Raw genomic sequence first — 57,671 nt, forward strand, 5'->3', positions numbered from 1 at the left:
AAATCTAATTAATTTGATTTACCATAAGGCGAAATAATGCGTACTCGTTAATCGATTGTTGAAACACACCGTATCCCATAACAATTGCTCCGTAACTCATTGAAAATCTTTGTAATCCATACTTACTGAACTTTTTTGCCATACGCTCCCAGACCTCTTTTGAGATCACACTTTTGCTGCGGTCAACGTGACAGCCAATCAGTGCCAGTTCTGGTGCTATTTTTGTTTTTTCTGCCATAAAAATTGCTTGTTCATCAGACATATAGCGCTTTCCTTTGCGAAAATCACTGATTCGTTGCTTTGGAATGTCCAAATCCGCTGCTATTTGCTGGTCTTGTTCATAGTTTTGAGCCTTTTTATAGGCTTCAATTAGTAAGTTTTGGTACATCACATATTCTCCATTTTTATCATTTCAGGCTAAAAATCAGCAAATTGAGCCTATTGCATTCACCATTTTTGGTTACTAATCTCTAGCGAAACACAGCAATTCGATTATAGGCTGGGATTCGATAAATGCTCAAGCTCACCACCAAGATTTACTATGACTTACTGCCCGATTATTCGGTTTCCGTACTTGTGTACGGCTCAACCGAATGGGACGTTTTTCGCAGTATGAATCATCTGTGTGCTTGGGCTGACGCCGAAATCCCGCATTACGAGTTGGTGGACATCACCAACACCACCGCACAACAACGCATGAACTTAGGGGTTTTCGATGGCTGTCAGTATTGATTACCTCTGTTTCACAATGAAAATAAAGGATTTGCGCCACTGTGCTCGCGCTACGTTCATGGACACACATCAGCATGACCCTGACGTGAAGAAAAAGTCACGCCGTAACACTTTGATGATAAATCCGCTTGCGCGTTTCTTTCCTCAAGAGCCGGTGTTTGATACTGACTTTAGAGCCAACAGCATTGAAGACATCGAAGCCTATCGCGAATTCTTCCGCATTCAGTTCACCGATTATTTAGATCGTTGTTTACGTATCTTCACCACGCACGTGCTCGGGTTAACCATGAACGCGCCTCGTGGATTTGGTTTTCAGTTCTACACCGAGTCGATGAAACTCACGACCGCAGACGGTGAAGATTTTTGCGGCTTCGTTGGGATTGGTGGCAACCAAGACACGGTGCACTTTCAAATTAATGGCACCGGCTGCAAACACGTGTTTTCTAAAATCTCATCTTGGGAGCTGCACGGCTGGTTATCCAATGTGTTAGGCGTTCAACAATTGGCGCGTCTGGATTTGGCTTACGACGACTATCACGGCTTGTTTGATTGTGACTATGCCTTAAAAGCCGCTTATGAGGATGCGTTTAGAACCGCTTCCCGTGGTATTTCTCCAACGGTCAACGAGAACCACAAATACCGCTTTGGTGAACATGGCGCGAAACATTACAGCCAAGAAATGGTCACGGTTGGCTCTCGAACCTCACGCATTTACTGGCGTATCTACAACAAGGCGCTTGAGCAGAATCTGGCGCAAAACGGCATGGTTTGGTATCGCACCGAGTGTGAGCTGAAAAAATGGGATGTCGATGCCCTATTAAATCCTGATGGCGCGTTTGCCGCGTTGAATGCCTTTAGTGCGTCTATAAGTAGCGCACCCGCCTTTAATACCAAGCCTCGCCCTGAAAAACGAGTGGCGTGTGATGTGTTAACGGCAGCCTATTGGATGCGCCGCCAGTACGGAAAAATCCTCAATTCGCTGATTGAAGAATTCAACGGCGATATTCCCAAGGTCATTGGATTATTGCAACGGGACGGGCGCAAGTTCAGCTTTCCCGATACCTATTCCGCATTCATCCAGTCCATTACAAACCGGTCAGTCGACCCATTGGAGTGTAAATCATGAGTAAAGGTGTATTTGTGTTAGGCGTGGACATCATTTGGAACAGTTTTCGTGGTGATGGTGCACAGCTCAATATCTCGCGTCCCCTACGTGAAATCAACGTGGAGAAGTTCAAACGCCGCACATTGGGTGAATCTGGCGATGTGAATCCGCAGTTTGACCACCCTATTCAGCTTGATTACCAGTACGCACTCAAGCTGGAGAAAACCGGCGCATTAGTGCCTCGCCGTGAGTACGAATTGAAAATGGAAATCAACCCGAACGACCCATTATCGGGCGCTATCGTGACTGAGTTGGTACCGATTGATGATGAAATCAAAGCGCATTTTAAAGCCTCGGGCATGACCAAGTAATGAGCCTTAATTCAGGCACTTATCTCATTACTTGTGACAATAAAGACTGTTCTACCGGCTACCAATTGGTGACGCTGGCTGAGGTAAAAACCGAGCTTACGCCGCCGTATATGACCCTCGACCAACTTAAACAAGTGATGCCTGAAACCGTGTTGTTTCTCGCCATTTGTTGGTGTTGGAAGAAGATTAACCACCACTAAAAAAAGGAAATAATCCTATGAAAACGATGAATGTAAAACGTGTTGTCTTGGCTTCGGCTTTTGTTATGGCTTCTGGCGCGGCATCTGCTGCGGCTCCTGACGTAACAAATGCTGTAGCCAGTATTGGCGAGTTTGGCGTGGTCATTGGCACGCTGGGCGGCGCTTATCTGTTGCTCACCATTGCGAAAAAAGCATGGGGCAAAATCGGCGGTTAAAGTTGCCTTTGCTTGCTAACTCAAGGGCTGTCTATTCAGCCCTTTTTTGATCGAACTTGAGGGTTAAAGGATGGCACGTTATGACGTTAGAAATGTATGTAATTACAGTGTTCTTATTGGGCTTATTTGTACTGCATTCCTGATGTGGACACCGTTTAGCTCAGCCCAAGACACCGCACCTCATTGGGAAAAAATACAATCAAACTCCCCTGAGAAATGTCGAATGAGAGCTTACTCTAACGACAGTATCAGTGAATTAGAAGACAGATGTATAAAAGACATTGAAAGCTTTCTACAGGCTTCTAACAGTAGCCGCCCAGCCCACTGGGTGTACCTTTCGGATTTATACGGGGGCACAAGATATGAACGTCTATATGTTGGGTATCGGAACATTGACCTCTATGTTTTGATAGATAGCTATAAGACTCAGCACTGTGAGGTTGGAGAAAAGCCCGTTTATCCAGCTATCGATTGTGAACAGAAAACCACCTGTGATTCACCCGACATTCAACAAGATTTTCAACAAGCGCAATACGCTTGTCAGATAGGCAATCCCAATACTCAGTTATGGGAAACCGATTATCGATGGTCATGCCAGGATGTGGAGGGACAAAAAACACCGAACCTCTCTTCAAGCTGTAACTATACCCCTAACGGTTGCATTGTGGGTTTAACGTGTGAGAAAGCACCCAAGGATGTCGCCTATTGTGACCCAAGCAAAGAAACCTGCGCCCTACCGCCACAAACCGAAAAGACCGATGAACCTATTCCTGAGTTACCGCCTCTTGATGGCTCCAAGAACGGTGCCGGTAGTGGCTCAACTGGCACCGGCGCACAAGTCCCCACAGAAAACCCGAACTTCTGCGATTTGAATCCGCAGCTGTGTGAAAAGCAGCAGCAGCCAGAGCCGACACCTGAGCCGAATCCTACACCGACTGAAAAGCCCGACAGCCCTGAACTCTCCGCTGGTGACAACGCGATTGTCGGGGAAGTCTCGCTCTCTAATCAGCATCTGGAGAACGTCAACAGCAACTTGAAAAGCCTCGGCGGTCAGCTGCTTGAGCAGCTCTCGCGTGGCAATGAGTTTTCCCAGCATCAACTTGGGCTAATGCGTGAAATGCTGGAGCATCTTATCCAAGGCGATAATAGTGCAGTCATACCGAACGAGACCGGCAAAGAAGAAAAGCCCAAAGAAGAACAAGAAAAAACCGACCCACCAATGGCCAACGCCGATTGTGATCAATCGATATTTGAGTGTCGTGGTGATGTCATTCAATGCGCCCTGCTCAAAGTTCAGTATGAAGACACCTGTACTGTTGCCGAATTCGCCCAGTTAGAAGAAGCATTTAAAGGTATCAAGTTACTCAACAACGAAGCGTTAATAGTGCAAAACGAAACCGTTGATTACTCACGCATGAATAAAAAGTACTTAAGCAACGGTGTGTCGTTTGGTAGCGGTGCCTGTCCTGCCCCTGAGCGTATTTCGTTTCGTGCCTTTGGTGACAGTAAAACCATTGAGTTTAAGTTTGATCCCGCTTGTCGCTATGCGGAGCTATTACGCCCCCTATTGATCGCCTTTGCGTGGTTAACGGGTCTGTTCATCATCGGTCGCACACAAGGAGCCGTTTAATATGCAGTATTTCATTGGATTTCTAGCCACGGTGCTGGTTCCGCTCATTCCCAGCATTGCAAAAGGTCTAGCAACGTATGTCGCGCTCTCGGTCGGGTTCTCTTTGGTCGCTTACACCGGCGTATCGGTGGCGATGGATTCGATTGCCGATTACATACAGTCGAACATGAACGGCGTCACTCCGAAACTTGCCGCGCTCATGGCAATGGCTGGCGTGGATACCTATATCAACGTGGTGCTCACTTGTGTGGTGTTCTCGTTCACGTTAAACGGGTTAATGTCTGCTACCGGCTATCGTCCTTCATGGCGTAAACCGGTCGACCCAGCATAAGGAGCCTGACCAATGTTGCACGGTTTCAGTGGTGGCATGGGGACAGGAAAAAGTCTTAACGCCATCAAGTTTATCATCGAGAACGACAACTTCGCCGACCGCCCTGTGTTCTATCACGGCATTCGGGTGATGCTGCTCGACTACAACGTGTGTAACAGCTTTCAGGGCTGGCTCTATGGCGTGTATTTTCCAGCAAACAGTCACAACAAAGAGTTAGAAGCGAAACTGTTACGCATCGAGACTGAGCAACGTCTGGCAACCCTAGAAGATTTGCCCTATCTGGGTTTTCACTACAAGAAGCACGAACCGTTTAAGCAGTGGCTTTACTGGTTCAAGAAACTGGCATCCCCTAAGCGCCTCGCCTCGTTTAAAGAAGCCTTAGCCGTGCTTGAACTCGATGAAGAGTCGATAACTTATCAAGACATTGAACACCTGAACCTATCTTGGACATCGTTTGATGATCCAACGGAAATCCACACGCTTCCTGCCGGTTCGGTGATTCTGGTCGATGAAGTTCAGAACATTTGGGGCAATCGCACTGCCGGTAAAACCGTATCGCCGGACGTGAAGTTCGTGACCACGCACCGGCACAAAGGCATTGATTTGGTCTACATCTCTCAAGACTTCAAAGACGTTGACCAAATCATCCGCAGACGTATGCAGTATTACGTCCATTACGAGTTCATCGGCGGTGACTGGCTGCATCGATACTTTCACATTGAAGGCTTTGACCCAGCCAATAAAACCGAGCTTGCCAAAGCCGAGAAAGAGAAAGTCAAACGCGATAACAAATACTATGGCGTGTATCTCAGCTCGATTAAGCACACACAAAAGGTCAGGCTCGACCCGCAGTTAAAGAAAGGCATCATCGGCTTAACCGTTGGCGTGTTGGGTATCAGTGCAGCGGCGTTCTACCTCTATTCGTGGTTTCAAAAACAGGTCACACCGCCCACGGTCGAGACTGTTCACAGTGAAGCCCCAGCCCCCGAAAGTGCCGAAAATACGGAAGACTTAAAAATACTGGATATAAACACAGTATATATAGAAAAGTTCCTTCCGCGCTTAGATTCTTTGCCGTTCTCCGCGCCGGTGTATGACGGGCTCACGCTCGATGCGAATCACTATCCTGAACTCACTTGTGTGATTGTTAGAAAGCAATGCAGCTGTTTCACCCAACAAGGCAGCGCTTATGCCATGCAAGATAGCGCCTGTTTTAACATTGCTCGCTATGGCTACTTTGACCCATTTGAGGCTTCAACCGAGAACAATCAACGCCGTAAAACAGCCCGAAATCGCACAAATAGTGACAATGTCACGCTTAATAAAGGTGGACTCTATTAATGAAACGTATTCTTGCCCTCGCCTTACTGTGCCTCGCTTCCCGAGCCTTTGCCTTTGAAGCAAACCTAGCCGGTAAGACGCTCAATGAGTTCTTTATTATTTCAAGCAAAGTGTTTGATAAGACCATCATCGTTGACCCGTCTGTAAACGGTGACTTGAAGCTCTATCAAGCCTCGGGTGCGGCGAACTTTCGTGATGTGTGGTTCAGCGTCATGCGCGCTCATAACCTTACTTACATTGAATCAGGTTCCATCATTCGCGTAGACAAACGCAACAAACTCACCGGCGGCAATGAAATCGTCACGCGCACGTATAAGCTGCTCTATCTCACCGCCGATGATTTACTGGAGCCGCTGAGAAAGTCTCTGGTTGTTCAATCGTCCGTGCTCGATGTACCTGATGTGACCAACGTTGACAGTATCATTGCTGGCTCTGCGTTGATGATTACCGCGCCCAAATCGATGCACAGTGACATTGCCGAGTTTATCGATACAGTCGACAAGCCACTTAAACAAGTGAAGATACGCGCTGTGATTGTGGAAACCGTTGACGGTGACTTACGAGACTTAACGGTGAATCTCGCCGCTGGTGCCGGTGCGATTAAGACGGCGTTTGATGGCTCGGCAATTGCGTTCTTGACCGGCTCTCCCAACTTCACCGCGACCAGTGATGATTTTAATGCGTTTGTGCGTTGGATTGAGTCCAACGATAAGACCGAGATATTGAGCCGCCCTGAAATCAGTATCCTGCACGGTCACAGTGGATTGATTAGTGTTGGTCAGGAGCTGCCTATCATCACCGGTTCGTACACCACTGAGACAGACGGAAGCAGCAAACCGTTTCAGACTATCGAGCGTAAAGACGTAGGCTTATCGCTTTGGGTGCAACCTATGATTGGTTTGAATGGCGATATTAAACTCAGGATAAAACAAGAACTTAGTCGTGTTGATAAATCCGTGGAAGCCAGTGACATTGTCACGAGTAAGCGACAAATCGATACCGTTCTCACGGTCAAATCCGGTCAAACTATTGCGCTTGGCGGCATGATGGCGAAAGATTCACAAACCGTCACCATGAAAGTGCCGGTGCTTGGTGATATTCCCTATCTAGGCGTTTTGTTCCGTTCTGAGTCGGAGAAAACCAGCAATAGGACACTTGATGTAGTGTTGTATGTGGAAGAAACATAGATATGCGTACTTTTTTAAGCTGTTATTAACTTATACAAGTACATATCGTCTTGAGGTGATATCTAAACAAATAAAACAATACGTTATACCAACTATTCAATATTAAATGAGTAATTATACTGAAGCACTCTTTTAGAATAATGTCGTATAACAGTAGTCATACGACATAACCCTCAAGCTCGACATGATTTATGATCATACTTTCAAAATGATTAATTAGACCATTAATTCGGTCAAATAAATCATTAAACTGAGTAGAGTCGATGTAAAGATCTGGGTTGTATTCGGTTCTTTCTCCGTGTGCAATAGCATTTCTATATTTTACAAGTTTATGGTCAATATCACCTTGATGGTTTTCAAAGTGTGTTGGGTCTAGTCCAACCATGCTTAGCAAATCAATTAATACATCTTTAGTTAGGTTACTTTTTGTATCGACTCTAATTTGAACATCAATTTTAAACTTTTCACCATGGAATGAATTTAAAATTGAGTCGACAGCCGAAAAATAAGCACTCACTTTTTTGGGTGGAAAATGCCCATTGTATTGCTCAATTAGACCTACAGCCAAAAAATTTGGCTTTAGGTCACTATACTTGTGCGCCTTAAAGTTAAGGTATGTAAAGAACGCCTCACAACCTTTTTTTACAAAACCTTCCCAATGTGAATAGAGCAGCAAAATGCCAGCTCTAACAAGCATATCCTGATGGGCGTCGCGAGATTGATGAATCAGTGACTTCATGTTGGAAAGTTCCTTTCTCCTCCATGCTCGCTCAGCTTGAATTACATCAAGAAATTGTTCTTTGCTTTTAATTTTCATTCATGAATAAGCTTTTGGCTAGGGGAACTATTTTAGGCCAGCGATAATTTGCTTTTGAGCCAGAACCGCTGTATTTCGTAAATACATAATTTGTCCCTAATTCATTACTAATTTTTCTAAGTAGATCTGGTAGTAATGCTTCATCATGACCAGTTTTTAAATAAAGGTATGTTCCAACGGCAATAACTTCAAAAATTGAAAGTTGAAACCCTCCTTTGAAATCTACGCCCACTTTTCGTTTAAAAGCATTGTCAGACAGAGTTGCATTAATAATACGAAAAGTTTTCGCTAAATGTTGTTTTTCATTATTCCAGTTCATCTCACCATCAGAAAAGAATTTTAGCTTATCTGTTAGAAAGTCTGAAACGTCAGGTATATTTTTTAATTCATCATCAGGAGTGTTTGCTAAAGCTAAAAGCCTCAGAATTAGCTCCATTTCATAGCGTTCTTCATAAAGTCGCTCTGTAATACTAATGGTTTCATTGAAGTTCTGATCCTTAGAAAGATCGACGAGGATTTTATAAAAGTCCTCGTTTAACATAATTAGTAAACAATTGCGGACTTCTTGGTCAGAGAGTTGAGATCCTCCAGTATTCAGTCTTTGAAATAACTCAAACTTCGTACTGGTGTCGCTTTCTTTTTTAATTATTTTTATCTCGATTTTTTCTCTTTTAAACAAACGCTTAAGAGAGGAATCAAAACGATTATCCTCATTGTGCCATGTAACTCCTTCAAGAAGCGGAAGGTATTCTGTAGCAGAAAGTTTTAAAGCTTCTTCTATTTGACCTTGTTCATTTTTAAGCTCATTCATGAAACTTAAGATAGTAGCAATTCTTTGGAGACCATCGACTAAGTCCCAAACTCCATCATCGCGCTGAGCAACAAAGATCGACGGCAATGGAATGCCTAGTAAAATTGATTCTATCAGCCTTACCTTTTGACTTTGAGACCACCGGAAAAAGCGCTGAAAGGCTGGATTTATCTCCAAGTCACCATCTTTATATAGATTGACTAGTTCACCAATTGACATCGGATAGGAGTCGGTAAAGATTTCTTTGCGTTTATCTTCTATCTGGGAAAGTAGAGTCATTGTGAGTTCCATAAATTTGTTTGATAACAGTTTAAATCTCACAGGTAATGAAAACAACCAATTACTTGCAGACCTAATTGGCCTTGGTAGTCTTGTTTTCAAGTTGTATGACCAAACCGTTTACGCTCGTCCCGCAGGGATAAGGGAGCGTCTCACGCGACCGATGCACCAAGCCCACGCAAATGCTGAGTGTCTCGTGTCGTCAAATGGCGCGGAGCTTCCCTAGTCTTCTGATGGCAACAAATTCCCCCTTACTGCCAAGCCAAACGACCTAATAACCTAAAACGCCAAAAGTTGCTCATAGCTTTGCAGCATACGAATAGCGGCTTTCCGTCTTACAGTTAAAGCGCAATTACGATTGAGTGTGTGCTCGGAACGAGCGCACGCACAAGCGTGATGCGCTTGAAGGAAAGGCAAAACCCCCGAATCTGTATTACGGGGGTAAATTCCACCGAACTATCGGCGTTCTCTGTTTTGGGGACGTTTAGCGTCTCTCTAAAACTAATATCTTCGCTACAGCTCTAGCGAGTCTTAATAGCTTTGAGCTAGTTTGAAAAGTTTCTTGGCTTTGCCCATACATGAGCGCTTGAGCTAAAAGAATTTGTTGAGGTGCAATGGTTTCACCGGTGGGTGTAACGATATGATCATGGGATATTTTGAAATCTTCCCAATTCTTTTTATGGCTAATAATCCTTCCTGCACTAAGCCTCATCAGACGGCGACAGCAATCAGGAATCGGGCGACCGTTATCCCATGCTTGTACCGTTTTTATGTTCTTACAACATAGTTGAGCTGTTTCTTCAATAGTCAGACCACATTCGAATTGGCGGAAACGTTGGTTTTGATTGGCTATTAACCTTTTCATTTATAACATACTTCATAAAAAAGGCTGCCTTATACCTGAGTTGTCTTTTAACCGCCTAATCAACTAGGCTCTTGTTCGAGCTACATCAAAAAAATAATACATCGCCTTACGTAATGGTACATCGTGCTCTTAATCACAGATTTAGATGTAAGCATAGAAATCATATTAAAAACAGTTACTAAAAGAGGATGAAACATATTGAAACTACTACTTTGTTACTAGGATTGATATATGGAGTAGCGCGATGCCAACATTAAGCATGTCTGACTTTTCACTGGTAGTAGTTAAATCTGGATCTCCCAAAAAAACTAAGATCAAGCGACTATCCCATCGCGAAGATTATGCCCACTACCGTGATTACTATGGTCCACTTAGAAATGCTATTAAACACCTTTTTACTGGCAAACGTCACATATCCCATCTCTATGCCATTTGTAATAAACAAAGCGGCTCAAAAAAATTAAAGTATGAGCTAATTGCCAATACGTTCAGAGATTGGCAATCGGGTAAGAATATACAGGCCTTCACCTCAGAAAGAGACTATTACCATTACTCCCAGACGGATATAACTTGTAACCCAGAACTGCATTTAGTCATTGCTGGGGTTCACCGGCTCGTTAAGCTACATTTCAGTAGCAGCGATAAGATGACGCAAGAGAGAGCAAACATTATGTGTGCATTAATGGAAGATACTGTGGGGCAAGATGGGTTTGAATACGTTGTTTTAGACCTCACGAACGGAAAAGAATACTCGTTCAACGGGAATTACGACAAAGTATTTGAAAGGATCAACAATGAAATAAAAAATATTGAAAACCTATGGGAAGATGAAGATTAGTTAGTTTGCACTTAAGTAGGTAAAGCGATTTAGCAAAGAAACACATTATTGATAAATCGCCTTCGTCTATTTATCGGGCTACTTTAGAATTGTTCAACATTTGGGCTAATGCTCGAGCGTAACGCAGAACTTTTGATGTGGTTTTCAACTCCAGTTCAGACTGAATAGCTAGCAGTCCGATACCAATAACGATTTGTTGAGGAGAGACTAACTGACCGGTAGGAATTTCGAGTCTATCGTGGATCACTTTGAACTGCTGCCAGCACTCAAGATGGCTCAATTGACGACATTTCGCTAAACGCATAAGCCTTTTGCATTCTGGAGGGATCATATGCCCTCTATCCCAATCCGTGACAGTCCTCGCACTTTTGAAACACAATTCAGCCGTTTCTTCGACGCTTAACCCACATTCGAATTCTCGAAAAAGTCGATTTTTATGCATGTCTAGACACTCCCATTGAGAAAGTGTATAAAAACATCGTTCTATAAGATTTTGTTAAATAAGGGAAATTTACCGTAACGGGACATAATGCGCACTTAGATATGGTAAAGATAAAGCGCCTAATTAGCACCTTATCTCTATGATTTATCGTTATTTATTCAACGGCTCTTCTTAGTTTTATCACCAGAACTCTTAAATCCTTGATGCGGAAATACGTTGCGAATTCGTTGTTGAACTTTTTTAGGAACTTGCTCTGTAAATACTAATTTCATGCCTGTACGTTGCTGATATACCTTCATTTCACCGCTAAACGGCGTTACTTCTGCAATCTCAGCGACGTTATGTTTAAAAGTTGGAGGAAAATGACCTTTTACTTTACTTAAAGTACCATCTTTAAAAGTAACTTTAAGTACAGGCCTATCAACAGCTACAAGCCAGAAAATGATTAAAGCAGCGATTAAAATTACGTACAGCATGAGTTAACTCCTAATTAGATAGCAACTTACTCAAATCTTCTTTTAAGTTTGACACAGCTTTGCTGGCTTTCTCACTTCTAGATGCTTCGCTGAGAAGATATTCAATTGCGTCTGACAACGTACATCCCAACTCATTAGCTCTAGTCGAAAGCTTTTCCCAAACTTGATAATCAAGATCAATCGACTTCTTACGTGTATGGATTTGCTCTGCATTAAAGTGACGTTTACGTTTTGCTCGAATGGCTTGCTTCAGCTTATTATCAAGCTCAGGAGCCATATTCTTTTCAATCCATTCCAGAACCAATGTAGGTTCATGTTCAATCGATTTCAATTTCTGTATGGCAGCATCCGCTTCACTACGATCAAGATGGCAAGTAATTGATTCACCATCTTTCCACTTCTTAATCAAATACTGCCATTTCCAACCACATTCTAGGTTTTCAAGCTGTTGATATTTCATATGAGGCAATCCATTAAAAATCAGGGTGACAGCGTAACCCAACCCGATTTTATGTTCAAATTAATCCTAACAAAAACTAGAGGAAGATCATTCATCATGTGTGCTATTCGAACTAGTGGTTTTTCTATATAATTCTTTGTCTCTTAACAATCAATTCAGTAATTCAATGACTCAAGATATTTGGCGCCTTGCAACTCCCCAGTACGATGAATTTCACGTTCAACTCGAACAGTACCCTAACCTACAGCCGATCTCGCTAATCGATACTCAATCTAGGTTAACAAAAGCAATCGACAGATTTCTAAACATTAGAGGATTTAGCCGTGTCTTGATTGTTAATGCCCCTGACAATTCAATATACCGCTCTTTGCTAAAAGAAAAATTGGAAAGCATGGTTGAAGACAAACCTGTTGTTTCAACCGAATCTCTTGATATGGAGGCAATTTTAGGACAAGTAAAATCCGAAAATGGTCATGTTGTCTCTAAATCTAAAAGCCTGATATCACAAGCTGATGGCGGTTATCTTATCGTTTCCGCTAATTTGCTTTTAGCCAATCCACGCCAGTGGCCTATTTTGAAATCAGCCATTCTTGGTACGCCCGTTGCTCCATTTAACTGTGATCCTAAATCAATTATCGAAGATGTAATCTACAGTCAATATGATGTGAAATTAATTGTTGTTGGCGATAGAAGCCAACTCGGTGATGTTGATTTTCTTGACGCGGATATTCACTCCGGGCTTTGCATTTACAGTGAGTTAGAGCTGGATGTAAAGATTGATTCTGATTCGATAACCCAATATTTATCATTTGTTAAATGGCTATGTGATTACTACGCACTTCCTCAGCTAAGTATTAAAGCACTTGTAAGCTTAATGACTGCAGGAGCCCGATATACGGAAGATCAACACTATGCACCACTGTGTGTTATGTGGCACAGAGCTTTATTAGAAGAAGCAGCTATAGAAGCAAAAGGTGATGTAATTGAAGCTATTCACCTAGATACGGCAATAGATGCACGTCATTACAGAGAATCCTACTTACCTGAACGGGCTTTAGACGATATCCTCGACGGACAAGTGTTTATTGAGACTCAAGGTGAACAGGTTGGTCAAGTTAACGGCTTAACGGTTGTCGATATTGCTGGACACCCTGTTTCTTATGGCGAGCCTGCGCGAATTTCCTGTGTTATTCACTTTGGTGATGGTGATATCGCTGACGTAGAGCGCAAGGTTGAATTAGGTGGAAACTTGCACGCTAAAGGCATGATGATTATGCAAGCCTTTGTGAGTAGTGAACTTGATTTAGACGTCCCTCTTCCTTATTCAGCATCTGTTGTTTTTGAGCAGTCATATTGTGAAGTTGATGGTGACAGTGCATCTTTAGCTGAACTATGCTCATTAGTCAGTGCACTTTCTGAATACCCTATTAATCAGCAAATTGCCGTTACGGGAGCCGTAGACCAATTCGGCCGAGTACAAGCAGTTGGTGGTTTAAATGAAAAAATTGAAGGCTTCTATCATGTTTGTCAACATCAAGGATTTACTGGTGAACAAGGTGTGATCCTTCCTCAAAGTAATTTGAAACATTTGGCTCTTCATAAATCTGTAGTAGAAAGCATTAAGAATGGAGAGTTTCATATTTGGCCAGTGTCACATGTCGACGAAGTTGTTCCTCTTGTGATGGGTAAACCATTCAGAGGCGAAGATGAAGACAGCGTAATTAGCAAAATTGCAGAACGTATTGAAAATTTTGAAAAACATGTTCAGCCAGTTGGGTTTGTGGAACGTATCAAAAACTGGTTTGTTTAGTACTGATCGGAGTTGTCTGGCGTACACGTGTTCACTAACATGCACCCTATCAGAAATTGGAGTAATTGATAATGCAAAACAAACGTGACTCATATAATCGTGAAGACCTACTAGCCTCTAGCCGTGGTGAGCTATTTGGCCCAGGTTACCCTCAGTTACCAGCACCAAACATGCTGATGATGGATCGTATAAGCAAAATGTCTGAAACTGAAGGCGAATTTGGTAAAGGTCTAATTATTGCTGAGTTAGATATCACTCCAGATTTATGGTTCTTCGATTGCCACTTCCCTGGTGACCCAGTAATGCCTGGTTGTTTAGGTCTAGATGCAATGTGGCAACTTGTTGGATTTTTCTTAGGCTGGGTTGGCGGCAAAGGTAAAGGCCGTGCACTTGGTGTTGGTGAAGTTAAATTTACTGGACAGATTCTACCAACGGCTAAAAAAGTGACTTATGAAATCAACATGAAGCGTGTAGTAAATCGCAAGCTTGTAATGGGTCTAGCTGATGGTCGCGTATTAGTCGACGGTAAAGAAATCTATGTAGCTAAAGATCTGAAAGTTGGTCTCTTCCAAGACACTTCTGCATTTTAGTTCCTGTTTATTAATTAAAGCAGCTATCTGGCTGTTTTAATTTTACACTAAATATTTAGTTATAGTGCGTCATAACTATTAGATACTAAAAAGCCCCTTTCGGGGCTTAAGATCCTTTAGTATGTGGGGGTTATTTATAGAGACCAGAGTTTTTGTCATCTCTTGCGTCACGCCAACCGCCTAGCCAATATGAACGAGCATCACTTTGTTGGTATGGACACTCCTCGGGAGATCGTCCATTTAAACCAGCTTTATAACCTTGAGATTGTGCTCTTTCAAGGCGATCACGCTTTTGTCTCTTCATAGTGCAGTCCTCATACAGTAACTCGTGTCTTACTTACAACTATTACATTCGTGTGGATCTTTTATGACCACACCATAAAGAATCGCGCAAAACCTCATCTTTCTCAAGTCAAAAAAAAGCACAAGCCTATTTTTGTGAGCTTGTGCTTTTCTTGACAAAAAATGACTATTTTCTACGGAACCAACCTAAAGTCAGAAGTATTAAACTCCATACCCCTAAACTACCACCAGAGCGCTCTGAGGTTGTTGTATCGATAGAACGTTGGCTAATATCGCTCGCCGTAGCACCTGCAATCGGTACTAGTTTCACAGCAACAACCGTTTCAGTTCCATTACATGTAGCATTGTGAGCAGTAGTACTGTATCCACCACTACACTTCAGTGCAGCACCAGAAATAACACCAGCATCATTAATATCCGTAGCATCCACAACGCGATATTGGTTATTACCTGACAATGAGCCGTCATTCGTTAAATCATCTAAGTACCAAGCTTTGTTTGCAAAGCGACTCATGCGCGTTGCGTCACTACCAGTCGCATTATATGGATATATAAATCCGCGTTTCACTCTTGGTTTTCCGTCTATTTCACGGGTATCGGCAAAATCAAGTTGGCCTACAATCTCATTATAATTATTAATGGCTCCCGCTTGACCGCCAGCACCAGCAAACAGGATGCCACCAGTTGGATAAACGGCGTTCAATGTTGACGCAGAAACATCATTAACAATGAATAGTCGGTTTGAGGCTGAACCGTTGTAAGGTGTATTACCCGTTCTCTTTGCGCTACCAATAGCAACTTTATTCTTGTTTACTGATGTAATAACTGAGTTTGTATGAACGGTGTCAGAGCCGATAACAACAGTTGCATCATTCACAACCGTTGATGTCCATGCGGATTGGGTATCAAATGTATGAGTGTTGAGATCGAGCTTAAATACCGTTGCATTCATATAATTGAATGACGAGTCATAAGCATTGAAACCTACTCCGTAAATAACGTTATCGACAACAACAAAATCACGCATACTTCCTTCTGCGATATTGTTAGATGAAGCTAATGCAGTACCACTTACCCACGGAATCTCTACCGCTGTACCACTACTGTTTTCCCAAAGAGCTGGATGAGAAGAGTAGAATGTACCATTATCGGCCGTAGCTTGTTCTTTTGATAGGCTGCCCGCAGTGTATGTACCGTTAGATTTCCAAGCTCTGGTTTGTAAATAACCTGAAGGTACCTTGTCTTCTGTGCGAGCTGTTACCGAATTTCTTCTAAAGTTTGTAACGTTAGCAAAACCAGAATCAATACCAATCGCTTTTCCGGAATCTGAAATACTATTTATGACGACGTTAGCAGAATCATAAACTTCATCACTAGTCGTTGAGGCACCTATAAAACCAATCGAGTTTGGTGTTGCATTACCGTTGATTTCAGCAGACCAGATATTCCAGCGCGTACTCGCCCACTGGTTACAAGTAGAATAACCTAGTTGAGCTTTACAATAGTTTTCGAAATCATCGTACGATTGGATTAAATTAAACTGGCGGTTCATCGCAAATGGCGCTTCTTCTCGGAAGCTTAAGCCATCAACTTCCGAACCTGAGTTCATTTCTACTAAACGAGTTTCCCCCCCCAGAATATAACTGTCACATGCCTTGGAACCTGCAACACTACTTACAAAACAGTTGTCACTCGCTCCAGTTGTTGTAGCGGGTTCAATAGCCACACCATAAGAACTCTTATAGCTATATGTAGTACTTGGCGTAACTTCCATTACGTTATAAAGCGCAGCAGAAACCTGTGTGGTGGCAAGAATCGCTGAGCTCACTACGCTCAGCTTAAACAATTTTCTATTCATAAAATCCATTAACTATCCTGTTGCATTGCTTCGAGCTCTTCCCAGCGCTCAAATGCAATTTCAAGCTCCTGCTCTTTCGCAGTTAACTTGTCTAAAATTGGTTGTGTCACATCTACAGACTGACTAAAGAAATCTGCATCGTTAACCTGCTCTTGCATTGCTTCGATTTCAGATTCTAATTCTTCGAGCTTTTGCGGCAGAGTTTCTAATTCACGCTGCAGTTTATAAGATAACTTCTTAGACTTAGGCTTCACAGGCTCCGATTTGGGAGCTGGCTCAACCGATTTTTCTTGTTTGACGACGTTTTCGACATTACGTGATTGCAGCACTTGAGAACGCTGCTGCTGAGCATCGTGATAGCCACCGACAAACTCTTCTATTTTCCCGTTACCTTCAAAAATCCAACTCGTGGCCACTGTATTATCGACGAACTCACGGTCGTGACTGACTAACAATAAAGTGCCTTGATAATTGGCAAGCAAATCTTCCAAAAGTTCCAAAGTTTCGATATCTAAATCGTTGGTTGGTTCATCTAGAACCAATAAATTGTTGGATCTTAGGAACAGACGAGCGAGTAGAAGTCTGTTTTTCTCACCGCCTGACAGCGCTTTTACTGGTGTTCTTGCGCGTTTAGGAGCGAACAAGAAATCTTGAAGATAGCTCAACGCGTGCCGTTGACGCCCCCCTACAGTCACTTCTTGTTTACCATCAGCAAGGTTGTCTATAACCGTTTTTTCAGGATCTAAAACTTCACGATACTGATCGAAATAGGCCACTTCCAGCTTCGTACCACAATGCAAACGACCACTGTCCGCCTCCAACTGCCCCAAAAGAAGCTTCAGCAGTGTACTCTTACCACAACCATTCGAGCCAATTAGAGCAATGCGATCGCCGCGCATAATATTGAAGCTAAAGTTATCAACGAGGCATTTACCATCAATCGAGTAACTTAAGTTCTCTGCTTCAAATACAATCTTTCCTGAACGGGCTGCATCATCAATTTGCAGGTTAACTTTCCCCTGCACTTCACGTCTTTCACTACGTTCTTGACGAAGCTGTTTCAGTGCTCTTACTCGACCTTCATTTCGAGTACGACGAGCTTTAATACCCTGACGAATCCAAACTTCTTCTTGAGCCAATTTCTTGTCAAATTCAGCGTTTTGTAGCTCTTCTACTCGCAGTAACTCTTCTTTCTCATTGAGATAATTTTCATAGTTGCCTGGGAAAGAATTCAATTGACCACGATCTAAATCTACAATTCGAGTTGCCATAGATTTAATGAACGAGCGGTCGTGAGAAATAAAGATAATTGAGCCTCGGAAGTCCTTTAAAAACCCTTCCAGCCATTCAATGGTCGTAACGTCTAGGTGGTTGGTAGGCTCATCAAGAAGCAATACATCAGGGTCACACACCAACGCTCGAGCCAATGCAGCTTTACGCTGCCAGCCACCCGAAAGATCGGTAAGTTTTGTATGACCATCAAGTTTTAACGAGGCTAACACATTCTGAATTCTGTCTTCAAAACGCCATGCGCCAGAATGTTCTAGTTGTTCTTGAACGTTGGAAAGCTTCTTAATATTGGACTCAGATGGGTCAACCGCAACCAGATCGAGCAGATCGTTATAGATCCTCAGGTGTTCACCTACCTCTTGCAAGCCACCAGCGACATAGTCGAAAACTGTGCCTTCCTCATTACGCGGTGGGTCTTGTTCTAAGCGAGAGACAACGACATCTTGCATTACTTGCATTTTGCCATCATCCAGCAGAATTTCTCCTGCGATGATTTTCATTAGCGTCGATTTACCAGCGCCGTTTCGGCCAACTAAACACACGCGCTCATTTTCTTGCAGTGCAAAATCAGCGTGATCGAGTAAAGGGTGATCACCAAAAGCCAGTAAACCGTTATGAATGGTAATTAATGCCATTATTTTCTAACCAGTGAGTTAATTCTGAAAAATCAAAAGGCCAGTTAAGCTCTGAGCCTTGATATGAGACTACGGGTATCGTTACCCCGTAACGAGAAAACAGTTCATCGTCGAATGCAATGTCAACCACCTCAACTTGAGAAGCGACATTTGCTTGATTAAGTAATGCGAAGGCCATCTCGCATAGATGACAGCCTTCAGTACTGTATAAAGTAATCACTCAACCTTCCCTATTATTTAATTACTAGAGTTGCTTATGAGTAACGATCCAACAGTTATGGATGTGCTTATTACGTTCAAAATCGAGTGGCAGCGTTTGTGCTGAAATGTTTTTCGCTTCCAAGCCCAAGTTGTCTAGCTCTTCCATATCCATTTTAAAGTGACGTTTATTGTTAGAGAACACGATGGTGCCACCTTCACGTAGGATGCGCTTCAGGTTCTTCATCAATTGAATGTGATCTCTTTGAACATCAAAAGACTGCTCCATGCGCTTTGAGTTGGAGAACGTTGGTGGATCGATAAAAATTAAATCGTATTGACCCGATGCCTGCTCCAGCCACTGAAGGCAATCCGCTTGGATAAACTGATGTTGACGCCCTACTTGACCATTTAGCTTCATGTTGTCTTTCGCCCACTCAAGGTAGGTGTTTGACATATCAACCGTAGTGGTTGATTTTGCCCCACCACAAGCCGCATGTACGGTACCTGAGCCGGTATAAGCAAATAAGTTCAAGAAGTCTTTGCCTTGAGCCATCTCACCTAACTTACGACGAGTGATTTTATGATCTAAGAAAAGACCTGTATCCAAGTAGTCATGTAAGTTAACGATCAGCTTTACACCATACTCGCTGACTTCCATTGTTTGGGACTGCTGTGCAAACTTTTGATATTGAGACGTACCTTTTTGCTTCTGACGAACTTTTAGAACCACATTGTTTGCGTTTGTTCCCGTCACCTGAATCGCAGCTCGAATGATGTCAGTAAGACGACGTTTCGCCTTCTCTTCTGGAATATTCTTAGGCGCTGCGTACTCTTGGATAACTAGCTGGTCCTGATAAACATCAATCGCCACGTTGTATTCAGGAAGATCGGCATCATAGATACGATAACAGTCTAAACCTTCTCGTTTCGCCCATTTACCAATCTTGCCAATGTTCTTCTTCAATCGATTTGAGAAATCTGGAGCAATTTGTGTTGACTGTGACTGCTGCTCATCTTCAGAACGTTCACGAGCAGAAATTGAATAGTTCTTTTGGTGACAAGGTAACGCACCGTTATTCAGCTTGTACTGTTTCTCCGCGCGCATACGCAAACAGCTTAGCAGTTCGTCTGAGCTAGAGAAGATAGATGCCTGGCAACCACCAAACTCTGATTTCAGTTGAGCACCAAATGCAGTGTAGAGCGCAATCAGGCCAGGATGAGTACCCAAACGCTCACCGTATGGTGGGTTACACACAATAACGCCATTCTCAAAACCTTGTGGCTTCTTAAGCAGAGAAGCATCACCAAGTTCAAATTGAATCAAGTTTTCTACACCAGCGCGTCGAGCATTATCTTTAGCTGTTTTAAGAACGCGACTATCGTTATCTAAGCCAAAAAACTTAGCGTCAGCTTTATTGACACCCCTTCTTGCTTGAACACTCGCTTCAGATTTCACCTCTGCCCAAAGCTCTGGCTCAAAATCTTGAAGCGATTCAAAACCCCATTTCTCGCGCTTAAGTCCAGGAGCGATATTTGCTGCCATCATTGCAGCTTCAATCAATAAGGTTCCTGAACCACACATAGGGTCTAGCAGTTGCTTAGAAACATCCCAACCACTACGTAAAATGATTGCCGCAGCCAGAGTTTCTCTGAGTGGCGCACGTCCAGATTCCGGTCTGTAACCTCGGACATGTAAGCCACCACCAACCATATCGATCCCAAGTAGCGCTTTATCGTTATGCAAACGAACATGAATGCGAAGATCTGCATGATCTTTACTGATCGAAGGTCGTGGAAGATTTTTCTTTTCAAAACAATCAACTACAGCATCTTTTACTTTCATCGCGCCATATTGACTGTTACGGATCTCTCGGTTTGTACCATTGAAGTCAACAACAAACTTTTTAGAGCTGTGAAAATGATTGACCCAGTTCACTGACGTCACCGAAAGGTACAAGTCCATATCATTTTGACAATTGAATTCTGTAATAACACGTACAAATCGTGAAGCAAGTCGGCTCCATAAACAACAACGGTATATTTGCTCGTTTGACGCCTTGAATTTCACCCCTGCTTGCACAGGTTTGGCGTCAGAAATCCCTAATTTTGTTAATTCTTCTACTAATAGGTTCTCAAGACCGTTTGAGGTTACCGCTAGATACTGATTCATACTGTTCTTTAGCTAATAAAAATGGTGTCAGATTATAACTGACAATGGACAACTTGCCCAAATCTAAACACCCCAAATCCATAAAAACACAAAACATCCTTTCTGCTACCCAAAAAACGCCAGATAAATCATCGCTCAGGCTAAAGCTAATAATTTAAGGCCTCATAGCGATAGTGAGTATTTATTCACTATAAAATTGGACTATACCAGATGCATTTTTACACTGTAAATTAGTTACAAAATCAGCTAAAACGGGAATTTTTTGATGCTTGGGGTGTGAGATTTGAGCGATTTGGATGTCACATTTGAGGGAAAATAAATGTAATTAATTTGTCAGAATCAAAAATGAGATAGCAGGAACGGATGTTACCCTAACTGTCGACGACAAATTTTAGGCAAAAAAAATCGGCTTTACGCCGATGGGAAATGAAACAAAGGAACGAAAATACTAGGGAAACTAGCCTACCATCGCCATAGGCTGAGGTAGAAAAATTTGATTTGCTGAAGCCATTCGATCATGCATGACTTTAATGACCTGTCCAAAGCGCAATTGCTTCGAACCGTTTAGAGCAAAATCTTCTAGGTCAACGAGAGCACAAAGACTTGCGCTGTCACCTACTTCTAAGACGATAAAGTATCCTTGGCCATTACTATTAACCAAGCTGACAATTTCACCCTCTTCTGGAGAAAAACCACTGCTTTGATAGTCAAAGAACCAGCTCTTTGGTTGAACTGGCTTATGGAAGCGCTTTGCAGCTACACAGTAAAGAACTAATTCTACTTTGCGCGGCTCACTGAGATTCAAACAATCAATGCGCTCTTTATAAGTTTGATAGTCGGAAGCGTCATCAACGGTAAATTGATTGGATGCAAAAGCGCAATCTACTAATAGATTGCTGCTAAGGTTAGTGCGAAACACCATATCCTCACCCAGTTCTAACATCAGATAGCCTTCACTATCTGAGTAGTACCAATTCCATTTGTCACTCGGTTTAAGCATTGTCCTGACTCTCTATATATTTATTATCAGACTATTTAGGTAAAACGCTTAATTACCCTTGCCAACTAACTGAAGTTCATTCTAAGAGAGGAAAAACAAAAAAAAAGAGGAAATGATTTACTCATTCCCTCTCTACATTACCTTGTCACTTTTGCGTAAATCTATACGCTGCAAGACAAATTAGATGTTTTTTACGATGTCCGCGACCAAACGTGGTCCTTGGTAAATAAAGCCACTGTAAACTTGAACAAGTTTTGCACCAGCCAACAATTTCTCTTTAGCGGCAACATACGAATCAATACCACCAACACCAATAATTGGAATTTGATCGCTTAGCTCACGGTATAAACATTTGATCACTTCAGTGCTGCGAGATTGGAGTGGCTTACCACTTAACCCACCCGCTTCATTGCCGTATTTCATACCTTCAACCAAAGAACGATCCAAAGTAGTGTTGGTTGCAATTACGCCATCGATTTGGTTCTTAAGTAACGATGCACAAATCTGTTTAATTTCATCATCACTCAGATCGGGTGCAATTTTCAGAGCTAAAGGAACATATTTATCATGCTTGCTAGCAAGTTCAGCTTGTTTTTCCTTCAGCGCTGCTAAGAGTTCATCGAGTGCTTCGCCGTATTGTAAAGTGCGTAGTCCCGGTGTATTTGGCGATGAGATGTTTACAGCAATATAACCAGCATACTGATAAACCTTCTCCATACAGATCAGATAATCATCCGCACCCTTTTCGATTGGTGTGTCTTTATTTTTACCGATATTGATACCGATAATCCCGTCGTAATTGGCTTTCTTTACATTCTCAACCAGGTTATCAACGCCTAGGTTGTTAAAACCCATGCGGTTAATGATCCCTTCTGCTGGAATGATACGAAAAAGACGTGGTTTGTCGTTTCCTGATTGAGGACGAGGAGTTACTGTCCCTACTTCTACGAATCCGAAACCCATAGCACCAAATGCATCAATACATTCGCCATTTTTATCAAGACCAGCCGCAAGACCAACAGGGTTTTTGAATGTTAATCCCATACATTCTACTGGTCGATTAGGGAGATGTTGACGATAGAAGAGATCAAGAGGAGTGCCGGTAAAACGTTTGAAGTTTTGGATGGCAAGATCATGCGCCTTTTCAGCATCCAATTTGAAAAAGCCAGTTCTGGCTAAGCGGTAGAGCATTGTGCCTCCGATAGAAAAAAGCCCCGATTAAACGGGGCGTAATTATTGTCTTATTCGGCTAACAATTCAAACTTTATTCAACCGCTTGGCAGTTTAAGTTGAGCAGCATCAATTCTCTTAATGCAACAGAGAATTTCGCAAACTCATGGACTGTACCGACTTTGAACTCATTAAGGATGTTTTCCCAACGATGTAAAGAGACTGAATTAACTTCCATCCATTCTTCCAGCGCTTTGATAACATCAATTTCACCACTTGCACATTCACAGTTAAGCACTTGTGCAGTTAATTGGCGTTGCTGCCAATCCAGATCTTCTCTGAAAGCTGCACGAGCTAATACCTGCCAGTTATTGTCTGTTGCTTGGATATTAATCTGTTTCAAGAACCAATGCAGAGACAAACGGTCGCCAAGGTTGAAGTACAGTTTGGCTGTTTGCTCAACTGATTTCTGTTTTTCCTTAGCTACTGTAGATATATCCAGTACTGAATGTAAGCTAGACAAACGAGAAACATAGTTAGCCAGTTTCGGTTCGATACCTTTCTCGATCCAAACTTTAGCCATAATGTTGTGTTCTTCTACTTCTTCAGCCACAAGCACTTCATCAAGTTTGGTGGCAATAGCTTCTACATCCGCTTGGTACAACTCAATCAAATCACGAACTGATTGTTTACCCGGACGATTACGTAGCAACCAACGAGATAGACGGCGTAGAGTACGACGAACATGGAACATCACTTCGTACTGCGTCAATGCATCGGCTTTGTTGTCCAGCTTACGCAATTCTTCCAACACAGAACCTAGTTTGTAAATTTCACGAGCAGCAGCATATGCATTGGTAATATCTACAGCATTAGAACCAGTTTCTTCCTGCAAACGAGTAACGAAGTTACAACCCATTTCGTTAACCATCTGATTCGCAAGCGCCGTTGCAATAATTTCAGCACGTAGCGGATGGTTCTGCATGTGTTGTGAATAGTTACGACGTAACTCAGTTGGGAAGTATTGCATTAATTGCTGAGCATGGAACTCATCATTCGCAATCTCTTCACAAGCCAGCTCGTCTTTCAACACCATCTTGCCGTAGGCAACGAGTACAGAAAGCTCTGGACGCGTTAAACCTTGACCCAGTTTTTCACGTTCAAGCAGTGTTTCATCATCAGGAATATATTCCAGAGCACGATCCAAATGCCCTGCTTTCTCCAATTGGTGAATAAAGCGGACTTGTTCTTTGACGACAGCGACACCTTGTTGTTCGGTCACAGAAATCGATTCTGACTGAACATAGGCATCTTCAAGAACGATCATACCAACTTCGTCTTCCATTGATTCGAGCACTTGGTTACGTTGCTTGATCGTCATGTCACCATTTGCAACCAGACCATTCAAGAAGATCTTAATGTTAACTTCGTTATCTGAACAGTCCACACCACCAACGTTATCAACGAAATCGGTGTTCACTCGTCCGCCTTTCAATGCGTATTCCACACGTCCAAGCTGCGTCATACCTAAGTTACCGCCTTCACCAACAATCTTAGCGTTGAGGTCACGACCATCAATACGCAGTGCATCGTTCGCACGATCACCCACATCTGTGTGCGTTTCACGCGAAGACTTAACGTAAGTACCGATACCACCGTTCCATAACAGATCAACTTCCATACAAAGGATCATCTTAATCAGCTCATTTGGAGCAACAGATCCTTTTTTAGTCCCTAACATCTTCTGAATTTCAGGCGTTAAGGTAATGGATTTTGCCTTACGTGAGAAAATACCACCGCCCTTAGAAATCAATTTAGGGTTGTAGTCTTCCCAGCTAGAACGTGGAAGATTGAACAAGCGATTACGCTCTTCCCAACTGCTTGCAGCATCTGGTGTTGGATCAATGAAGATATGTAAGTGATTAAATGCGCACTGTAGACGAATGTGTTTCGACAGCAACATGCCGTTACCAAATACGTCACCAGCCATATCGCCGATACCAACTGCAGTGAAGTCTGTGGTTTGGCAATCAATACCAATTTCGCGGAAATGACGTTTAACTGATTCCCAGCCGCCTTTTGCGGTAATACCCATAGCTTTGTGATCGTAACCATTCGAACCACCAGAGGCGAAAGCATCACCTAACCAGAAGTGGTATTCTTCAGAAACCGAGTTAGCAAGGTCAGAGAATGTAGCAGTACCTTTGTCTGCCGCAACAACCAAATACGGATCGTCTTCATCGTGGCGAACGACATTCACAGGAGCAACAAGATCGCCTTCGACAATATTGTCTGTAACGTCTAATAGCGCACGAATAAAACGTTTATAACATCGCTGACCTTCAGCGAAAATTTCATCACGAGTGTTGTACAGGTACTGTTTCTTACAGACGAAGCCACCTTTTGCACCTACAGGAACAATTACGGTGTTCTTAACTTGCTGTGCTTTTACCAGACCAAGAATTTCAGTACGGAAATCTTCTTGGCGGTCAGACCAACGCAAGCCACCACGTGCAACCTTACCACCACGTAGATGCACACCCTCAATATCTGGTGCGTAGACGAAGATTTCAAAAGCAGGCACAGGTGCCGGAATCTCTGGGATCTCTTTTGGCTTCATCTTTAATGCCAACCAAGGTTTTGGTTGCTTATCTTCATCCAATTGGTAGTAGTTGGTGCGGTAAGTCGCGAGGATCATTTCCATGTAGCGACGAATGATACGGTCATCATCAAGACTTTCGACATGATCTAACTGTTCTGTGATCTTGTTAATCAGTTCAGTTTGACCTTTTTGAGCGCCTTTATGTTTCGGATCAAAACGACGTACAAACAGATCCACCAAGCCTTTCGCTACGTCAGGATAATGGCTTAATGTATCTTCGATGTATTGTTGGCTGAATGGGAAACCCACTTGGCGCATATAACGAGCGTAGGCACGAAGAATCGATACTTCTCTACCAGTTAATGAAGCGCCTAGAACTAAACGGTTGAAACCGTCACTTTCCAGATCACCATACCAAATAGCGGCAAATGCTTGTTGGAAACGATCACGAGCTTCACGAAGATCAACTTGGTTTTCACTTTTGTGAAGCATTGAGAAATCAAGGATCCAATAAACCTGACCGTTTGATTTGATCACTTCGTATGGCGATTCGCCAATCACGCGTAAGCCCAAGTTTTCAAGCATTGGCATCACATCAGAAAGATGGATAGGCTCATCACGGTGGTACAGTTTCAAGCGTACCGCTTTAGAATCTTTAGTCTCTTCTTGCGGACGATAGAACAGCATGCCCAGCTTGTTTTCTTCGTTGAGAGCTTCAAGACGTTCAATGTCTGCAACCGCAGACGCTGGCATTACATCTTCTTTATAGGAACGAGGGAACGCATGAAGGTATTGTTTTGAAAGTGGTAAACCTTTGCTTTCGCCACAGTTTGCCACGATCGCTTCAGACAAACGATCATCCCAAGTTGTTGATGCTTCCATTAAGTTTTGCTCTATTTTCTTCACATTCACGTCCATATTGTTGTTATCAACACGAACGATGTAATGGGTTCTTGCAAGTGGGCTTTCAGAGAAATACGTTGTGAACTCGACTTCTTGCTCACAACCAAAATACTGTTTAAAGATGCGTTGAGTCTGGCGACGCAACTCAGTGTTGTAACGCTCTTTTGTTACATACACCATGCAGCTAAAGAAACGGCCAAACGGGTCTTTGCGTACAAATAGACGGAGAAGATCTCGATCCTGCATTTGTACTACACCCATACCGACTTCTAATAATTCTTCTTCAGTCGCTTGAAGAAGTTCATCACGTGGGTAGTTTTCTAGAATATTGTGCAGCGCTTTATAAGCGTATGAACCCACACGGTAACGACTAGCACTGAGTATACGTTCCACTTTTTCACGAATAAGAGGAATAGTTTGTACTGCTTGGTTATATACCGCTGATGTATATAGACCAGTAAAGCGGTGCTCGCCTATCACTTTTCCATTTTCATCAAACTTTTTAATACCAATGTAATCGGTATACGCTGGACGATGGATGCGTGATTGCTTATTGCCTTTAGTTAGAATTAATAAGTAGGCTTTTTTTGCTTCTAGACGAGCTGAATCTGAAAAATCAGAAAGTTTTACTGAACGAACACGATCACTTTTTGAGAATAGGCCAAGACCAACTTCCTCAGTAGGTTTCAGTGTAGTATCCCCTTCAACCTCAACAAGATCGTATTCTTTGTAACCCATAAAGGTGAAGTTGTGATCACCCAACCAACGCAAGAACGCCATCGTTTCTTGGAAACGATCAGATTCTGGGAGACGATCTACATTTGCTTCAAGCTGGCTGATAACTTGATCCAGTTTGTTTACCATTGGTTTCCAGTCGTTAACGACCAAATCAGTATCAAGCAGAATCTCTAACAGTTCATCCTGAAGAGTTTTCATCTCTGCTTTATTACTTAAACGATCGACTTCAATATGAAATAAAGACTGAAGAGTCCCTTCTCCATTATTGATACTCTTGATTGCGCCTTTATCATCGCGCTCAATTTGAGTCGGACCATTTAGCATCAGGTGGGAGGTTAAATCTAGTCGGCTTAATGCCATCTTAATAGAGTCAACATGGAAAGGACCATCAGGAACAACAATCTCAACAATAGTATGGGTAGACTCCCAACCATGTCGACTTACCGTTGGGTTGAAAACTCGAACAGAGTAATCATCGCTCTTCTTTTCACAGATATGATGCCAAAGACTGACAACGGCACCATATAAATCCGATTCATTTCGTTCAGCTAAATCATCTTGCGATACATTGCTAAATAAATGTTGAGCGAGCTGAGTAACCAAAGGTTGTTGTTTTTGCTCAAGTTTGTCTTGAATCAGTTGGTAAACTTTTTCAAGTAGAACCGGCATCAAAGTCTCACGCGCGGTCATAGGCGACTCCAGATTAGAATTATGTTTTGTAGGGGATGCAGTAAGGATATAACTTACCGCTGGTAATGCATGGTTTATTGTAAAAGTTTTAGGAACTAAACGTTAATATTTTTAACATTCACACACAGCAAAATGTTTGAGAATGTGACTAAGATTCCTAATTAAACATCTGGCAATAACTTTTCTCACAGCATTTCTAACTTAATAAACTTATTATTTTGGTCAGTTATCAATCTAAATCGACCTTTTACTCCAATTTGGCTAAGAAATGGTCGAAATCTTGATGCTGGCAGCTGCAAACGCAAACCTTGCTCTGTTACAACTAAAATGGAACTTGCTGCTCCTGAGTAATGTGCCAAATAGGCTTGATATGAAATATTGAGCGAAAAATAGTAATGATTCATAGACCAATCACCGCAGCGATGAATTGTGGTTTAGAAATAAAAAAGGTGGCATCGAAATGCCACCACTACTTGTCATTAATCTTCTAGTGCTTTAGAGACTTTTTCAAAAAGATCTCGCGCTAAATCATCCATCGCTTTTAACGCTTCAAGTTCTTTTCTAATTAACCCTTGTCTCTCCTCATCGTATTTACGGAATTTAAGTAGAGGGTCAATTAAGCGAGAAGCGACTTGAGGGTTGCTGCTGTTCAGTTCGCGAAGTATTTCGCCCGCAAAACGATAACCTTCACCACTCTTCGCATGGAAGTTCACTGGGTTGTTATTTAAGAAAGCGCCAATCAGGTTACGTGTACGGTTTGGGTTCTTCAAACTGAACGCTTCATGATTCATCGTTTTCTTGATCACGTCTAGTGCATCACTCGCCGGGTTGCAGCCCTGTAGAGTAAACCACTTATCCATCACCAAACCGTCATGTTTCCACTTATTGCTGTAATCCGCCATTTGGGCTTCACGACATGCAAGCCCTGCACTGTTCGCCGCACTCATGGCTGCGATAGTGTCAGTCATATTGTTCGCTTCGTTGTATTGTTTCTCCGCTAAAGCATTACCTTGTTCAGTGTACGCTAAGTAGGACAAACAGGTATTACGTAACGCGCGCTTGCCAATGGCTTCATGGCTAATGGTAAATTCATTTTGTTTTAGCGTTTGATAAGTCGCACTTAATTCGTCTTCAAGTTCAGTTGCAAGAATAACTTTGAACGCTTTAAGCACATTGGCAATCGCATCAACATCCACACACTTGTACCAACCAGACACTTCGTTGTGGCTCGGTAGTGAAAGCATCTCTGCGACAAATGCAGGTTCTAAAGAATCACTCAGTAAAACGCCACGGAATGCATCGACAACAACAGTAGGTAATTCAACCTTTTGTCCTTGTTGCTCACGAGTTACATTGTCACGAATATACTTGGCCATTAAAATCTGACCCGCATCCCAACGAGCAAACTCGTTAGTCGCATTGGACATTAAGAATACTAATTCTTCATCTGAGTAGTCATATTCCAATTTTACCGGTGCAGAAAACTCTCTTAGTAACGATGGGATTGGTTGCTCTGCGACGTTCTCAAATACAAATGTCTGCTCTGCTTGAGTAACATTGAGCACGTTCGCAACAGGCTGACCTTTGCTTTGCAAAGGAATCACACTTCCGTCTTTTGCATAGAGCTCAACGTCAAAAGGAATATGCAGAGGCTGCTTCTCTTTTTGGTCGTGCGTTGGTTCTGTCGACTGACATACCGTTAGCGCGTACGTTTTTGCTTCAGCATTATATTCGCTGCTGACGGATACCGTTGGTGTGCCTGATTGGCTGTACCATAAACGGAACTGCTTGAGATCAACACCCGATGCGTCTTCCATCGCGGCGACAAAATCTTCACATGTTGCCGCTGTACCGTCATGGCGCTCAAAGTATAACTTCATGCCTTTTTGGAAACCGTCTTCACCAAGCAAAGTATGCATCATTCGAATCACTTCGCTTCCCTTTTCATACACAGTCAAAGTGTAGAAGTTATTCATTTCTATCACTTTATCTGGGCGAATTGGGTGCGACATTGGGCTTGCATCTTCTGCAAACTGCGGACCACGAATAATGCGAACATTGTTGATACGGTTTACAGCACGAGAACCTAAATCTGAAGAGAACTCTTGATCGCGGAATACCGTTAAGCCTTCTTTCAAGCTTAACTGGAACCAGTCGCGACAAGTCACACGGTTACCTGTCCAGTTATGGAAGTATTCGTGACCAATCACTGCTTCAATACCAAGATAATCCGTGTCTGTTGCAGTTTGATCATTGGCCAATACAAACTTCGAGTTGAAAATGTTCAATCCTTTGTTTTCCATTGCACCCATATTGAAGAAGTCAACTGCGACAATCATGTAGATATCTAAATCGTACTCAAGACCAAAACGCTCTTCGTCCCACTTCATTGAGTTAATCAAAGAAACCATCGCGTGGTGCGCTCTGTCTAAGTTGCCTTTATCAACGAAGATTTCTAAATCTACTTTGCGACCAGACTGAGTAATAAATTTATCTTGCAGAACATCAAAATCACCAGCAACCAAAGCAAATAAATAAGCTGGTTTTGGATGTGGATCCTGCCATTTCACCCAATGGCGCCCGTTTTCTGCTTCGCCTTGTTCAACTTTGTTACCGTTGCTTAGAAGGAATGGGTATTGCGCTTTATCTGCAATGACCGTTGTAGTGTATTTCGCTAGAACATCCGGACGGTCTAAGTAGTATGTAATTCTGCGGAAACCTTCAGCTTCACATTGCGTGCAGAATGCACCACCGGATTTATACAAACCTTCTAACGCAGTATTTGCTTCAGGGTTGATCAGAGTAACAACCGTTAACTCAAACTCCGCCGGTAGCTGACGAATTTCTAAACCGGCTTCCAGTTGAGTGTATTCGTTCCAATCAACGCCATTGACTTTCAGCGATTGTAACTTCAGGTCTTCACCATCCAAAACTAAGGTAGTGCTGTCCTTCATTTGTTTAACTAGTGAAACAGCAGTCACCGTCGTCTCTGTGTCATAGAGATCGAAAGTCAGTTCGATTTGAGAAATGGTATGGGATGGTTGAGTATAATCTTTACGATATTTGGCTTGAGGAGTGTGAGCCATTGCCGGAATCCTTTTGACATATTGATATGTGACAGTTACAGATCTTAGGCTTGTTATTGCCAATAACAACCCCTAAAAGAAAAAAAGAGATAGCCATCACTGGCTATCTCTTATAAATAGAATTCAATTGGTTAATAAATATTCAAATGTCGCACTAACGAATGCGATTTAAAACCGCATACATAGAACCGCCTTCCATATCCAGAGTTAACTGGTCTTGCTGTAGCGTATAGCGAGTGTCTTGTTCCCCGTCTTCATACAGTAAAACGAGGTGATCCCCTTCCATGTAATACACCCCTTGATGGGTGGTTTCATTTCCGTCACTGCCGCTGGCTTTAAACAGGAAAACAAAGTCAGGCTGAAGGATGAGTAGCACTTCGGTAAGTTTGTCGGCATACAAATCTTGCCCGGAAAGTGAAGTACTCGACCACATTCCCGCAAGAGCATTGGGTAACGCTTTAGTAAACGTCACACCATTTAAAAACAGCAAGTTGTGATTACTTTGGTATTCATAGACCTGAGGATCATCACTATTTAACCCGAGAATGAGCGTATCACTGTTTGCTGTATACATTCCTTCCCAATGATCGACACTGTAATCCTTCTTTTGAATATCAATGCTAAAGGTATAGTCAGACTCAAAGTTCAGCTTAATAGCGAGGAAGTTTTCCTCTGATTCTTCAGGGGCTGGATTTAACAAATACCAATCGCCAAGAAGAAACGGTTGGTCAAACTGTGTTAAATCTTTGATCGGCCCATTCATCGAACCAAAGGACTGGCCTGCTATTGTCAAAGCAATGCAGGCAAAAATAACGGTTATCCATTTCATAGCGATCTCCCTCACTTTTTTTAAGCTTAGGATCGCATGTTAGATTTCGCTAAATTATTTGATTTATGTCACATTAAGTTGCATATCAACTTTAGGTGTATAAAAAAAGCGAGCTTACAAGCTCGCTTTTTTATTACATTGAATTTTCTACTTTTTTTCCGATTTAAGCATATCAACCATGATAGAAACCGATTCGTTAAGATACGCATCCGGCACTTCATAATCTTTCGGAACATCGTCTAACGTTTTGTATTCTGCTTTTCCAGCATCAACTTGACGTTTGTTAATTCGAGCTAAACGTTCGGCATCCGCTTCATCACTTTTCTTCTTACGAGCGGTTTCGTTTAAAGATAAAGCGTTGTCATCTTTCTCCGCTTTATATTTGGCAATATCCTGCTGAATAAAACCAAATTCGAGATCGGAGGCGATTCGCTGCTGATGCTTTTGAGTTAGCGAAGCAATTAACGTAGAGAAGTCATGAAGTTTAGAATACTTAGCTTGATCAATGCTGTCCCAAGGAAGTGCATTTGGCTCAACACTTTCACCCGTTTCAGCTGCATCGATTGCAGCAGGGAACGCAATATCCGGAATGACACCTTTGTTCTGCGTACTTCCGCCGTCAATTCGATAAAACTTCTGAATCGTGTATTGCACATAGCCCAGTTCTTTATCGAACATATCGTAAATATGATTCAAAGAACGATGTTGCTGTACCGTACCTTTACCAAATGAATTCTCGCCCAAAATAATTGCACGACCATAATCTTGCATTGCCGCAGCAAAAATCTCAGAGGCAGAAGCACTGTAGCTGTTGATCAATACCGTCATTGGGCCCGAATAACTGATCTTTCCGTCGGTATCGCTGTTCACATTCACTCGACCATAGCTGTCACGAACTTGAACAACAGGACCACTGGTAATAAACAGACCTGATAATGCCGTCGCTTCCGTTAAAGCACCACCACCATTATTTCGTAAATCAACAATGATGCCATCCACTTTATCAGCTTTTAACTGAGTAATAAGCTTATCGGTATCTTCAGAAAGACCAACGTAAAAACTTGGTACTTCAAGAACACCAATCTTTTTACCACCCTTTTCAATCACTTCTGACTTAACGGCTCTGTCTTCTAGACGAATCTTATCTCGAACAATTGTTACAACGTGACGTTTTACATCCTTGCCATCAGGCAGGATTTCAAGATTAACCTTGGTGCCCTTCGGACCTTTGATAAGTTGAACAACGTCGTCCAATCGCCAGCCGATAACATCGACGATATCTTCACCATCCTGACCAACACCAACAATACGATCACCTTCCGACAATTGCTTACTGCTTGCAGCAGGACCACCAGTAACCAACGAAGAAATAACCGTGTAGTCATCCGTCATTTGTAAAACAGCACCGATCCCTTCCAGAGATAAACTCATCTCTGACTGGAATTGTTCTGCGTTACGTGGAGAAAGATAGCTGGTATGCGGATCAATTTGGCGAGCAAACGCATTCATGTAAAGTTGAAAAACATCTTCACTATGAGTTTGAGTTAAGCGTTTAATAGCATTGTTGTAGCGTTTTGACAGCGTTTCTTTGATTTCAGGCCACTCTTTGCCTGTCAGTTTTAGGCTCAAAGCGTCGTATTTCACGCGCTTGCGCCATAACTCATCAATTTCTGCTTTGTCTTTCGGCCAAGCAGCTTTAGAACGGTCAATCTCTATCGTTTCATCAGTGTTAAATTTGATTTCTTTATCAAGTAATGACAAAGCATATTTAAAACGATCGAAACGCTTATTCATCGACAAGTTATAGATTTCAAATGCAATAGCGTTGCTACCTGCCTTGAGTTCATCATCTAACTGAACAGCTTTAGACTGGAAAGAATCGATGTCTGCTTGTGTGAAAAGACTGCGGTTGTAGTCAAGAAGCTCAACATAACGTTCAAATATCTCTTGAGAAAATTGATCGTCGAGATTGAAATGCTTGTAGTGAGAACGAGTAAAACGAGAAGTTACCCTTTTACTTGCTGTTTCGTGTTGAGCTTCAGGAGCAAGAACTGGTAAATCTTTCTTTTGAATTTGGGCTTCAACAGCCTGAGCTGAAGATGCTGCTAGCCAAACGCTAGCAGCAATCAGAGTCCATTTTGAACGGCATTTCATGCGTAGGAGTTTCTCCTTTAGGCGCGCAAGTGCTCCGCTTTTACAACCATTTGTAGGCCGTTACCAAGTTGAACACGCACGTCTTCCTTATTGATTTCAACAATGGTCGCAGCCATGTTGCCTTTACCCATGTTGATGTTCACTTCTTTACCAACAATGATTTCGTCAGTGTTCAAAGCTCTTGTTTCAACGGGTTTACTTTCTTGTTTTGGCCCTTTGTTTTGAGGACGGCGAGGCTGAGCTGCTTTTTTAGCTTTTGGCTTAGCTTTCGCTTCTTCACGAGCTTTTTTACCTTGTTCTTTACGGCGAGCATCAACACGAGCTTTGCTTTCTGCCAATGCTGCTTGAGCGTGTTCTACATGTTGCTCTTCAAGCTCTCCACATGCGTTTCCGTCTAGGTCTACACGAACAGCACCAGGTTTTACGCCGTGTAGGTAACGCCATGAAGAAGTGTACTGTCTTAAAGCTGCACGAAGCTGAGTTTTACTAACTTTTGGATCTTCGCCAAGGCGCTCAGCAAGATCTTGAAAAATACCAATTTTAAGAGGCTTCGCTTCACCCTCTAAAGTAAAGCATTTAGGGAAACATTCAGCAATGTACGCAATAACTTCTTTGCTGTTTTTTAACTTTTCAGTGTTTTCCATGAGGATTCCTGGTTTATGCGGCATGTCCGCTAGCATTAAGAGTAAATATGTTCGGTATTATAGTGACCTGAATACGAAAAACCACAGGCAAAAGACAATTTATGCCTTGTTAGCCTGTGAATTGAGCAGCTTTTCAACTTCTGTCATCAAAAATGTCAGTCCTTCCTCATCAATTTCAGAGAAACGGCCCACACTTGGACTATCAATATCAAGAACACCGACTACTTCGCCATTGATTGAAAATGGGATAACAATCTCTGAATTGCTGGCAGCGTCACACGCAATGTGACCTTCAAACTCATGAACATCATAAACACGTTGTACACTATTAGTAGCAACTGCAGTACCGCATACGCCACGTCCGACAGGAATACGCACACAAGCAGGTTTGCCTTGGAATGGACCTAATACCAACTCACCTTCTCGCATCATATAGAAACCAACCCAGTTAAGGTCTTCTAATTCCATGTTGAGCAGTGCGCTTAAGTTAGACAAGTTCGCAATCAAGTCCTTTTCTGATTCTAGTAGTGCGACAGCTTGTTTTGTTAAGCGGTGGTAATGTTCTAATTTCATATAAACTAAACTTCCAATTGAAAAATAAAGACTTCACTTTAGGTTTTTAATGCCTTTAAGTTTTGATTGCCTAAAGGTTTTACATATAATGCGCCAAACTAAATAGGATTCATTCTCATAAAGATGGCAAATACCACAAACACTATTAGCCGTTCTTGGCTGATAACACAAGCGAAAAAGCATCAATCCAAGCTATTGTTTGCCAATATAATTGCGATTATCGCAACGCTCATCAGTGTGCCTATCCCACTGCTTATGCCTCTCATGGTGGATGAAGTGCTGTTAAACAAGCCTTCAACCGGTATCGAGATGATGAACCATATTTTGCCATCATCATGGCAGACGGCAACGGGTTACATCGCCCTCACTCTAGTGCTTGTCGTACTTATGCGTGCAACAAGCCAGATGCTCAACATTCTACAAAGCAGACAATTCACCCTCGTCTCTAAAACCATCACTTACCAGATGCGTAGCAAGATGATAGATAAGTTGGGGCGAATTAGCATAAAACAATATGAGACCCGGGGCAGCGGTGGCATCAATGCCCACTTGGTTACGGATATCGAAACAATAGATCAATTTATCGGCTCTACGTTAAGTAAATTTATTATTGGATTGTTAACCGTCAGCGGAACCGCGATTGTTTTATTATGGATTGAATGGCGTTTAGGTCTATTCATCCTTTTGGTAAATCCTGTTGTGGTTTACTTTTCGCGCTTGCTGGGCAGCAAAGTTAAGCATCTTAAGAAACGAGAAAACCAAGCCTTTGAACGTTTTCAAAACAGACTGGTGGAAACGCTCGATGGCATCTATCAACTTCGAGCTGCCAACAAAGAACGTGAATTTCTTACTGAGCTAAAAGAACAGGCCAATGAAGTACGCTTAAGTGCGGACAAATATGCGTGGCAATCCGAAGCAGCAGGCCGACTGTCATTTCTGTTGTTCTTGTTAGGTTTCGAGTTGTTTAGAGCTGCGGCCATGCTTATGGTGGTTTTTAGTGATTTGTCTATCGGACAGATGTTTGCCGTGTTTGGCTATTTGTGGTTCATGCTTTCACCTGTTCAAGAATTGTTGAGCATTCAATTTTCTTGGTATAGCGCTAAAGCTGCACTTGGTCGAATTAACACCCTGCTCGATTTGGAAGAAGAACATCGCCCAGCCAGTAAAGTAAATCCTTTCACAGAAGACCGAGAAGTTGAAGTAACGGTTTCAAACGTGAATTTTTCCTATGACGGTGAAAATAATGTCCTCAATAATTTGTCGCTTGATATCCCATCCGGTAAAAAAATTGCACTGGTCGGAGCAAGTGGCGGAGGAAAATCGACTCTAATACAGCTGTTGATAGGTGTTTATCGAGCAAACTCAGGGCGAATTCGTTTCAATGGCGAGACATGCGACGACATTAGTTTTGATGTTATCCGCGGGGAAATTGCCGTTGTACTACAACAACCTATACTCTTTAATGACACTTTAAGGCACAATTTGACCCTTGGCGGTGAGCACAACGAAGCCCAACTGTGGCGTGCTCTTGAAGTAGCGCAAATGCAGGATGTGATTAGTAAGCTGGATCATGGGTTAGATTCTCAAATTGGGCGCAATGGCATTCGTCTGTCTGGTGGCCAGCGTCAACGCTTAGCCATTGCTCGCATGGTTTTAAGTAATCCAAAATTCGTTATTTTAGATGAAGCGACATCAGCACTCGATACCGCTACAGAAAGTGCTTTGCACAGAGCATTGAATGAGTTTTTAAAAGGACGAACCACGTTGATAGTGGCACACAGACTTTCAGCAGTGAAACAAGCAGATTTGATTTATGTATTGGAAGATGGACGCGTTAGCCAAGCTGGCACACATAGAGAACTGGTTGAGCAAGAAGGGCTGTATCAAACTCTCTATGGTTCAGTTCAGTCTCACGCAGTTTAGTTACATTGTCACATTAGGTTCGAGGAGTATTTGATGAAAGTGAGAGCGATAGAAAGACATCTATCCACTCCTTCGGGAATACGCCTTTGCCAAGGGTGTGAGCTGCCCGTTGACGTCATTAGCGTAGAGAAAGGGAAAAGTGCGTATTGCCCTCGATGTGGTACGCAACTTTACCGTGGTGGGCAACCTTCCCTTTCCGGTAACCTGGCTCTGGCTATCACCTGCCTTTTGCTATTCATACCCTCTCATTTTTTCGATTTCATTCGTATTCGTTTGATAGGCGTTATGATTCCCGCAACGCTTCCGTCAGGCGTAGAAGCACTTTATAACGAAGGATATGTTGGCTTAGCGATACTCGTGTTTTTCTGTGCTTCGCTAGCGCCATTTATACTCTGCTGTTGCGTTTTGAGCGCACACGTTGCGTTGAGATACAATAATTTTCCGCTGATGCGCTATTCGCTACTACTGATCTCTAAACTCAAACCTTGGGTGATGATCGATGTCTTTCTGGTGAGCATTGCCGTTTCATGTTTCAAACTGATTGATATTTCAGATGTTTTCGTTGGCCCTGGGCTATATGGGTTAATACTGCTGCAAATATCTACGGTGCTGCTGATCAGTCGTATCAGTGTGAGACGTTATTGGGAAGCATGGCGACCAGAAACTGAATACCCACTGGAAGTGAAACATGTGCACTGCCACAACTGCCATCTTTCACAGCCGGAGAGTTCAAACTGCATACGCTGCCATCAGAAGCTCTACCACAGAAAACCCAATTCTATTGAAAGAACCTGGGCTTACTTATTAGCTGCAACGGTTTCAATTTTTCCGGCGAATTTTCTACCGATTTCAATCTTGCTTACCAACGGACAAAGACTTGAAGACACCATATTTTCCGGTGTTGCTTCACTGATTAACAGCGGCATGGTTGGAATAGCAGTCATCATCTTTGTGGCAAGTATTGTGGTCCCTGTCGCCAAAATACTTGGCTTAACTTATCTATTACTTGCAATAAAATTTAAGCGAAGCGTCTTTTTCCGCCAAAGAATGGTCATATACTTTGTAATCAAATGGATAGGAAAATGGTCTGTCATGGATCTGTTCGTTATTTCCATAATGTTAGCGGTAGTTGACCGTGGGCAGTTGCTCGACTTTACTCCCGGATACGGAGCCATTGCTTTTGGAATGGTTGTAGTACTGACGCTGTTAGCAGCAGAGAGCCTAGACCCAAGACTCATTTGGGATAATTACCGCGACGATAACAATAAACAAGAGTCAGTTGATGAATAAAAATATTGCTCAGCAAACGTCCTACAAGCCAGATGTCAAAAAGAACAGAGGGATATCCCCTTTGTGGATTTTGCCTATCCTCACAGTTGTATTGGCTGGTTGGTTAATAATGAAATCTATCCATGATGCCGGTGAACGCATTCAAATATACTTCTCCAATGCTCAAGGTCTGGTCGCTGGGAGAACGCCTGTTCGTTATCAAGGTTTAGAAGTCGGTATGGTTAGAGACATCAAGTTGTCGCCTAACTTAGACAGTATTTACGTCGACACCGACATTTATCCAGATGCGAAAAGACTGCTTTCTGAGAAGACCCGTTTTTGGTTAGTCAAGCCCACCGCCAGTTTGTCTGGTATTTCCGGCTTAGATGCTTTGGTCTCGGGGAACTACATAGCCATTGATCCGGGTGATGAGATTGTTGAAGACAATGATTACGATGCAGACGACCACCCTCAAAGCTATCGAGCACTTGATTCAGCGCCTTCAGACTTGCTCGCCAATCAAGGGTTAACCATCACTCTAAAAGCACGTGATTTGGGTGGAATTTCTGTCGGTTCGCAAATCGTCTACAAGAAAATTCCTATCGGTGAGGTATACAACTATCAATTGGCCGACGATAACCAATCCGTGATTATCGACGCATCGATTCAAGAGCAATATCGCAATGTCATAACGACAGAAAGCCGCTTTTGGAACGTAAGTGGTATTGGCGCAAACCTAGGTCTAGGTGGCGTTGATATTCGTATGGAAAGCGTCTCCGCTTTACTGGGTGGAGCCATTGCTGTTGACTCTCCTGACGAGGGAGAACCCGCGGCGCAAAATGCTCAATTTAAACTCTATCCAGATCTCAGAACGGCCGGACGTGGTGTCGCAATTAAGATTGTTCTACCTGACGATAACAATATCAGCCTCTCTGGTGCGCCAATCATGTACCGAGGGTTGGAAATCGGTCAAATCACCAACTTACAATTGGACGAAGAACGTAAAGAGATCATTGCATCCGCTGCTATTCAACCCGCCTTTAGCGATATGCTGAACAGTGGCAGTAACTTCATTCTTGAAGAAGCAAAAATAGCGCTGACAGGCGTTGAAAACCTAGGCAATCTAATTAAGGGCAATTACCTAACACTGATTCCCGGCGAAGGTGATCGCTCTCGTCATTTCGTGGCAGTTCGTAAACAAGAGTTTAACCGTACTCAAACGAAATCCGTCGCATTAAAACTTATCGCCGACAGCTCATTTGGCCTTAGTGCGGGTACCGATATTTTGTACCGCGGTGTTGCCGTCGGTAGCGTTACAAAAGTCGCCCTTAAACCTGACAATGTAGAGTTTGATGCGCTGATTGATGAAGAATATGTGCCATTTATTGGCTCTAACAGCCGCTTCTATGTCACCGGTACTGCAACTGCAGAGCTGACAGAGTCAGGATTAAACGTTTCTATTCCTCCTGCGAAACAGCTACTGACCGGTTCAATTAGCTTTGTCAGTGAAGGCCGAAAGCAAATTCAGTCACAATACCGTCTCTACCAGAGCCAATCGTTGGCTGAATTGGCGAAATACAATCAATCTGGTACACAAACATTAACCTTAATGGCGGATGAGCTTCCGCCAGTCAGTGCGGGAAGCCCACTTCTCTATCGTAACCTGCGTGTAGGCAATGTCGCAGGCTACACCCTGACGCCTAAAGGGGTTGAAATCAAAATAAAAATTGAAAATCAATACAAGCACCTTATTACGAGTCAAACCGTATTTTGGAATCGTTCAGGCGTAGAAATTGATGCTTCACTGGCCGGTATCAGCGTCAAAGCCGCACCTCTGCAAACATTAATTCAAGGGGGAATCGCGTTTGACAATATTAGTGGCGTCGAGAACAAAGTCGATAGTAAATGGGTACTGTATCCAAGCTATCAACAAGCACAAAAATACGGAAAAACCATCACTCTGACCGCATCTGGAGATGTTGCTATTCCTGTTGGCACAAACATCAAATACCAAGGTGTGTCTGTAGGTGAAGTGGTCAGCGTTACGCCAAGTTTCACTGCAAATAAAATTTCCATTGCCGCACGCATTAAACCTGAATTCAGTAAAAATATCGCAACAAAAGGATCGGTATTTTGGATTGCTGAAGCCAAAGTCAGCTTGACTCGCGGCATTGAAAACATAGAAAACTTGCTCAGTAAGTCTATTGAAGTTAAACCGGGAAATGGCGAGCCCACTTATTCATTCCCATTGTCAGAACTACCATATAAGAAAACCAGCATTTCGTTCACTTTGCAAAGTGAAAGCAAAGGCTCAGTATCCGTTGGCACTCCTGTGTTGTTCAGAGGAATGGACGTAGGTCGCGTTACACGAGTTCAATTAGGAAATCTCGCTGACCGCGTGATTTCAACCATTGAAATTGAACCGGAATACAGTTATCTGATCCGTCAAAACAGTGTGTTCTGGAATGTTTCTGGTGTTGATGTTTCGATTGGCTTATCTGGTGCAGACATCAAAGCAGGCACGTTCGACAGTATTGTTCGCGGCGGGATTACTTTCTCAACACCAGAACAAAAGCAACTCATGCCTGCGGCTAAAGCCGGACAATCTTTCTATTTGTACCCGCGAGCTGAAGAAGGTTGGAAACAATGGCGCACGCCGATCCCTCAACCAAACTAGTTCGCAACCGAACCTACACCTCAAAGTAGAAAGAAATAAGCGTGGAAACACGCTTATTTCTTTTCTCTGCCTAACAACGCTTAACCCAGCAACAAAACCGCGACTTCAAATAAAACTGTGATGCCGCTATAATCTGCCGCCTACAACCTACTCTATCCCCTAGCTAGCCGAGATTACGTTTTGCATCCTAATATTTCCTTCCCTGAGCTGTTCCTATCTTCAATGGCCGAGATTCTTCCACCTGAGTTAAACATGGAAGATTTCATTGCAGCATGCCAAAGACCGTTGCGCAAAAGTGTTCGCGTAAACACGTTGAAAGTCTCAGTAGAGGAATTCAAAAAACGCGCCGAAGATAAAGGCTGGGCTTTAGAACCAGTCCCTTGGTGCGAGACTGGTTTCTGGATTGATGCCGACGAAAGTGAAGTACCTTTGGGGAATACTGCTGAACATATGGCAGGCTTGTTCTATATCCAAGAAGCCAGCTCTATGATGCCAGTATCCGCACTGTTTACAGGTGCAGACAGCCATTATCTGTCAGTGCTAGACACTGCGGCAGCACCGGGCTCGAAAACAACGCAGATTGCAGCCTTAATGCAAAACAATGGTATTTTGGTGGCCAATGAATTCTCCGCCAGCCGTGTGAAAGTACTGCATGCCAACATAGAGCGCTGTGGCATTCGTAACACTGCACTGACCAACTTTGATGGAAGAGTGTTTGGTGGTTGGTTACCTGAGCAATTTGACGCCGTACTGTTAGACGCGCCATGTTCAGGCGAGGGAACCATTCGTAAAGACCCTGATTCGTTGAAGAACTGGAGCAAAGAATCCATTCATAGTATTGCGGATACACAAAAAGAGTTGATCGAAAGTGCCTTTCAGGCCCTTAAAGTCGGTGGTGTGCTTGTTTATTCAACCTGTACATTAAGCCGCGAAGAAAACCAAGACGTGTGCCAGCATCTTAAACAGACATTCGACGATGCCGTCAGTTTCGAGTCTTTGGCTTCCCTATTCCCTGAAGCCAATAAAGCATTGACGGAAGAAGGTTTTCTGCACATATTCCCGCAAGTTTATGACTGCGAAGGCTTCTTCGTAGCCAGAATCCGCAAGCATGCCAGTGTCGAAACGCCAGCAGTAAAAAAACGTTTAGGCAAATTTCCGTTTGAGAAAGCCAATTCAAAAGTTTCCAATGATGTGAATCAAGAGCTGCAAAAGAGCTTAGGTATTTCGCTACCAGAAAACAGTTCCGTTTGGCTTCGTGACAACGATGTGTGGCTATTCCCTAATGCATTAGAACCTATGCTGGGTGAGCTACGTTTCTCACGTATGGGAATTAAGATCGCCGAAACACACAAGAAAGGCTATCGCTGGCAACACCAAGTCGCAACCACTCTTGCAACTGGCGATGAAGCTTGTTGTGTTGAACTCTCGATTGAAGATGCCAGAGAATGGTATATGGGACGTGATGTACGACCTCAAGGACTAAGTGGCCAAGGTGAAGTCATCGTCCGTTTCGGTAACGATGTGATTGGATTAGGAAAATGGGTTGGAAACAGAGTGAAAAATGGTTTACCAAGAGAGCTAGTTAGAGACAAAAACCTATTCTAAAAAGCAAACTATAGTATGAAATTCTAGCGTACCCTCGCTAAACGAGGAGCCTGTACTACACTTATCTGTAAGTAGGAATTAGCGCAGGCTCTTCGGAGCCATTCCCCTAGGCCCAAAAATGCAGAGCATTTCGGGCCTTTTTTTATTCTTGGGGAAAAACGCTATTTGATAAGAACAAACAAAAGCTTTGAGCCTTGGTAATTAAGCCAAGCGAATGCCATCTTTCTCGATAACAATTTTGCCTTGTTTGTACAAAGTACCGATAGACTTCTTAAACGTCCCTTTACTGGTACGGAACTCAGCAAAGATAGCTTCAGGCGTTGATTTATCACTTAATGGCAGAGAGCCACCTTTCTTCGCCAATGTCTCTAAAATTTTTTCACTCAAGTCATCCATCTTCTCAACACCAATCTTCTGTAGAGAAAGATCAATTTTGCCATCAGGGCGAATGTTCTTGATGAAGCCTTTTAGTTTTTTACCGATGAATAACTTGCCGAAAACGTCTGAAGGGAAAATCATTCCCCAATGCTCACCATTCACTATCGCTTTGAAGCCCAAGTCTGAACGTTCAGCGATAATCAAATCAACCTGCTGATTCTTGGTGTAATTGGCAGGGGTTTTATCCAACCATTTATTGAACTTAGTGGTGCCAACGATACGACCAGACGCTTTATCTGTGTAAACATAAACCAGCACGCTTTGACCCGGTTTAAAGCGTGTACGTTGCTCGCTAAATGGAAGCAATAAATCTTTATTTTTGATACCCCAGCTTGCAAACGCACCAGTGCTGTTAACACTTTCAATCGTCATTACGCCCCATTCCCCCACTTGCGCTACTGGTTTTTCAGTTGTAGCGGCCAATTGGTTGTCTGAATCGAAATACAAAAATACGTCAACATAGTGTCCGAGTTCTACACCCTCAGGAGCCATGCGTTTTGGCAACATAGTTGTGCCATATTCGCCCGCATCTAAAAACACGCCAAACTCAGCGATTTTTACCACTTCTAGACTGTTAATTTTGCCAACGTTAATCATTAATTACTGTCTCACCTCAAATTTGCAGAGATTATACGTTATCTCTGTTATGCTTTCGCCTGTTCATCAGAGAAAATTTCGTTATTTTTTTCGAAGATAGTTAGGAGTTATTGTTGATCACGGTAGATAAACAAGATGCGGTTACGTTAAAAATCACCACTGAGATGTCAGAGAGCAAAAAACTGGACTTAGACATGTATATCTTTGTCCCGGGCGAGCTAGGACTCTCCTCTGACGTGATGACTGAGTCTGAATTTTTTTATAGCTCCATCCATCAAAAGCGCGCCTACTACAGTGACAAAATCCTTCTTCCACTGGTACACAGCCGACTTGCTCAACGTGGCAGACTCTCAGCGACACAATATCGTGTAAGTTTAAGTTTGTTTGCTTATCAATATGTTATCGCTTTAGACAAAGCCGTGAACCAACTCAACCTTTCAAGTGACAGCGTCACTGAGGATGAAGTTGATACCGTGATTGAACTCTCTTTGGACATACTCAAACGACTACGTCGAAGCATTCCCTACGAAGAAAGTTTGAAGCGTTACTACGCGAATATCGATAACTACCTTTCTTGGTATACCGAGCAGAAATTCTTATCCATGGTGTCTCAACTGACTCGTGATAAGGAATACAAAACTATTAAAGAACGCCTGATTACTCTGGTTGAAAAAGAGCAAGCGCACCGTACTTTGAACAACTACAACTCAGTAAAAGCGGATCAAGACATTACTCGCTTGAGTAACAAAATGCGTTTACTACGTCGCCTGATTGAACATCCCATCATTCTTACTGAGAAAGTGACCTCTTTAGGGAAAAACATGCGACGCGCGGTCAAAGGTTTAGCCACAGGCTTAGTGATGGTGTTTGTCACCATCACTGCGATTCTGGCAAGAGATTATTGGGGAGAAATCACCGCATCGTTCATTATTGCTATGTCTTTCATCTACGCACTGCGCGAAATATTCAAAGACGATTTGAAAGACATGATGTGGCGTTGGATTCGTAAGGGAAAACCTAAATGGCGTCGACGCTATTTCGACCCAACAACAGGCAAACAAGTTGGTCAAAAAGTCGAATGGCTCGACTATAAGCCCCTATCGGCTTTGGCCGATCGCATCAAAATCATACGTAAAAAACGAGTGGTTCAACGGGAAGAACAAATCCTTCACTACCGCTCAGAAACAGAAATGACAACGTCACGTTTTATGAGTGGCTATGAAGAAACTCGAGATGTCATGCTAATCGATCTCCGAGCCCTAACCCGCTTGATGGATAAAGGTTCCAACCGAATTTATCGGCTTAACAATGGTCAGGTAAGCCGAGAATCGGTTGAAAAACGTCACTTAATCAACTTAATCGTTAAAGAAGACGGACATCAACAATCCCCTCGTTACTATCGTTGGAAAGTGGTACTCAATCGAAGCAAAATTGTCGATATAGAGAAAACCGAAGTTCAACAGTAATTCGGGAGTTGCTCGTTGAATCAGGCTATCCGCGTTTATTAATGCGCTTGAGCGACAAGGTTAACAAAAACTCCGCCATTGGCTCATCGCCATGCAACGATGGGCAAGTGGCGACAATTTTTACGTCTTTATTAATTCGCTCACCGGTTGCTATGGTTTCGTCTAACATTGCATCTATTAACTCACCATCATTACAACGAAAGTGCACATCCGCTTCTGGGCGCTTAAAAAACTCCCCTTTGACAGCTTTAAAAGCCAGTGACACCTTTTCGCCGCGTTGCCCTGCTTTATCCATTGCCATAAAACCACCAGCCACATCAGCGCCTACAGCAAGAACACCAAAGTACATACTGTTTAGGTGGTTTTTGTTGCGTCGTTTTAAAGGAATTCGGATTTCTATCGATTTATCATTGAGAGATAAAATTTGAGGACGGCATGCCCAAATCAAAGGAACTTTAAAAAATCCAAACGACTTGAGATACCAATTAGCTTTAGTAAGTGTAGAGAGCATGATACTGACCTTTTAAGGTATGTTGTTTTATATTTATGCGGTCAGTTAAAGGGATGCTAAGAGAAGTGTCAACATTTCGATAACAAAATTAAGAGATCAGTGATGCTCTCACCAATCTCTTAATTCTTAATCAAGAACAGCGAGTTAAAAGTTAAAAATAGACTCTGGCTGAATATTTTCTAACAAATGTTCCTGCAGCTTCGGATAGTTTTCTAAACCACGAGTAACAACCACTACTGGCTTTTTAGCCAAGTTTGCAGCAGTTACCGCAAGGTTTGCTAATTGACTTACCGCTTCGCTTTCTGGGTTATATAAATAGCTAATCGCGTCATTATATTTGTCCACTGCTAAGGTCATCTGCGTCAAGTCGTCCCAATCGATGACAACGCCATCGAAGTATTGCAGTAGCTTTTCTGCAACCAATGCCGCCGAAGGTACACTACAAACGTACAGCACTTTCAGACCATTCAAACCGCGTGGTAACCCTTGCTCAGCCAAACGATCAATAATGGTTGCCGCATCGCTCAATGCTCTGACAAACGGTACAACGATCTCTACATTATGCCCTTTTTCTTTCAGTGCTTTGATCACCTTGCACTCTAGAGCAAACGCCGGTGAGTAATTGCTAGAAGCAAATCGAGATACACCACGTACACCCATTACTGGGTTAACTTCATCTTCTTCTATACTTCCACCAATCAGTGCTTTAAACGCATAGCTGTCTGATGAACTTAAACAAATTCGAATCGAGGTATGCTCAGCACTGATAGACTGCGTAATACGCTCCATAAGGACAGAAACAAAATGTTCTTCAATAGATTGCCCGTTTAGTAGAGATTTCAATGAGTTTTGCTCTAACTCAGGAAGCAACTCTACTCCACCCGCAGCCAATGCAGGATGGTAGAACACACTCTCTGCAATCAATTCAGACAGCGATATAAATAAGGCATGGCTACTTTGCTGTGGCTCCGCACTTGGCAGGGTGTTTCCCAAGACCAATTCTTGATGGATGATTCCTTGTTGTTCAAAACTCATTACTGCTCCAATTACCGTTTTGTTGTTAGCTCGAAAATACCGAGTCAAAGAGAGAAAAACAAGTACATATTCAATAGTTATGGCGAAAAACTGAATATATTTTCACTTTGCATTTTTTATGAGCGTCAAATGCTCGCAACTGTTTATTCTGACAGCCAAATTCGCTATCTTTAGCGCTTCGCAATAAAAGGACAGGCTATTCTCCTATGCCAACCAAAACAGATGAACTAAGAACCCAAGCGTTGGGACCAATGCCAACTCCGGCAGAACTTAGCCAAGCACATCCAATTACGGAAGACGTTGCACAACGAATTGCTCATTCTCGCAGACAAATCGAAAAGATTATTACTGGCGAAGACGACCGCCTTTTGGTCATCGTAGGCCCTTGCTCTGTACATGATACAGAAGCAGCTTTGGATTACGGTCAGCGTTTAAGTGCAATTCAAGAACAATATAGCAATGAATTGTTCATTGTTATGAGAACTTACTTTGAAAAACCACGTACCGTTGTGGGTTGGAAAGGTTTAATTACCGATCCTAATTTAGATGGCTCTTACGCATTAGAAACTGGTCTAAACAAAGCGCGTAAACTTCTGCTAGATGTTAATAAGCTCGGTCTTGCAACGGCTACTGAGTTTCTAGATATGATCACGGGTCAATACATCTCTGATTTGATTACTTGGGGAGCAATTGGTGCACGTACGACAGAATCTCAAATTCACCGAGAAATGGCCTCAGCCCTGTCATGTCCTGTTGGTTTCAAAAACGGTACAAATGGCAACATAAAAATCGCCATTGATGCGATTCGAGCCTCTCATGCGCAACACTACTTTTATTCGCCTGATAAAAATGGTCGTATGACGGTTTATCGCACTTCGGGTAACCCATTTGGTCACGTTATCCTACGTGGTGGCGAATCTGGACCAAACTTTGACGCTGCATCCATTGATGATGCGTGTAAACAACTAGCCCAATTTAATTTACCGGAACGTCTTGTGGTTGATTTCAGCCATGCGAACTGTGAAAAGCAACATCGTAAGCAGCTAGACGTTGCTCAAAACATTTGTGAGCAAATCGAGTCCGGTAGTCATAAAATAGCGGGTATCATGGCAGAAAGTTTTATTGAAGAAGGAAACCAGTCTATGGTTGACCTTGACAATCTAACCTACGGCCAATCTATCACTGACCCTTGTTTAGGTTGGGAAGATACCAAGACCATGCTGGCAATGCTGGCTGAGTCAATCAAAGTACGCCGCTCTAAACAACAATAAGGAAACTTAACATGCCTTCTTTTGATATTGTTTCTGAAGTCGATACTGTAGAACTACGCAACTCTGTAGATAATGCCGTTCGTGATCTTGCGACTCGCTTTGACTTTCGTAACGTTGAAGCCAGTTTTGAACTGAAAAATGAAACAGTGAAACTGACTGCTCCTGACGATTTCCAAATCACTCAGATGATGGACATTCTGCGTAACAATCTCGCGAAGCGTGGTGTTGATCCGCGTTCTATGGAATCGAAAAAATCAGTACCGTCAGGTAAAACTTGGTCTAAAGAAGTGGTTTTCAAACAAGGTATTGAGACCGATTTAGCGAAGAAAGTCGTTAAGATTATTAAAGATGAGAAGTTAAAAGTTCAAGCTTCCATCCAAGGCGACAAAGTACGCGTTACTGGTAAAAAACGTGATGATTTACAAGCGGTGATCGCTTTCCTACGTGGTTCTGAATTGGAACAACCATTCCAATACAACAACTTCCGCGACTAATCATTCGTTGTCCACAATAAGTTGATGAAAAAACCAGCCACTTGGCTGGTTTTTTATTTGCCCATTTTTCTATTCGAATTTAAAGCCCGATCTCTTCTGAAAGAGCTTTGATTTGCTCTAAGTCCATCTGATGTATTCTTAGCATTTGATCGATTTGGCTAATTCTCGAACTCGCAGCATCCTGTTTATCACATGAATCTGAGGTCGCATCCCACGACTTTCCTTCTAGATAAACATCACACTCTTTTTTCAATGTTTTTAGCTTTGGAACCAATTCGTCACGCTCTTTCTGTAACGCTTCAACTTCTTGCTTAATTTTCAGTTCTTGCTGGAATAACTCGCGAGAGCGCTCTAGCATAGTTGTTTGCATGTCTGACTGGCGATTTAATCTGGCATTTTGTTGTTCGGTTTTATCCAACTGCGCTTTTTGTTCTGCAATTTGTGCTTCCAGAGACATATTCACTTTTTCCAGCTCAGTCAGCTGAGATTCAATGCTGGCAATTTTTTGTTGATGTTTCTGTTCTTGCTCTTCCATCGCCGCTGCTAGCTGCTTATCAAATTCTTCTTTAGCATTGACCTTATTCTTCTCTTCTGTCTCTGCTTGTTCTGTTTTGGTTTCTTGGTTCTTCTTATATTGAGTTTCAAGAACTTGGTATGTCTTTTCCCACTTAGACGCCGTTACTGAAGAGCCAATCAGCCCTCCGAGTGCCAAGCCCAATACGGCGGCTACAGCTATGTAAACAACACCCTTTTTATCACGCTGCTCGATGACGACAACATCATCATGATCATCATCTAAATCTGTTTGATTCATTTTTTACTCCCAATATACCTAAGTAACCTCAAAATGCTGGTTCAGCGAGAATTTATTCGCTCTTAAGCAAAGCACTGATTTGAATCCATAGTTATTAATCAGTAACGCAGTATAAGAGCGAATAAAACTCGCCCTTAGGGAGCTCATCAACGAGTCCATTCCTGCGCTAAATAACGTTGAAAGGAAATGCCATTCCTACCGTTATTTAGCTTGACCTGAACGCTTTGACGAAGATCTGAATTCTGCATCTTGAAGTCACTTAGGTATACAAACATCAGCGGATCAATTCAGCAATAACAACTGTCACAACGTAGATGACAAACACAGAAACTAAGGTTGTGACAATCCACTTCTGAAATTTTGCGTTTGTACCGTAACGGATTAACAGAAAAGCCAGCACCACCAGTACAGCGATAGCAATTAATCTGTTCATGGATTCCTCCAATTTGTTGACTAGCTTATATCACGTATTATTGCCCATAAAGTCATGGGAAAGTATATAAATCCGTAACTTGAACCACAATGTTACATTAAATTGATCTAGTGCGTGACATCACATTTTGATTTCGCTAATATCGCCAACGCAAATTATCCATTCACATGGATAATTGTTCCAATGAAGACTGCAGGAGAGAGGTTATTAATCTAATAATAAATTGTTAGATTAGTGTTACCCGCCGAAGAAGTGAATCTTTCAGGTGCTTTATTCCGTATTTGGAATAAGCGAGGACTGTAGTTGGAGGAACCTCTGGAGAGAACCGTTAAATCGGTCGCCGAAGGAGCAAGTTCTGCGTTTAGCAGGGTGAAACTCTCAGGCAAAAGGACAGAGGAGTGAAAGGCACTATTGTATTCGTTGCTTCTTACGTGGCGGATCTATTTATATTTTTATACCCTTTCTCTCTTCTCCTTATGTGTTATTTTTTTAAGGGGAATTCATGACAAACCTTCAATCACTACTACAATCAATCGACAATTTTATTTGGGGTCCACCACTTCTGATATTACTTGTTGGTACAGGTATCTATTTCACATTTCGTTTAGGCTTACTTCAGTTTCGCCATCTACCAACTGCGTTAAAAATGGTCTTTTCCAAAGACAAAAACTCAAACAAAGAAGGTGATGTATCCAGCTTTGCTGCATTGTGTACTGCCCTTTCGGCAACAATAGGCACGGGTAATATCGTTGGCGTAGCAACCGCTATCAAAGTTGGTGGCCCTGGTGCACTGTTTTGGATGTGGCTGGCTGCGGTATTTGGTATGGCGACTAAATACGCCGAATGTCTACTTGCTGTGAAATATCGTAAAACCGATGCAAATGGTCAAATGGTCGGTGGACCAATGTATTACTTGCAATACGGTGTTGGCTCTAAAGCTCTAGCCATTTTGTTTGCAGTGTTTGCTCTGGGCGTCGCCTGCTTTGGTATCGGGACTTTTCCTCAAGTAAACGCGATTTTAGATGCAACACAGATTTCATTTGGCGTATCACGAGAAGTTACTGCCGTTGTACTGACACTGCTTGTGGCGTTCGTCACTATTGGTGGTATCCAGTCCATTGCAAAAGTGGCGGGTAAAGTGGTACCGACAATGGCGGTATTCTACGTTGTTGCTTGCCTGAGCGTGATTATCACCAATTCCGATCAACTGCTGAACGCGATTGAACTGGTTCTGGTCTCTGCTTTCACGTCAACAGCAGCAACAGGTGGTTTCCTTGGTGCAAGCATTATGCTGGCTATCCAGTCAGGTATCGCTCGTGGTGTATTCTCAAATGAATCTGGTCTTGGTAGTGCTCCAATGGCCGCCGCCGCAGCAAAGACAGACTCTTGTGTACGCCAAGGTTTGATCTCCATGACTGGTACGTTCTTCGACACCATTATCATCTGTACAATGACGGGCTTAGCGTTGATTCTTACTGGCGCATGGCAAACAGAATTGGCTGGTGCAGCGATGACCACTCATGCATTTGCAGTTGGTTTAAATGCGAACACCCTAGGTCCAATGCTTGTGTCTATCGGCTTAATGTTCTTCGCGTTTACCACCATCTTAGGCTGGAACTATTATGGTGAGCGTTGTGTTGTGTACCTATTAGGAACCAAAGCCGTTCTGCCATATAAGCTAATCTTCATTGCTCTAGTAGCATCAGGCGCTTTCTTACATTTGGATATGATCTGGATTTTGGCGGATATCGTGAATGGTCTGATGGCAATTCCAAACCTTATCGGCCTGATAGCCCTTCGTCACGTTGTGATTGAAGAGACGAAACGTTACTTCGCAGCACAAGTTGACTACTCAAAAGCCGTCGCTTAATCAATCGCTTCTTACCGGTAAAAAAAATAGCGCCTTCTTGGCGCTATTTTTTTACCAATCAACTTGAGCTAAACCGTTTCTTTTTCAAATAACAATTTAATCCCTAAAGTCACCAACACTACACCTGTCGTACCTTCCATCCAGCGCATAAAAGACGCATTTTTAAGTAAGTTCTTCGCTGAGCTTAACGCTGCCGCCAAACCGCATTGCCAAATCATCGCAATCACAAAATGAATCGCCGCCATCAATAAAGATTGAAGCAAAGGAGAATGCTCAGGATTAATAAACTGTGGCAAAAATGCCAAGTAAAATACCGCCGTTTTCGGATTGAGTACGTTAGATAAAAACCCTTCGCGCAGTGAACGTTTCAAGTTCAATTCTGAATGAGTTGCGACTGCAACATTAAGCCCTTGTCCAGAAGCCATTAGCGCTCTCAAACTAGATAACCCCAGCCAAATCAAATAAGCCGCACCAATCATTTTCACAAAATGAAACAGCTCCGCAGACTGAGCCAAAATCGCCGAAATACCGATTGCCGAAAAGGTAGCGTGAACAAACAGTCCCGTACAAATCCCTAAGCTAGTAGTACAACCATCCACGAAACCCGCACGAGAAGTGTTACGGATAACCAGCGCGGTATCCAATCCAGGAGTAAGAGTCAGAATGGTAATGGCAATAAGAAAAGCTTCGAAATTTTGGATGTACATTATCAATCCCTGATGAATTATGAGATCTTCGTTATACAACAAAGACCTCATACTGTCTCTATGACTTTACATAAAAGAATAATTATTTAGCGAGCTGTGCTAAGCGTTTAGCGGCGGCTGCATGTCGCTCAAGAAGACGAGGCATATCAACCCCTACAACTTCACCATCCAACACTCGCCATTGTCCTGCGACCATCACTTTATCCGCTTGCTGAGCGCCACATAGTAAAAGTGCTGCTAACGGATCATGACTACCTGAGAAACGAATATCGTCGAGTTTGAACATGGCAATGTCGGCCTCTAAACCAATCTCCAACTCTCCAATATCATTACGCCCCATAGCCGCTGCTGAACCCTTCGTCGCCCAACGCAATGCATCAAAATGTGTCACTTTAGCTGAACCGTACTGAAGACGTTGTAAATACATCGCCATACGAACTTCAGCAATCATATTTGAGCCATCGTTAGAAGCAGACCCATCAACACCCAGCCCGACTTTCACTCCAGCAGCTTCCAGTTCTAAGTTCTTACACATTCCTGAAGCGAGCATCATGTTGGAAGTTGGACAGTGTGAAATCCCTATCCCAGCTTTACCAAGTCTGAGGATTTCTTCTGAGTTGAAATGGATCCCGTGCGCAAGCCAAGTTCTGTCATTGAGCCAACCCACATCTTCTAAGTAATCCACTGGCCTTAATCCGAAACTTTGAATGCAAAAGTTTTCTTCATCTATGGTTTCACACAAGTGAGTATGCGTCATCACACCGTCGCGTTTTGCGATACGAGCGGTTTCCTTCATTAGGTCGGTCGTTACAGAAAAAGGAGAACACGGCGCTAACGCAATTTGCGTCATCGCACCATCTTCAGTTTGGTGATATTTGCGAATTAATCGTTCGCTATCATCAATGATGGCCTGCTCTTTTTGTATTGTCTGCCTTGGTGGCAGGCCGCCTTCGTCTTCACCTAAACTCATTGAACCGCGAGTGAAGATTGTCCGAACTCCCAATTGTTGAGCAGTCTGAACCTGTATATCAATAGCATGTTCAAGTCCTGCAGGAAGCAAATAATGGTGGTCTGATGCTGTTGTGCATCCTGAACGCATCAATTCCACCAGCGCTAATTCTGTTGAGACACTGTGCATTTCATCGTCTAAATTTGCCCATACGGGATAAAGGCTTTTCAGCCAATGAAACAACTCTTTATTCAGAGCGGTTGGATAAGCGCGAGTTAATGTTTGATAGAAATGATGATGAGCATTAATGAGCCCAGGGGTGACAACATGACGCGAAGCATCAACGGTATGATCATAAGAAATTGAAGGTGAATCGTTTAAAGCAACCAGTTCAACAATTTTGTTTCCGCGAATTACTACTCCACCACGAGCATCGTTGGTATTCCCTGTATAAATCGCGAGAGGATTCTTAATCCAGATAGTTTGCATTCATAAATATCCTTAGCCGTTTCAACCATTTCAGGGGAATCGGACTTCAATTTGTTGCCATAAGACATTACTACGACAACGGTTTATATAGTTAGTGAATTGCCAGTTAATGTCACAGGCTCTGTTTGGTTACCCCTTAAAGGAAAAAGGCTTCTTTTCGTCAGAAGTCGTCCTTAAAGGTTTAAATACAATAACCAATAAACCCGTTTTGAGAAACATTTTTACCGTTTAGTGTTCCACCGTGCTAATGAGAATGAATAACACTACAGAAAATACGCGACAACGCTTACGTGTAACGATAAAGTATCGTCCTAATTCTGCTTTTAACTAAGTCTCCTTTTATTATGCAAACCAACCCGTTACTGACGATCCCCGTTGGCGTCCGTTTTATGTTTCTTTCTGCTCTAGGCTTTTCCTTGATGACGGCCAGCGTAAAAGCTGTGCACAAATATGGCATTCCTGTATTTGAAATCGTTGCGGCAAGGGCATTGGTCTCTTTTGTCATTAGTTACGCTGATGTAAAGCGTAAACGCATTTCAGTTTGGGGCAATAATCGTCCTTTATTGTTTCTTAGAGGTGCTGTAGGTACTTTTTCACTGATCTGTGTCTACTACTCAGTGACCTCACTACCCTTAGCGGAAGCAACCATTCTTCAATACACCCACCCTATTTTCACCGCATTATTAGCCGTGTTCTTTCTGAAAGAACGCATTCAACCGGCAACCTTGATATGTATAGTGCTGTGTATATTGGGTTTATATTGCATTCTTCTACCAGAGCTAAACGGTTCAACTGAAGTCAACCTTCCTGCATTCAGCGTGATCGTTGCCCTCATTGGCGCTTTTGGTAGTTCTATCGCTTATGTCATTGTACGTAAGCTGAGCCAAACGGAAGACAGTTCGGTCATCATCCTATACTTCCCAATGATCGCTACTCCCATTTCATTTCTGTTGGTATGGAATGATTTCGTATGGCCTGATCTTCATTTAACCTTTATGTTGATTATGATCGGCGTATTTACTCAGATTGGTCAATATGGCTTGACCAAAGCAATGAAAACACAAGAAGCGGGTAAAGCTTCTGCGTTCTCTTACGTTCAGATCGTCATTTCAATCATTATCGGGCTAGTGTATTTCGACGAAATTCCGGCTATGTGGACTTATGTAGGAGGCGCACTCATCGTAACTGGCGCACTGATCAACGTGTTTGGTCAACGTATTGGCCTGCGTAAAGCCTAGGCATTGATTGAATCTATACGGATAAAAAAGTCGCCCAGTAAGGCGACTTTTTTGTTTCAACTTTGAGCTTACGCTTCAACAGGTTTACGCCAGTCATCAAATCACAAATGGAATCTGAAGTGCATGCGCCAGACGTAATCAAGTCCTGTGCTTGCCCTTCTCTTGAGATATAAAGCGATATCCTGCCTAAAAATAAGTAACTTTCTGCTTAGGAAGCAATAAGCATACAACAACTTAATTTGGTGATTAGATTTTCCCTTGGTACACTTTCTTAAAATTTCTTTAAGGATAAAGGTACACTTTCTATGAGTGCATTCAACACCTTAGTACAACATTTTAAAACCATTTCTCACTTCAGCCACCTATCAGCTATTTGTGGTTGGGATCAGGCTTCAATGATGCCAAACGGTGGAGCTCAGGCTCGATCTGAAGCAATGGCTGAACTCTCAGTTCATATTCATAGCCTGATGACTAAACCACAACTTGAAGAGTGGTTTGCGTCTGCCGCTTCTGAATCTCTTAATCATCAACAGCTATCTACATTAAGAGAAATGAAACGCCAATGGCAGCAAGCGAATGTACTTCCAGAAAGCTTAGTTCAGGCTAAATCTCTTGCTGGATCTAAATGTGAACACGCGTGGCGTACTCAACGTAAAGAAAACGACTGGGTAGGCTTTGAAAAGAACTGGGCAGAAGTTGTTAAGTTGTCTCAAGAAGAAGCCGCAATCAGAGCTGCTGCAACGGGCCTGACACCCTACGATGCGATGCTGGATATTTATGAACCAGGCACAACGACACAATCACTCGACGTGGTATTTGATGATGTCAAAAGCTGGCTGCCAGCCTTAATTGATGCGGCAATAGAAAAGCAGAAATCTGAACAGATCATTATGCCTAATGGTCACTATGCAACAGAGAAACAGAAGGCGCTCGGTTTAGATGTTATGAAGTTACTTCAGTTTGACTTCAACCACGGCAGACTCGATGAAAGTGTACACCCATTCTGTGGTGGTGTACCAAGTGACGTACGTATTACAACCCGCTACAGCGAAGAAGAATTTGTTCAGTCGCTTATGGGGATAGTGCACGAAACCGGTCACGCTCGATATGAGCAAGGACTACCGAAATCACTAGCAGGAAATCCTGTTGGCGAAGCCCGTTCTATGGGCATCCACGAATCTCAGTCGCTGTTTTTTGAAATGCAGATTGGTCGAAATGAAAACTTTATTCACCACCTCGCTGGCTTAGCAGCTACCCATTTTAAAGACAGTGATAAAAAGGTTCTTGAAGTAGAGAACATGAAAAAACTCTACACCCGAGTGAAAAGAGATTTTATTCGCGTCGATGCTGATGAACTCACCTATCCTAGCCATGTCATTTTACGCTACGAGATTGAGCGCGACTTAATGAATGGCAAGATAAAACACACCGATGTGCCAGAACTTTGGGATGCAAAAATGCAGTCCTACATAGGTCTAAGCACAAAAGACAATTACAAAAATGGCTGCATGCAAGATATCCATTGGACAGATGGAAGCTTTGGGTACTTTCCTAGCTACACATTAGGCGCAATGTATGCCGCACAATTTATGGCTGCAATGAAGAAAACTGTGGATGTAGGTAGCGTGATTAAATCAGGTGATTTAACCCCTATTTTCACTTGGCTATCAGATAACATCTGGAGCAAAGGCAGCTTATTTACGACTGACGAATTAGTAAGACAGGCCACTGGTGAAACATTGAATGCCACGTATTTTAGAAAACACCTAGAAGGGAGGTATCTGTAGTTTCATCGGGATTTAGGGAGGGAATTTGTTCCCTCCCTTTTGTTTAAAAGGAGTTATTATTTTTAACTTTCCCCGTGGGTGAATGGCCAAAGACTTTTTTAAAGGCATACCCGAAAGCACTTTCTGATGCGTACCCTACTGCTTCGGCAACGGTTGCTACTCTTTCACCTTTGATAAGTTTTTTACGAGCAACTTGCATACGCCACCTAATTAAATATTGAAGTGGTGGAATACCAACACAGGTTTTAAAGTGTTCTGAAAATGCTGATCGCGACATCCCTACTTCTTGAGCAAGACTTTCGACCGTCCATTTACGATCTATTTGGTTATGCATTAAGTGTAATGTAGCGGCTATTTTAGAATCTCCCAACGCGCCAAGCCAGCCAACTTGATTGTCTTTACTCGAATGATGTGATGAATAAGCCCTCAGAAATTGTATAAGCAATATTTCGGCTAAATATTGACGCATTAAATCGAAACCAAACTCCGACGTTTGTAGTTCTTGGTCAAGAATTTCGATTGTTCTTTTCAAGGTCCGAGCCGTTGTCTGGCTTGTAGGGATTAAGAAAAAATGAGGTAAAGCGTCAATCAAGAGATCTGCATTCGCTTTATCTAATTCGAAACTAGCTGCAAGCAATACAGTATCAGAACCGTTGTAATGTCCAACATTGGTATGTTGCCAATCAAATACACTGGCCGACTCCAACGGAGGAAGTATAGGGTCGCTTGCAAGTGTGTAGGATGGAGAATGG

51 protein-coding genes and 1 riboswitch (1 of these 52 running past the window's edge) are annotated in these 57,671 nt (G+C 42.7%); of the genes, 22 read left to right on the top strand and 29 right to left on the bottom strand.

Annotated features, from left to right (window positions below):
* Nucleotides 1–4: 4 nt before the first annotated feature.
* The gene (locus tag HUO09_RS09315) at nucleotides 5–388 is read right to left on the bottom strand and encodes a DUF3693 domain-containing protein (protein WP_188234145.1); all 384 of its coding nucleotides are present in this window, start codon (nucleotides 386–388) and stop codon (nucleotides 5–7) included.
* A 125-nt stretch (nucleotides 389–513) separates the two neighbouring features.
* Here HUO09_RS09315 and HUO09_RS09320 point away from each other — a divergent pair, with 125 nt between their 5' ends.
* The 9 genes from HUO09_RS09320 to HUO09_RS09360 all read left to right on the top strand — a co-directional run bounded on the left by HUO09_RS09320 (nucleotide 514) and on the right by HUO09_RS09360 (nucleotide 7,112).
* Entirely contained in the window at nucleotides 514–732 is a 219-nt protein-coding gene (locus HUO09_RS09320; RefSeq protein WP_102942168.1) for a hypothetical protein, read from the top strand.
* Entirely contained in the window at nucleotides 716–1,858 is a 1,143-nt protein-coding gene (locus HUO09_RS09325; protein WP_188233798.1) for a replication initiation factor domain-containing protein, read from the top strand. The genes HUO09_RS09320 and HUO09_RS09325 overlap by 17 nt, the downstream gene beginning before the upstream one ends.
* Nucleotides 1,855–2,208 (top strand): DUF1293 family protein, encoded by a 354-nt coding sequence (locus HUO09_RS09330; protein ID WP_167412642.1) that lies wholly within the window; start codon nucleotides 1,855–1,857, stop codon nucleotides 2,206–2,208. The genes HUO09_RS09325 and HUO09_RS09330 overlap by 4 nt, the downstream gene beginning before the upstream one ends.
* Nucleotides 2,208–2,408: a hypothetical protein gene (locus HUO09_RS09335; RefSeq protein WP_188233799.1), complete on the top strand. Its 201-nt coding sequence runs from the start codon at nucleotides 2,208–2,210 to the stop codon at nucleotides 2,406–2,408. Before HUO09_RS09330 ends, HUO09_RS09335 begins: the two co-directional genes overlap by 1 nt.
* 17 nt (nucleotides 2,409–2,425) lie before the next feature.
* On the top strand, nucleotides 2,426–2,623 hold the full coding sequence (locus HUO09_RS09340) for a major capsid protein (RefSeq protein ID WP_188233800.1): 198 nt from the start codon (nucleotides 2,426–2,428) through the stop codon (nucleotides 2,621–2,623).
* A 70-nt stretch (nucleotides 2,624–2,693) separates the two neighbouring features.
* Nucleotides 2,694–4,253, top strand: a complete 1,560-nt coding sequence (locus HUO09_RS09345; protein WP_188233801.1) for a virulence factor TspB C-terminal domain-related protein — start codon at nucleotides 2,694–2,696, stop codon at nucleotides 4,251–4,253.
* Between the two features lies 1 nt (nucleotide 4,254).
* Nucleotides 4,255–4,584: a DUF2523 domain-containing protein gene (locus HUO09_RS09350; RefSeq protein ID WP_042487053.1), complete on the top strand. Its 330-nt coding sequence runs from the start codon at nucleotides 4,255–4,257 to the stop codon at nucleotides 4,582–4,584.
* A gap of 12 nt (nucleotides 4,585–4,596) precedes the next feature.
* Nucleotides 4,597–5,925, top strand: coding sequence for a zonular occludens toxin domain-containing protein (locus HUO09_RS09355; protein ID WP_188233802.1), 1,329 nt, complete (start codon nucleotides 4,597–4,599; stop codon nucleotides 5,923–5,925).
* On the top strand, nucleotides 5,925–7,112 hold the full coding sequence (locus HUO09_RS09360) for a type II secretion system protein GspD (protein WP_188233803.1): 1,188 nt from the start codon (nucleotides 5,925–5,927) through the stop codon (nucleotides 7,110–7,112). The genes HUO09_RS09355 and HUO09_RS09360 overlap by 1 nt, the downstream gene beginning before the upstream one ends.
* A 157-nt stretch (nucleotides 7,113–7,269) precedes the next feature.
* On the opposite strand, the gene HUO09_RS09365 is transcribed toward HUO09_RS09360, so the two are convergent.
* From HUO09_RS09365 to HUO09_RS09375, 3 genes are all read right to left on the bottom strand, one after another.
* Nucleotides 7,270–7,929, bottom strand: coding sequence for an MAE_28990/MAE_18760 family HEPN-like nuclease (locus tag HUO09_RS09365; RefSeq protein ID WP_188233804.1), 660 nt, complete (start codon nucleotides 7,927–7,929; stop codon nucleotides 7,270–7,272).
* Complete coding sequence (locus HUO09_RS09370; RefSeq protein ID WP_188233805.1) at nucleotides 7,919–9,019, bottom strand: DUF262 domain-containing protein; 1,101 nt, start codon at nucleotides 9,017–9,019, stop codon at nucleotides 7,919–7,921. Before HUO09_RS09370 ends, HUO09_RS09365 begins: the two co-directional genes overlap by 11 nt.
* Before the next feature lie 484 nt (nucleotides 9,020–9,503).
* Nucleotides 9,504–9,884: a DUF3653 domain-containing protein gene (locus tag HUO09_RS09375; protein ID WP_188233806.1), complete on the bottom strand. Its 381-nt coding sequence runs from the start codon at nucleotides 9,882–9,884 to the stop codon at nucleotides 9,504–9,506.
* Between the two features lie 244 nt (nucleotides 9,885–10,128).
* Between HUO09_RS09375 and HUO09_RS09380 the strand changes: the two genes are divergently transcribed.
* Nucleotides 10,129–10,722 (top strand): hypothetical protein, encoded by a 594-nt coding sequence (locus HUO09_RS09380; protein ID WP_188233807.1) that lies wholly within the window; start codon nucleotides 10,129–10,131, stop codon nucleotides 10,720–10,722.
* A 70-nt stretch (nucleotides 10,723–10,792) separates the two neighbouring features.
* Here HUO09_RS09380 and HUO09_RS09385 read toward each other — a convergent pair whose 3' ends face one another.
* The 3 genes from HUO09_RS09385 to matP all read right to left on the bottom strand — a co-directional run bounded on the left by HUO09_RS09385 (nucleotide 10,793) and on the right by matP (nucleotide 12,100).
* Nucleotides 10,793–11,164, bottom strand: coding sequence for a regulator (locus tag HUO09_RS09385; RefSeq protein WP_188233808.1), 372 nt, complete (start codon nucleotides 11,162–11,164; stop codon nucleotides 10,793–10,795).
* A gap of 158 nt (nucleotides 11,165–11,322) precedes the next feature.
* The gene (locus tag HUO09_RS09390) at nucleotides 11,323–11,640 is read right to left on the bottom strand and encodes a DUF3634 family protein (protein WP_188233809.1); all 318 of its coding nucleotides are present in this window, start codon (nucleotides 11,638–11,640) and stop codon (nucleotides 11,323–11,325) included.
* Between the two features lie 10 nt (nucleotides 11,641–11,650).
* Nucleotides 11,651–12,100 (bottom strand): macrodomain Ter protein MatP, encoded by a 450-nt coding sequence (matP, locus tag HUO09_RS09395; RefSeq protein WP_042482429.1) that lies wholly within the window; start codon nucleotides 12,098–12,100, stop codon nucleotides 11,651–11,653.
* A gap of 166 nt (nucleotides 12,101–12,266) precedes the next feature.
* On the opposite strand from matP, the gene HUO09_RS09400 reads away from it, so the two are divergent.
* Both HUO09_RS09400 and fabA read left to right on the top strand, forming a co-directional pair.
* Nucleotides 12,267–13,910 (top strand): Lon protease family protein, encoded by a 1,644-nt coding sequence (locus HUO09_RS09400; RefSeq protein ID WP_188233810.1) that lies wholly within the window; start codon nucleotides 12,267–12,269, stop codon nucleotides 13,908–13,910.
* Between the two features lie 71 nt (nucleotides 13,911–13,981).
* The gene (fabA, locus tag HUO09_RS09405) at nucleotides 13,982–14,500 is read left to right on the top strand and encodes a bifunctional 3-hydroxydecanoyl-ACP dehydratase/trans-2-decenoyl-ACP isomerase (protein ID WP_042482432.1); all 519 of its coding nucleotides are present in this window, start codon (nucleotides 13,982–13,984) and stop codon (nucleotides 14,498–14,500) included.
* 130 nt (nucleotides 14,501–14,630) lie between these two features.
* Here fabA and rmf read toward each other — a convergent pair whose 3' ends face one another.
* From rmf to HUO09_RS09475, 14 genes are all read right to left on the bottom strand, one after another.
* Complete coding sequence (gene rmf / locus HUO09_RS09410; protein WP_042482436.1) at nucleotides 14,631–14,804, bottom strand: ribosome modulation factor; 174 nt, start codon at nucleotides 14,802–14,804, stop codon at nucleotides 14,631–14,633.
* 165 nt (nucleotides 14,805–14,969) lie between these two features.
* Nucleotides 14,970–16,661, bottom strand: coding sequence for a DUF3466 family protein (locus tag HUO09_RS09415; RefSeq protein ID WP_188234146.1), 1,692 nt, complete (start codon nucleotides 16,659–16,661; stop codon nucleotides 14,970–14,972).
* A gap of 8 nt (nucleotides 16,662–16,669) precedes the next feature.
* Entirely contained in the window at nucleotides 16,670–18,586 is a 1,917-nt protein-coding gene (locus HUO09_RS09420) for an ABC transporter ATP-binding protein (protein ID WP_188233811.1), read from the bottom strand.
* Nucleotides 18,564–18,806, bottom strand: a complete 243-nt coding sequence (locus HUO09_RS09425; RefSeq protein ID WP_167411823.1) for a glutaredoxin family protein — start codon at nucleotides 18,804–18,806, stop codon at nucleotides 18,564–18,566. Before HUO09_RS09425 ends, HUO09_RS09420 begins: the two co-directional genes overlap by 23 nt.
* 24 nt (nucleotides 18,807–18,830) lie before the next feature.
* Nucleotides 18,831–20,957 (bottom strand): bifunctional 23S rRNA (guanine(2069)-N(7))-methyltransferase RlmK/23S rRNA (guanine(2445)-N(2))-methyltransferase RlmL, encoded by a 2,127-nt coding sequence (gene rlmKL / locus HUO09_RS09430; RefSeq protein WP_188233812.1) that lies wholly within the window; start codon nucleotides 20,955–20,957, stop codon nucleotides 18,831–18,833.
* Nucleotides 20,958–21,414: 457 nt separating this feature from the next.
* Nucleotides 21,415–21,957: a cell division protein ZapC gene (locus HUO09_RS09435; protein WP_188233813.1), complete on the bottom strand. Its 543-nt coding sequence runs from the start codon at nucleotides 21,955–21,957 to the stop codon at nucleotides 21,415–21,417.
* Between the two features lie 180 nt (nucleotides 21,958–22,137).
* Complete coding sequence (pyrD, locus tag HUO09_RS09440; protein ID WP_188233814.1) at nucleotides 22,138–23,148, bottom strand: quinone-dependent dihydroorotate dehydrogenase; 1,011 nt, start codon at nucleotides 23,146–23,148, stop codon at nucleotides 22,138–22,140.
* Nucleotides 23,149–23,221: 73 nt separating this feature from the next.
* Nucleotides 23,222–28,060, bottom strand: coding sequence for an NAD-glutamate dehydrogenase (locus HUO09_RS09445; RefSeq protein ID WP_188233815.1), 4,839 nt, complete (start codon nucleotides 28,058–28,060; stop codon nucleotides 23,222–23,224).
* A gap of 185 nt (nucleotides 28,061–28,245) precedes the next feature.
* Nucleotides 28,246–28,464, bottom strand: a complete 219-nt coding sequence (locus HUO09_RS09450) for a DUF2835 domain-containing protein (RefSeq protein ID WP_167411828.1) — start codon at nucleotides 28,462–28,464, stop codon at nucleotides 28,246–28,248.
* Nucleotides 28,465–28,539: 75 nt separating this feature from the next.
* Complete coding sequence (pepN, locus tag HUO09_RS09455; protein ID WP_188233816.1) at nucleotides 28,540–31,146, bottom strand: aminopeptidase N; 2,607 nt, start codon at nucleotides 31,144–31,146, stop codon at nucleotides 28,540–28,542.
* Between the two features lie 154 nt (nucleotides 31,147–31,300).
* Nucleotides 31,301–31,975 (bottom strand): hypothetical protein, encoded by a 675-nt coding sequence (locus tag HUO09_RS09460; RefSeq protein ID WP_167411830.1) that lies wholly within the window; start codon nucleotides 31,973–31,975, stop codon nucleotides 31,301–31,303.
* 147 nt (nucleotides 31,976–32,122) lie between these two features.
* Complete coding sequence (prc, locus tag HUO09_RS09465; protein ID WP_188233817.1) at nucleotides 32,123–34,129, bottom strand: carboxy terminal-processing peptidase; 2,007 nt, start codon at nucleotides 34,127–34,129, stop codon at nucleotides 32,123–32,125.
* A 17-nt stretch (nucleotides 34,130–34,146) separates the two neighbouring features.
* Nucleotides 34,147–34,773, bottom strand: coding sequence for an RNA chaperone ProQ (proQ, locus tag HUO09_RS09470; protein WP_167411832.1), 627 nt, complete (start codon nucleotides 34,771–34,773; stop codon nucleotides 34,147–34,149).
* A gap of 99 nt (nucleotides 34,774–34,872) precedes the next feature.
* Nucleotides 34,873–35,346: a GAF domain-containing protein gene (locus tag HUO09_RS09475; RefSeq protein WP_188233818.1), complete on the bottom strand. Its 474-nt coding sequence runs from the start codon at nucleotides 35,344–35,346 to the stop codon at nucleotides 34,873–34,875.
* Nucleotides 35,347–35,469: 123 nt separating this feature from the next.
* On the opposite strand from HUO09_RS09475, the gene HUO09_RS09480 reads away from it, so the two are divergent.
* The 4 genes from HUO09_RS09480 to rsmF all read left to right on the top strand — a co-directional run bounded on the left by HUO09_RS09480 (nucleotide 35,470) and on the right by rsmF (nucleotide 42,820).
* Entirely contained in the window at nucleotides 35,470–37,269 is a 1,800-nt protein-coding gene (locus HUO09_RS09480; RefSeq protein ID WP_188233819.1) for an ABC transporter ATP-binding protein, read from the top strand.
* Nucleotides 37,270–37,302: 33 nt separating this feature from the next.
* Nucleotides 37,303–38,559, top strand: coding sequence for a paraquat-inducible protein A (locus tag HUO09_RS09485; RefSeq protein ID WP_167411835.1), 1,257 nt, complete (start codon nucleotides 37,303–37,305; stop codon nucleotides 38,557–38,559).
* On the top strand, nucleotides 38,552–41,215 hold the full coding sequence (locus HUO09_RS09490; RefSeq protein WP_188233820.1) for an MlaD family protein: 2,664 nt from the start codon (nucleotides 38,552–38,554) through the stop codon (nucleotides 41,213–41,215). The genes HUO09_RS09485 and HUO09_RS09490 overlap by 8 nt, the downstream gene beginning before the upstream one ends.
* 180 nt (nucleotides 41,216–41,395) lie before the next feature.
* Nucleotides 41,396–42,820 carry a 16S rRNA (cytosine(1407)-C(5))-methyltransferase RsmF gene (gene rsmF, locus HUO09_RS09495; protein ID WP_188233821.1) on the top strand — a complete coding sequence of 475 codons (1,425 nt, stop codon included), beginning with the start codon at nucleotides 41,396–41,398 and terminating at the stop codon, nucleotides 42,818–42,820.
* Nucleotides 42,821–43,021: 201 nt separating this feature from the next.
* Here the strand turns inward: rsmF and HUO09_RS09500 are convergent, their stop codons facing one another.
* Nucleotides 43,022–43,855 (bottom strand): S1 RNA-binding domain-containing protein, encoded by an 834-nt coding sequence (locus tag HUO09_RS09500; protein WP_167411838.1) that lies wholly within the window; start codon nucleotides 43,853–43,855, stop codon nucleotides 43,022–43,024.
* A 113-nt stretch (nucleotides 43,856–43,968) separates the two neighbouring features.
* On the opposite strand from HUO09_RS09500, the gene HUO09_RS09505 reads away from it, so the two are divergent.
* Complete coding sequence (locus HUO09_RS09505) at nucleotides 43,969–45,321, top strand: hypothetical protein (protein WP_167411839.1); 1,353 nt, start codon at nucleotides 43,969–43,971, stop codon at nucleotides 45,319–45,321.
* A gap of 25 nt (nucleotides 45,322–45,346) precedes the next feature.
* Here HUO09_RS09505 and HUO09_RS09510 read toward each other — a convergent pair whose 3' ends face one another.
* On the bottom strand, nucleotides 45,347–45,832 hold the full coding sequence (locus tag HUO09_RS09510; protein ID WP_188233822.1) for a PaaI family thioesterase: 486 nt from the start codon (nucleotides 45,830–45,832) through the stop codon (nucleotides 45,347–45,349).
* Between the two features lie 144 nt (nucleotides 45,833–45,976).
* A complete protein-coding gene (locus tag HUO09_RS09515; RefSeq protein ID WP_167411841.1) occupies nucleotides 45,977–46,867 on the bottom strand; it encodes a putative PEP-binding protein in 891 nt (296 codons plus the stop codon).
* 206 nt (nucleotides 46,868–47,073) lie between these two features.
* Between HUO09_RS09515 and HUO09_RS09520 the strand changes: the two genes are divergently transcribed.
* Both HUO09_RS09520 and HUO09_RS09525 read left to right on the top strand, forming a co-directional pair.
* Nucleotides 47,074–48,138, top strand: a complete 1,065-nt coding sequence (locus HUO09_RS09520) for a 3-deoxy-7-phosphoheptulonate synthase (RefSeq protein ID WP_167411842.1) — start codon at nucleotides 47,074–47,076, stop codon at nucleotides 48,136–48,138.
* Between the two features lie 11 nt (nucleotides 48,139–48,149).
* On the top strand, nucleotides 48,150–48,632 hold the full coding sequence (locus HUO09_RS09525) for a YajQ family cyclic di-GMP-binding protein (RefSeq protein ID WP_188233823.1): 483 nt from the start codon (nucleotides 48,150–48,152) through the stop codon (nucleotides 48,630–48,632).
* A gap of 79 nt (nucleotides 48,633–48,711) precedes the next feature.
* Here the strand turns inward: HUO09_RS09525 and HUO09_RS09530 are convergent, their stop codons facing one another.
* The gene (locus HUO09_RS09530) at nucleotides 48,712–49,446 is read right to left on the bottom strand and encodes a chromosome partitioning protein ParA (protein WP_188233824.1); all 735 of its coding nucleotides are present in this window, start codon (nucleotides 49,444–49,446) and stop codon (nucleotides 48,712–48,714) included.
* Nucleotides 49,447–49,720: 274 nt separating this feature from the next.
* Nucleotides 49,721–49,879 carry a hypothetical protein gene (locus HUO09_RS09535; protein WP_167411845.1) on the bottom strand — a complete coding sequence of 53 codons (159 nt, stop codon included), beginning with the start codon at nucleotides 49,877–49,879 and terminating at the stop codon, nucleotides 49,721–49,723.
* Nucleotides 49,880–50,184: 305 nt separating this feature from the next.
* Nucleotides 50,185–50,283: riboswitch (glycine riboswitch) on the top strand.
* Nucleotides 50,284–50,381: 98 nt separating this feature from the next.
* Here HUO09_RS09535 and HUO09_RS09540 point away from each other — a divergent pair.
* Nucleotides 50,382–51,749 carry a sodium:alanine symporter family protein gene (locus HUO09_RS09540; RefSeq protein ID WP_188233825.1) on the top strand — a complete coding sequence of 456 codons (1,368 nt, stop codon included), beginning with the start codon at nucleotides 50,382–50,384 and terminating at the stop codon, nucleotides 51,747–51,749.
* A gap of 68 nt (nucleotides 51,750–51,817) precedes the next feature.
* Here the strand turns inward: HUO09_RS09540 and HUO09_RS09545 are convergent, their stop codons facing one another.
* Both HUO09_RS09545 and HUO09_RS09550 read right to left on the bottom strand, forming a co-directional pair.
* Nucleotides 51,818–52,456 (bottom strand): LysE family translocator, encoded by a 639-nt coding sequence (locus HUO09_RS09545; protein WP_188233826.1) that lies wholly within the window; start codon nucleotides 52,454–52,456, stop codon nucleotides 51,818–51,820.
* 82 nt (nucleotides 52,457–52,538) lie between these two features.
* The gene (locus tag HUO09_RS09550) at nucleotides 52,539–53,894 is read right to left on the bottom strand and encodes an 8-oxoguanine deaminase (RefSeq protein WP_188233827.1); all 1,356 of its coding nucleotides are present in this window, start codon (nucleotides 53,892–53,894) and stop codon (nucleotides 52,539–52,541) included.
* Between the two features lie 344 nt (nucleotides 53,895–54,238).
* On the opposite strand from HUO09_RS09550, the gene HUO09_RS09555 reads away from it, so the two are divergent.
* Together HUO09_RS09555 and HUO09_RS09560 are read left to right on the top strand one after the other, a co-directional pair.
* Nucleotides 54,239–55,132 (top strand): DMT family transporter, encoded by an 894-nt coding sequence (locus HUO09_RS09555; protein WP_167411849.1) that lies wholly within the window; start codon nucleotides 54,239–54,241, stop codon nucleotides 55,130–55,132.
* 305 nt (nucleotides 55,133–55,437) lie between these two features.
* The gene (locus HUO09_RS09560) at nucleotides 55,438–56,919 is read left to right on the top strand and encodes a carboxypeptidase M32 (protein WP_188233828.1); all 1,482 of its coding nucleotides are present in this window, start codon (nucleotides 55,438–55,440) and stop codon (nucleotides 56,917–56,919) included.
* Nucleotides 56,920–56,962: 43 nt separating this feature from the next.
* Here the strand turns inward: HUO09_RS09560 and HUO09_RS09565 are convergent, their stop codons facing one another.
* Nucleotides 56,963–57,671: the 3' portion of an AraC family transcriptional regulator gene (locus tag HUO09_RS09565; RefSeq protein WP_188233829.1), read on the bottom strand. It continues 206 nt past the right edge of the window; only the last 709 of its 915 coding nucleotides appear in the window; its start codon lies beyond the right edge, outside the window — the gene reads right to left on this strand; it ends in the stop codon at nucleotides 56,963–56,965.

Origin of the sequence: Vibrio sp. Y2-5 (genome assembly GCF_014596725.1) — a bacterium.
Taxonomy (GTDB): domain Bacteria; phylum Pseudomonadota; class Gammaproteobacteria; order Enterobacterales; family Vibrionaceae; genus Vibrio.

Coding starts and splice junctions, on each gene's coding strand:
- HUO09_RS09315 (WP_188234145.1), bottom strand. CDS start 388: ATGTACCAAAACTTACTAATTGAAGCCTATAAAAAGGCTCAAAACTAT.
- HUO09_RS09320 (WP_102942168.1), top strand. CDS start 514: ATGCTCAAGCTCACCACCAAGATTTACTATGACTTACTGCCCGATTAT.
- HUO09_RS09325 (WP_188233798.1), top strand. CDS start 716: ATGGCTGTCAGTATTGATTACCTCTGTTTCACAATGAAAATAAAGGAT.
- HUO09_RS09330 (WP_167412642.1), top strand. CDS start 1,855: ATGAGTAAAGGTGTATTTGTGTTAGGCGTGGACATCATTTGGAACAGT.
- HUO09_RS09335 (WP_188233799.1), top strand. CDS start 2,208: ATGAGCCTTAATTCAGGCACTTATCTCATTACTTGTGACAATAAAGAC.
- HUO09_RS09340 (WP_188233800.1), top strand. CDS start 2,426: ATGAAAACGATGAATGTAAAACGTGTTGTCTTGGCTTCGGCTTTTGTT.
- HUO09_RS09345 (WP_188233801.1), top strand. CDS start 2,694: ATGGCACGTTATGACGTTAGAAATGTATGTAATTACAGTGTTCTTATT.
- HUO09_RS09350 (WP_042487053.1), top strand. CDS start 4,255: ATGCAGTATTTCATTGGATTTCTAGCCACGGTGCTGGTTCCGCTCATT.
- HUO09_RS09355 (WP_188233802.1), top strand. CDS start 4,597: ATGTTGCACGGTTTCAGTGGTGGCATGGGGACAGGAAAAAGTCTTAAC.
- HUO09_RS09360 (WP_188233803.1), top strand. CDS start 5,925: ATGAAACGTATTCTTGCCCTCGCCTTACTGTGCCTCGCTTCCCGAGCC.
- HUO09_RS09365 (WP_188233804.1), bottom strand. CDS start 7,929: ATGAAAATTAAAAGCAAAGAACAATTTCTTGATGTAATTCAAGCTGAG.
- HUO09_RS09370 (WP_188233805.1), bottom strand. CDS start 9,019: ATGACTCTACTTTCCCAGATAGAAGATAAACGCAAAGAAATCTTTACC.
- HUO09_RS09375 (WP_188233806.1), bottom strand. CDS start 9,884: ATGAAAAGGTTAATAGCCAATCAAAACCAACGTTTCCGCCAATTCGAA.
- HUO09_RS09380 (WP_188233807.1), top strand. CDS start 10,129: ATGCCAACATTAAGCATGTCTGACTTTTCACTGGTAGTAGTTAAATCT.
- HUO09_RS09385 (WP_188233808.1), bottom strand. CDS start 11,164: ATGCATAAAAATCGACTTTTTCGAGAATTCGAATGTGGGTTAAGCGTC.
- HUO09_RS09390 (WP_188233809.1), bottom strand. CDS start 11,640: ATGCTGTACGTAATTTTAATCGCTGCTTTAATCATTTTCTGGCTTGTA.
- matP (WP_042482429.1), bottom strand. CDS start 12,100: ATGAAATATCAACAGCTTGAAAACCTAGAATGTGGTTGGAAATGGCAG.
- HUO09_RS09400 (WP_188233810.1), top strand. CDS start 12,267: ATGACTCAAGATATTTGGCGCCTTGCAACTCCCCAGTACGATGAATTT.
- fabA (WP_042482432.1), top strand. CDS start 13,982: ATGCAAAACAAACGTGACTCATATAATCGTGAAGACCTACTAGCCTCT.
- rmf (WP_042482436.1), bottom strand. CDS start 14,804: ATGAAGAGACAAAAGCGTGATCGCCTTGAAAGAGCACAATCTCAAGGT.
- HUO09_RS09415 (WP_188234146.1), bottom strand. CDS start 16,661: ATGAATAGAAAATTGTTTAAGCTGAGCGTAGTGAGCTCAGCGATTCTT.
- HUO09_RS09420 (WP_188233811.1), bottom strand. CDS start 18,586: ATGGCATTAATTACCATTCATAACGGTTTACTGGCTTTTGGTGATCAC.
- rlmKL (WP_188233812.1), bottom strand. CDS start 20,957: ATGAATCAGTATCTAGCGGTAACCTCAAACGGTCTTGAGAACCTATTA.
- HUO09_RS09435 (WP_188233813.1), bottom strand. CDS start 21,957: ATGCTTAAACCGAGTGACAAATGGAATTGGTACTACTCAGATAGTGAA.
- pyrD (WP_188233814.1), bottom strand. CDS start 23,148: ATGCTCTACCGCTTAGCCAGAACTGGCTTTTTCAAATTGGATGCTGAA.
- HUO09_RS09445 (WP_188233815.1), bottom strand. CDS start 28,060: ATGACCGCGCGTGAGACTTTGATGCCGGTTCTACTTGAAAAAGTTTAC.
- HUO09_RS09450 (WP_167411828.1), bottom strand. CDS start 28,464: ATGAATCATTACTATTTTTCGCTCAATATTTCATATCAAGCCTATTTG.
- pepN (WP_188233816.1), bottom strand. CDS start 31,146: ATGGCTCACACTCCTCAAGCCAAATATCGTAAAGATTATACTCAACCA.
- HUO09_RS09460 (WP_167411830.1), bottom strand. CDS start 31,975: ATGAAATGGATAACCGTTATTTTTGCCTGCATTGCTTTGACAATAGCA.
- prc (WP_188233817.1), bottom strand. CDS start 34,129: ATGAAATGCCGTTCAAAATGGACTCTGATTGCTGCTAGCGTTTGGCTA.
- proQ (WP_167411832.1), bottom strand. CDS start 34,773: ATGGAAAACACTGAAAAGTTAAAAAACAGCAAAGAAGTTATTGCGTAC.
- HUO09_RS09475 (WP_188233818.1), bottom strand. CDS start 35,346: ATGAAATTAGAACATTACCACCGCTTAACAAAACAAGCTGTCGCACTA.
- HUO09_RS09480 (WP_188233819.1), top strand. CDS start 35,470: ATGGCAAATACCACAAACACTATTAGCCGTTCTTGGCTGATAACACAA.
- HUO09_RS09485 (WP_167411835.1), top strand. CDS start 37,303: ATGAAAGTGAGAGCGATAGAAAGACATCTATCCACTCCTTCGGGAATA.
- HUO09_RS09490 (WP_188233820.1), top strand. CDS start 38,552: ATGAATAAAAATATTGCTCAGCAAACGTCCTACAAGCCAGATGTCAAA.
- HUO09_RS09500 (WP_167411838.1), bottom strand. CDS start 43,855: ATGATTAACGTTGGCAAAATTAACAGTCTAGAAGTGGTAAAAATCGCT.
- HUO09_RS09510 (WP_188233822.1), bottom strand. CDS start 45,832: ATGCTCTCTACACTTACTAAAGCTAATTGGTATCTCAAGTCGTTTGGA.
- HUO09_RS09515 (WP_167411841.1), bottom strand. CDS start 46,867: ATGAGTTTTGAACAACAAGGAATCATCCATCAAGAATTGGTCTTGGGA.
- HUO09_RS09520 (WP_167411842.1), top strand. CDS start 47,074: ATGCCAACCAAAACAGATGAACTAAGAACCCAAGCGTTGGGACCAATG.
- HUO09_RS09525 (WP_188233823.1), top strand. CDS start 48,150: ATGCCTTCTTTTGATATTGTTTCTGAAGTCGATACTGTAGAACTACGC.
- HUO09_RS09530 (WP_188233824.1), bottom strand. CDS start 49,446: ATGAATCAAACAGATTTAGATGATGATCATGATGATGTTGTCGTCATC.
- HUO09_RS09535 (WP_167411845.1), bottom strand. CDS start 49,879: ATGAACAGATTAATTGCTATCGCTGTACTGGTGGTGCTGGCTTTTCTG.
- HUO09_RS09540 (WP_188233825.1), top strand. CDS start 50,382: ATGACAAACCTTCAATCACTACTACAATCAATCGACAATTTTATTTGG.
- HUO09_RS09545 (WP_188233826.1), bottom strand. CDS start 52,456: ATGTACATCCAAAATTTCGAAGCTTTTCTTATTGCCATTACCATTCTG.
- HUO09_RS09550 (WP_188233827.1), bottom strand. CDS start 53,894: ATGCAAACTATCTGGATTAAGAATCCTCTCGCGATTTATACAGGGAAT.
- HUO09_RS09555 (WP_167411849.1), top strand. CDS start 54,239: ATGCAAACCAACCCGTTACTGACGATCCCCGTTGGCGTCCGTTTTATG.
- HUO09_RS09560 (WP_188233828.1), top strand. CDS start 55,438: ATGAGTGCATTCAACACCTTAGTACAACATTTTAAAACCATTTCTCAC.